This window comes from Falsiroseomonas stagni DSM 19981, from assembly GCF_900114315.1.
Lineage (GTDB): Bacteria > Pseudomonadota > Alphaproteobacteria > Acetobacterales > Acetobacteraceae > Falsiroseomonas > Falsiroseomonas stagni.
Genome location: NZ_FOSQ01000010.1, coordinates 56,798 through 112,483, shown reverse-complemented (window position 1 = coordinate 112,483; position 55,686 = coordinate 56,798). Strand labels below are relative to the sequence as shown.

The following is a 55,686-nucleotide window of genomic DNA, read 5'->3' as shown; positions in this document are numbered from 1 at the left end:
CCAGTTCAGGTCGACCTCGCCCGATCCCATCGCATCGAAGGCGCCTTCCATGCCGACGGAGCCGATGTAGATGTGGGCGATCATAGCGGCGACCATCAGCACGGACAGCACGCCGTGCACGATGTGCGCCAGCTGCATCCCCGCGATGTCGGTCATGACGAAGGGGAAGATCAGGATGTAGCCGGAGATCGACACCAGCGCGCCGCCCAGCACCGTGATCCAGAACACCATCTTCTGGCCGCCGTTGAAGCGCGCGGCTTCCGGATGCCCATGGCCCAGCAAGCCGCCACCCGCCTTGAACCAGGCGATGTCGCGCGCATTCGGGATGTTGTCCTTCACCCACACCAGGAACAGCAGGACGATGCCGAGCGTGAAGGGGAAGGCCAGGTAGTTGTGGGCGATCTTGCCCCAGAGGCTGACGGCGGTGAACGCCTCCGGCCCGATGATCGGCAGCAGCAGGAAGCGGCCGAAGGTCAGGTTGAGGCCCGACAGGCCCAGCACCACGAAGGACGACGCCGTCATCCAATGGGCCGCGCGCTCGAACCCGTTGAAGCGCTTGATGGTGCGCCCCGCGGGCCCGGCCTCGATCGCGATGCGGCCCTTCGACATGTAGAAGATGACGAGGATGGCCAGCATGCCGAGCACGGCGATGCCGCCGACCCAGGTCAGCGTCTTGTTGTGGAAGTCGCGCCATTCCCGGCCTTCCGGCTGGATCAGCACCTGGGACTGCACATCGGGGATGCTGCCGCGGCCGGCGATACGGCCGCCATTCAGCGCCTTCATCAGTTCCAGCTCATCCGCCGAGCCGGGGGTGGTGATGGGGTTGGTCGGCGTGCCCGTCACGGGCCCGCCGAGTTGCGCCATCGCGGGCGTGGCCAGCGACAGCGCGAGTGCTGCCGCCGCCAGGAACCGGGTGATCCTGTTCATCGTCATTTCCCCGGGATTACGCGCCGACAGTCTCGCGATACGCCGTGCGCCAGCCCCAGGCGCCAGCGCCGTAGCCGCGCTTGGCCACACGCTCCCGGTAGATGGTCGCGATCATCTGGCCATCGCCGGCCAGCAGCGCTTTGGTGGAGCACATCTCGGCGCAGAGCGGCAGCTTGCCTTCCGCGATGCGGTTGGCGCCGTACTGCGTGTATTCCACCAGGGTGCCATCCTGCTGCGGCCCGCCGGCGCAGTAGGTGCACTTGTCCATCTTCCCGCGGCCACCGAAATTGCCGACGCGCGGATACTGCGGCGCGCCGAAGGGGCAGGCGTAGAAGCAGTAGCCGCAGCCGATGCACAGATCCTTGTCGTGCAGCACGATGGCATCCGCCGTCGTGTAGAAGCAGGACACCGGACACACGGCGGCGCAGGGCGCGTCCGTGCAGTGCATGCAGGCCATGGAGATCGAGCGTTCGCCCGGCCGGCCGTCATTGATCGTGACGACGCGGCGGCGGTTGATGCCCCAGGGCACCTCATGCTCGTTCTTGCAGGCGGTGACGCAGGCGTTGCACTCGATGCAACGATCGCTGTCGCAGAGGAACTTCATCCGAGCCATTGGTTCTGTCCCCCCTTTAGGCCGCGCGGATCTGGCAGAGAGTGACCTTCGTTTCCTGCATGAAGGTCACCGGGTCGTAGCCGTAGGTCGTGATGGCGTTGACGCTTTCGCCGAGCACGATCGGGTCCGTGCCCTGCGGGTAGCGCCGCCGCTGGTCCTCGCCCATGAAATGGCCGGCGAAGTGGAAGGGCATCCAGGCGACGCCCCGGCCCACACGCTCCGTCACCATGGCCTTCATGCGGGCCTTGGACTGGTTCTCCGGGCCCGTCACCCAGACCCAGCCGCCATCGCGGATGTTCCGCGCCGCGGCATCGGCCGGGTTGATCTCGACGAACATGTCCTGCTGCAGCTCGGCGAGCCACTTGTTGGACCGCGTCTCCTCGCCACCACCCTCGTATTCGACCAGGCGGCCGGAGGAGAGGATGATCGGGAAGTCGCGCGCCACCTGGTGGCTGCGGTTCTGCACCGTCACGCCGAGATGCGGCATGCGGAAGCCGCGGCGGTCCGGCAGGGTCGGATACTGCGCGATCAGGTCGGTGCGCGGCGTGTAGATCGGCTCACGGTGCACCGGCACGGGGTCGGGCAGGTTCCAGGCCACGGCGCGGGCCTTGCCGTTGCCGTAGGGCACGCAGCCATGTTCCATCGCGACGCGGATGATGCCCATGGACAGGTCCGTGGCCCAGGAGAAGTTGCCCCCGTTGGACTCGATCCAGCCCTTCTCCTCCGCGGTCAGGTCGTCATACCAGCCGAGGCGGCGGAGCACCGCCGTGGTGAATTCGGGGTAGCCGTCCTGGATCTCGGAGCCCTTGGACCAGGACCCCTCCGCCAGCAGCGTCACGCCGTTGCGCTCCACGCCGAAGCGCGGGCGGAAGGTGCCGCCGCCATCCTTCACGTGCAGCTGCGTGTTGTAGAGGATGTGGCTGCCGGGGTGCTTCCACTCCGCCTTGCCCCAGCACGGCCAGGGCATGCCGTAGAACTCGTTCTCCACCGGCGTGCCGGCGCGGCCGCGCAGCGTCACCAGGTCGAACTTGTCCTGGTGCTCCATGTGCAGCTTCAGGCGTTCCGGGGACTGGCCGGTATAGCCGGTGGACAGCGCGCCGCGGTTGATCTCCCGCAGGATGCTCTCCGCCGTCGGCGCGTTGTCCTTGACCTCGAAGGTCTTGAAGATCTCGGCCTGGAAGCGGACCGCCTGGTTGCTCCGCTGCGCGGCGCGGTCCAGCGCACCGCACAGGCGATACATCATCTCGTAGTCGTTCTTCGATTCGAAGATCGGGTTGACGACCTTCGTGCCCCACTGGACGGACCGGTTGGACGCCGTGCGGCTGCCGTCGCATTCGAACTGCGTCGAGATCGGCAGCAGGTAGGTGTTTTCCCGCCGGTTGCCGAGCACCGCGAAGGTGGTGGGATGCGGGTCGGCGACGACCAGCAGGTCCAGCGCCTCAAGCCCCTTCACCGCTTCCGGCATGCGCGTGACGGTGTTGCCGCCATGGCCCACCACCAGCATGCCCTTCACGCGGTCACGCTGCTGGATCTGGTCCTTCGGCAGGGTGATGGCGTCGAAGTAGCGCGTCGTCGGGATGCCCGGCGTGGTCATCATGGCCGGGCTGTCGAAGCGCGCCACCATGTCCTCGTAGCGGACATTCCACACCCGGCTCCAATGCCGCCAGGCGCCCTCGTCCAGCCCGTAATAGGCCGGCAGCGTGCCCACATCGAGGCCGAAGTCGGTCGCGCCCTGCACGTTGCAGTGGCCGCGGAAGATGTTCGCGCCGGTGCCTTCCAGCCCGACATTGCCGGTGGCCAGCAGCAGGATGGAGAAGGCGCGGACATTGGCCGTGCCGACCGTCTTCTGCGTGGCGCCCATGCACCAGATCAGGGTCGAGGGCTTTTCCGTCGCGAAGGCGCGCGCGACCTGCTTCAGCTGCTCGCCCGGCACGCCGGAGACGCGCTCGACCTCGGCCGGCGTCCACTTCGCGCATTCCGCCCGGATCTCGTCCATGCCGAAGACGCGCTGCGCGATGAACTGCTTGTCTTCCCAGCCATTGGCGAAGATGTGGTGCAGCATGCCCCACATCACCGGGATGTCCGTGCCCGGGCGGATGCGGACATAGTCCGTCGCATGCGCCGCCGTGCGGGTGAAGCGCGGGTCGATCACGATCAGCTTGGCGCGGTTCCGCTCCTTGCCGCTCAGCACGTGCTGCAGCGACACGGGGTGCGCTTCCGCAGGGTTGCCCCCCATGATGATCATGGTCTTGGAATTGCGGATGTCGTTGTAGCTGTTCGTCTGGGCGCCGTAGCCCCAGGTGTTCGCCACGCCCGCCACGGTGGTGGAGTGGCAGATGCGCGCCTGGTGGTCGACGGAGTTGGTGCCCCAGAAGGCCGCGAACTTGCGGAACAGGTAGGCGCCCTCGTTGGAGAACTTGGCGCTGCCCAGCAGGAAGACGCTGTCCGGCCCGCTTTCGGCCCGGATCTTCATCATCCGGTCGGCGATCTCGTTCAGCGCGACATCCCAGCTGATGCGCTGCCACTGCCCGCCGACGAGCTTCATCGGATACTTCAGGCGGCGGTCGCCATGCACCAGTTCACGGACGCTGGCGCCCTTGGCGCAATGCGTGCCGCGGTTGATCGGGCTTTCCCAGGCCGGCTCCTGCCCCACCCACACGCCGTTCTGCACTTCCGCCGTGACGGTGCAGCCGACCGAGCAATGGGTGCAGATGTTCTTCACGCGCTGGATGGGCTTGGACAGGTCCGCGACGCCGGTCGCGGCGCCACTCGCCTGCGCACGGCCCGGGCCCATGGCGCCCAGCGCCGCGAGCCCCGCAGCGCCGAAGCCCGCCTGGCGGAGGAAGCTGCGGCGATCGAGACCGCCGGAGGAGAGGCCCTGGTAGGCGGCGGCCAGGCGCTGGCGCGCGGCCTTGCCTTCGGAGCGCTTGATCAGCATGCGTGCGTTCCCCCGATCGACTTATTCGTAGCCATTGGTGCGGTAGAAGGCCCGCACATGCGCCGAATCGCCCTTGTAGCGGGCGGCCAGGCGCTGCTGCTCATTCTCCTTACGCGCATCGCGCGAAGGCACATTGTCCGCGCGCTGGGCCAGCGCCGGCGCCGCGGCGGCGGCTGCCGCCGTGCCCAGGCCCAGCGCCTTCAGGAAACCCCGGCGGATGGACTTTTCCGTCCCTTGTTCGCTCATGGTCATGACTCCCCGTTCAAACCATCAGGCCGGCAGGTCGGCTGCCGTGGCCTCGATCTCGATCGCGGTGCGGCCCAGCCGGCCGACCGCCCTGTAGAAGACCGCCATCTCCGCGCGCTCGAGGTCGGCGAAGAAACGCCCCGCCCAGGGGCGCATGTGACGGGTGAAGAAATCGTTCGCCTGCTCAAGCTCCGCCGCGAAGGCGCCCGCGATCAGCCCGGCCAGGACCTCGCACACGAAGGCGATATGGTCCTCGGGCTCCGCGATGCCTTCCGCCTTCTCGACGCCAAGGCGCATCAACTCCCCGCGCAGGTCGGCCAGCGGCCGCTCATGCAGGAACCCGGTCAGGTAGTAGGAGGCATAGGGCAGCAATTCGCCGCGGCCGACACCGATGAACAGGTCGAAGAATTCGCGTTCGGCGGTATCGGGCGTTGCGGCGGCGGCGGCGGCGGACAGGGCCGCATAGGCATCGCCCAGGTCGCCCGGCCCATGGGGCAGCAGCTTCAGACGCGCCAGCAGCGCAGCGTCCGGCGCATGGCTCAGCAGGCGGCCAAGCAAGGCGAACAGCCGAGCCCGTTCCGCATCCACGGCATCCAGCGCTGCTGAAGATTGCGTTTCCGTCATTAAGCCGCCAAAAATCCCAAGATACGGAAATTACGCCAATTCCGCCTCGACCTGCCAAATCCTATCAAGTTTTCCGGCGTAATCCAACCCCAGGCATCGGAATGCGAAATTCCTAGGTCTGATTGAATATAATATACAACAATCCAGCGCGCGAGAAGCCGAAACCCGCGCGCCGCTTGTCCTTCAGCCCTCATGAAACATTACAGAAATGGCAGCTACGCCGGAAGCGCACCCCCATGGCGGCGGCGTCGCGGCTGGGGTTCGATGCTATCCTCCTCGGCTGCGGGCAACGCCGCCATCGGGGGCGGCGCCAGCGGCGTGGTCAGCGTTGCGCTCGGGGGGACCATGGCGGGCACCTCCACCACCATGGCCGGCCCCGGCGCCGGCAGCGTCTCGGGCCCGGGCAGCGGGACCGATTCGGTCGCGGCTGCGTCGCCCGGCGCGGCGGGCGGCTTCTCCTCCACCGCCCCGATCGCCTGGGCCAGCAGCTTCTGCACATCCCCGATCAGTTCGGAGGCGAAGCCGTTCGGCAGCCCGCCGGGCGTGTTGAAGTCCCACTGGTATTCGACCGGGCCGATGTAGTCGCGGATCGCCGGGTCCAGGCTCCACATGCGCCGCAGCGCCGCCGACCGCAGCGCGGCGGGGATGCCGGGGCGGAGGAAGGGCGCCAGGTCGCTGGTGACCGACAATTCCTCGATCGGCGGCAGCGTCGACAGGTCGATCGGTTCCATGCCCGGGATCGGGCAGGTGCCGGATTTCGGCAGGCCGGCGGGTTCGACCGGCACCGCGACCGGCGCCTCGGCCTCCGGCGCCACCGCCGGCGGGGCCTCCGCCTCCACGCCGCGCTTGCGGCGGGACCAGCGGCCCAGGAAGCCCGGCTCCCCCTCCCCGCTCACGCACCCTCCTCCGGCATCCGGCGCGCGAGCGCCTCAGGGTTCGCCTGGTCTCGCTTGCGCTTGTAGAAGCCGCGTTCCTTGTGGTGGCGGGCGACGAACTCGGTCGCGATGGCGTGCAGCCCGGGCGGCATCGGCAGCGCCTCCATCAGGTCCTGCCCGACATCGGCGTGCAGATGCGCCTCCCCGGGATCGACCATCACGGATTGCAGCGCCATGCCCGGCTCGGCCTCGGTCGGGCGCAGCAGCACCCAGACCAGGGGCTGCGCGGATTCAAGGTTGTGCTTGTAGTTGTCGGTGTCGGTCGGGTGCATGACCACCTCCGCGGTGCCCGCGAAGAACAGGGCACGGCCCGCTTCCTCCCGCAGCTTCGTCCAGGCGGGGACGGGGGGCGCATCCTCCAGCACCTCCACCGCCTGCCAGACATGGTCGACCCATTTGGTCACGCCCGGCCGGCGTTCCGCGATGACGGCGACCTGCACCGCCACCGAATCGGGGTGGCGCGGGACGCTCATGCCGCATCCTCCCGGGCCCGCAGCGGCAGGCCCGCCACCAGGTTCTGCGGCTTCAGGCGCAGCTTCTGCGCGGCATCCATCGCGATCGCCAGGTAGACCGGCTTGCCCGCCACCCTGGGCAGCACGCGCGATGCCTCGGCGAATTCAAGCACGCCGAGCCAGATGATCCGCGCCAGCCGCGCCTGCTTCACCTTCTTGCCCTGCCACAGGTCATTGGCGATGGCCGTCGCTTCCGCGTCCAGCCCGACATGCCAGGTCCAGTTGTGGTCCTCGATGACGGGCACGGGGCGGATCGTCACCTGCTCCCCCATCACATGGCCGATGAAGCGTTCCAGCGCGCGGGCCAGGCCGTGCTGCCCAGGGCGCCCCTCCGCGATGTCGAGGGCGAAGTCGTGCGCGTCCGACCGCCCGGCATAGAGGTGCCCGTTCTCCTCCGACAGCACGTCGATCTCGATCTCGCGCGGCTGGGCGCCGGCTTCCATCAGCAATTGGCCGAGTGCGCCGTAGCCGCCATCCCCGCCCTTGTGGTCCAGGATCTCCTCATCCGCCACCAGCAGCGCGCCCTGGTGGATCGCGACGCGCTGGATGCGGAACAGCAATTCGGCGGCGCGCAGCGTGAAGGGATCGCCCACTCCCTCCAGCGCGGACCGGACGACGAGGTGCGTCAGCATCTGCAGGAAGATAGGCGGGATGCCCGCCACCCCCTTCCGGTACAGCGAGAGCCAGGCCGCTTCCAGGCAGGGCTCCGCCACGACGCGATCCCGGAACTGCAGGAACACGCGGAAATTATCCTGCGCGTCGGCGTCGGCGAGAGCCGCGACCTCGGCCTCCGCCACCACGCGCAGCGGGTCCGCCATCAGGGCGGCGTGCAGCGCGCGCTCCGCGTCGCAGGCTTCCTCCGGCGGCACCAGTTCCGGCCGGGCGCAGAAGGCGCGCCAGAGGTCGGGCGTGCCATGGATGCGCCCCTCCTCGTCCCGGTCGCAGAGGTGGTGGCCGGAGGCGACCCAGAAATCGCCCGGCAGGAGGCCGGGTGGCGTATTGCCGCTCACGCGCGGTCTCCGAGGTTCATCAGGTCAGGCCGTTCCACGGGTTCATCCTCGCCCTCCACGGTCACCATCCCGAAGACCGGCAGGGCATTGAAGCTGGTATGCGGCGTGTCCCGCAGATGGAGCGTGCGGAACCTTTCCCGCACCTCCCCCTCCTCCAGGCTGCGCGACAGGGCCAGGACGGTGCCGGCGGCATGGCCGTCGCACAGGCTCTCCGCGAAGCCGATTTCCTCCAGCGCCGCCGCCCGCGCGGCGGCATCGTCCGGCGCGCCGTGGCGGGTGCGGATGTGTCGCGCCAGCGCGCTCACCGCCACCTCCCGCTCCAGCGCCGACGCCGCCGCCACTTCGACCAGCGTGGACCAGCCGAAGGATGACAGGCCGAGGAACCCGCCCCGGAAGGCCTGGCGGCGCTTGCCCGCCATCGCCGCCGGGTCCTCTTCCCAGAATTCGAAGGCCCCCGGCACCGCCCATTCCCCGGGCTCGGCCGCGCGGTCGAAGATCACGGTGTCGGAGGGGTCGAGCCGCAGCGTCCGCGGCAGGAAGCCGGTCATGCCGGCACCGCCAGCGCGTCCAGCAGGGGGTAGCGCGTCCGTGCGCCCCCCTCCTCCAGCACCAGGTCGCCCGTCGCCGGGTCGATCCCTCGCCGCGCCTCCCCCATCCAGGCCTGGCGCGCCAGCCGGACGAGGTAGCGTTCCGACAGCCGCGGAAAGCCGCTGGTCGGCCCGCTGCGCTGCCATTCCGCCAAATTCGCCATCAGGTGCCGCGCCCAGGCCGCGGTCAGTTCGGCGCAGGATACCTCCTCCTCCGCCCAGCCTTCCTCGAACACCGACGTCTGGTGCAGGCCGTGGCCGGGCTCCCAGCCCCGGGGAAAGGACAGTCGGGCCTCCATGCCCAGCACCAGCCAGGCGGGCTCGGCCCGTTCGGAAGCCGCCTCCGGCCAAGCCAGGCGGATGCGCCCCACCTGGCCATCATTCACCAGCACGATCCCGGGCCAGTGGAAGGTCAGCGGCACTTCCGGCGGGCCATAGGCGGCCAGCGCATCGGCCAGCGCGCTGGCGCCGGCGAAGACCGCGGCGCGCGCGGCAGCCAGCGGCAATTCGGGCTCCAGCACCACCGCGGCCTCGATCCGGGAGGCCGATCGCACCCAGGCGAGAGTCCCCGCCCCATGCTGCGGCGCCAGCGCGATGGCGCGCGCCATGGCATCGCCCCCTTCCCGCAGCGCGACCACGGGTTCGAAGACACTCGGCAGTTCGGGTAGACCAAGGGGCAGGTCTTTCGCCACGGCTCGCTCGCTTCCTCCGGCATCCCTCGCAACGGCGAGAGGACGCGCATATATGGGCGGGCCGCGCCCGGGCCTAGACCCGGGGACAACAGGGATGCCCGGGACGCCGATGACCACCTCCGCCGCCACCAACGGGCGCACCACCTTCGTCTGTTCCTGCGAGGACACGATGCCGCTCGATGGCCGCGCCATCGCCCGCGGCTGCGCCACCGCCCCCCGCCAGGCCGAACAGCTCTGCCAGGCGCAGCTCGACCGCTTCCTGGCCGCGCTGGCGGAGGACCGGCCCATCACCGTCGCCTGCACCGCCCAGGCGCCGCTGTTCCAGCAGGAAGCGGAAGCCGCCGGCTTCACCCGCGACCTGGGCTTCGTGAACATCCGGGAGACCGCCGGCTGGTCGGAAGATGCGAAGGCCGCCGGCCCCAAGATGGCCGCGCTGATCGCCGCCGCCGCCGTGCCCATGCCCGCCACCGCCTTGGTGCCGATGAAGAGCGAGGGCGTGACCCTGGTGCTGGGCCGGGATGAGGCCGCGCTGGCCATCGCCGCCCGCCTGGCGGAAAGCCTCGATGTCACCGTCCTGCTGACCGGCGCGCAGAAGGTCGCGCCGCTGCGCGCCGCCGACTTCCCCGTGGCCCGCGGCCGCGCCCGCGCCGCCACCGGCTGGCTCGGCGCCTTCGAGGTGACGGTGGATGGCTACGCCATGCCCCGCCCCTCCTCCCGCAGCGCCTATGAATGGGGCCCGGCGCGGGACGGCGCGACCAGCCGCTGCGACGTGCTGGTGGACCTCACCGGCGGCACGCCCCTCTTCCCCACCCATGAAGTGCGCCAGGGCTACCTCCGCGCCGATACCTCCGATGCGGCCTCGGTGGAGCGCCTGGTCGCCCGCGCCCGCGACCTGGTCGGCGAATTCGACAAGCCCCGCTTCGTCACCTTCGACGCCAGCCTCTGCGCCCATTCCCGCAACCGCCGCACCGCCTGCACGCGGTGCCTGGACCTCTGCCCCACCGGCGCCATCACGCCGGGCAAGGACAGCGTCCAGATCAGCGCGGAGATCTGCGCGGGCTGCGGTGCCTGTGCGGCCGTCTGCCCGACCGGCGCGGCGCAATACGCCATGCCGTCCTCCGACGCGCTGCTGCGGCGTGTGCGCACCCTTCTGCTGACCTACCGCGAGGCCGGCGGCGAAGCCCCCGCGCTGCTGGTCCACGATGCCGAGCATGGGGAGCCGCTGATCGACGCGCTCGCCCGCCACGGCGATGGCCTGCCCGCCCGCGTGCTGCCGATCCGCATCAACGAAGTCTCGCAACTCGACCTCAGCTTCTTCCTCTCCGCCTTCGCCTGGGGCGCCGCGCAGATCCGCGTGCTGATGAAGGGCAGGCGCGCGCATGGCGTCGAAGGCGTCTTCCGCAACATCGACTACGCCACCACGATCCTCGCGGGCCTGAACGTGCCGGATCACGGCGCCCCCCGCGCCGCGGCGATCGAGACCGACGACCCCTTCACGATGGGGGAGGCGCTGCGCGCCCTGCCCCGCCGCGGCCTGCCCTTCCCGCCCGCCACCTTCGCCGCCATCGGCGCGCCGCGGGAGATCCTGCGCCAGGCCGGCCGCGCTTTGGCGGAAGGCGCGGAGCGCCGCGAGGCCGTCATCCCCATGCCGGCCCTCGCCCCCTTCGGCATCGCGCGGGTGGATACCAGCGGCTGCACCCTCTGCGTCGCCTGCACCACCGTCTGCCCGACCGGCGCCCTCTCCGCCAATCCGGAAAAGCCGCAGCTCCGCTTCCTGGAGGACGCCTGCGTCCAGTGCGGCCTCTGCGCCACCACCTGCCCGGAGAAGGTCATCACGCTGGAACCGCGCCTCAACCTCTCCGCCGCCAGCGCCCAGGTCACGGTGGTGAAGGAGGAAGAGCCCTTCTGCTGCGAGCGCTGCGCCAAGCCCTTCGGCGTGAAAAGCCAGATCGACCGCGTCTCCGCCAAGCTCGCCGCCAGCGGCCACTGGATGTTCAAGGACGGCAAGCAACTGGCCCTGCTGCGCCTCTGCGAGGATTGCCGCGCCTTCGCCGCGACCGACGGCCAGGTGGACCCCTATGCGGGACCGGAACGGCCGACGACCAAGACGACCGAGGATTGGTTGCGGGAAGCGGAGCGGGCGAAGCGGCAATAGCCCTCTCCCTCCCCCGCGCTCGCGGGGGAGGGCCGGGGTGGGGGTTTGGGCTACACTCGACGCCAAGAGCGACCACCAGGGAAACACCGCCCCATGCCCAGCAACACGCAGATCCTCCTCGCCCGCCGCCCCCAGGGCGCCCCGGTCCCCGAGGACTTCCAACTGACGGAAACCGCCATCCCCGAACCCGGGGAAGGCGAGGTACTGGTCCGCCACCGCTTCCTCTCGCTGGACCCCTACCAGCGCGGGCGGATGGATGACGCGAAATCCTACGCCAGGCCCGTGGCGCTGGGCGCCGTGATGGAATGCAGCGCGGTCGGCCAGGTCGCCGCCAGCCGTGACGGGCGCTTCAAGGAAGGCGACTGGGTGCTGGGCGGCTATGGCTGGCAGACCTACTCCGTCCGCCCCGCCAAGGCCCTGATCGCCATCGACCCGAAGGAGGCGCCCCCCTCCACGGCGCTCGGCGTGCTCGGCATGCCGGGCCTCACCGCCTGGGTCGGGCTGGAGGATATCGGCCAGCCGAAGGAAGGGGAGACGGTGGTCGTCTCCGCCGCCTCCGGCGCCGTCGGCCAGGTGGTCGGGCAATTGGCGAGGATCCGGGGCGCCCGCGCCATCGGCATCGCCGGCGGCCCCGCGAAATGCGCCTTCGTGAAGGACACGCTCGGCTTCGACGCCGCCATCGACCACCGCGCGCCGCTCGACCCCGCCCTCGATGCCGCCTGCCCCGACGGCGTCGATGTCTATTGGGAGAATGTCGGCGGCGCCGTGCAGGCCGCCGTCTTCCCGCGCTTCCGCGATTTCGGCCGCATGGTGATGTGCGGCATGATCGCGCAGTACAACACCGCGACCGGCGCCGCCGCCACCGGCGCGCCGCCCGGCCCCAACCTCGGCCCCGTCGTGCGCAAGCGCCTCCGCATCCAGGGCTTCATCGTCAACGACACGGGCTGGCAGCGCTACGGCCGCTTCCGGGCAGAGATGCTGGGCCACATGGCCGCCGGCCGGATGCAGTGGCGGGAGGATGTGGCGAAGGGCCTCGCCAACGCCCCCGCCGCCTTCATCGGCATGCTGGAGGGGCGGAACTTCGGCAAGCAGGTCGTCGCCCTCGATTGATGGACGACCAGGCCCTCGCCACCCACCTCGCCGGCACGCGGGTCCTGCTCTGCTACGGCCTGCTGGGGGAGGTGATGGCCGGGCTGCGCCCCCTCGGCCTCGACTACATGGCGGGGCAGATCGACTGGCTGACGGGCATCGGCGTCGCGGCTTCCGTGCTGCGGCTGCCGACGGTGGCGCCGGTCGGCGTCAATGCCGGGCGGATCGAGGAAGCGGCCCTGGCGGAGGACGGCCCCTTCATCCTGGTCGGCCATTCCAAGGGCGGGCTGGAAGCCCTGGCGGCCCTGCTGCGGCCGGGCATGGCGGCACGCTGCCGCGGCTTCATCGCCCTGCAATCGCCCTTCCGGGGTTCACCCGTCGCGGACCGCGTCTGCGGCATCCGCGCCTTCCACCTGGCGGCGCACCACGCCGCAAGGCTGTTCGGCCTCGGCACCGGGCGGGGCGTGAAGGATTTGACCACGCCGGTGCGCCAGGCCTGGATGCGGGACCACGCGGCCGCCATCGCATCCCTGGTCGACGCCGTGCCGGTGGCGACGCTCGCCACCGCCATCGGCCCCACGCCCCAGCCACAGGACCGCGCCCATGCGCCGCTGGCGAGATGGGCCCACGCGCCGCTGGCGCGATGGCTGGAAGCGCAGGGCGCGGGGCCGAATGACGGCCTGGTGCCCGTCGCCTCCGCCCTGCTGCCCGGCGCCCGCCAGCTTGTGCTGCAAGGCGGGCACCGCGCCCTGGTCGCGTCGGGCCCCGGGCGGGACCCCATCGGCGTGCTGCGGGCGGAACTCGCCCGCCTGCCAATCCTCAGATGATGACGTCGCCCGCCGCCAGGCTGGTCACGCCGACGAGCGTCGCGATCAGCACGGCATCCTCCCCGCCCGCCCCGTCGGAATCGTAGCTCAGCCGGCCGTTCCGCGTATCGAACAGCACGGCCGGCCCATCCCCCGCCACCGGCGCCGCGCCCTGGATCAGCGGGCCGGGCGGGCCGAAGAACAGCTGGATCACATCCTCCCCCGACACGAAGCCGAGGATACGGTCATTCTCCGCCGTGGGGTTGATGTACATGAACAGGTCCCGCGCCCCGTCGGCGGTGGTGACCAGCACATCGGCATCGACGCTGCCGAAGAAGGTATCCGCGCCCGCGCCGCCCGTCAGCGTATCGCGGCCCACATTGCCCATCATGAAGTCGGCGCCGTCGCCGCCCTCCAGCCGGTCATGCCCGGCTTCGCCATAGAGCAGGTCGTTCCCGGCCCCGCCCAGAAGGCGGTCATTGCCGTCATCGCCCCACAGGGTGTCGATGCCGGCGCCGCCGAACAGGGAATCGTCGCCGCCCCCCCCCCACCAGGCTGTCCGCCCCATCGCCGCCCTCCGCGCGGTCATTGCCCTCGCCACCAGCCATCACGTCATCGCCGGCATCGCCGCGAAGGCGGTCATCTCCCGCCTCGCCTTGCAGGACATCCGCGCCATCCCCGCCCAGCAGCGTGTCCCCGCCATCCCCGCCCTGCAGGACATCCAGCCCGGCATCGCCACGCAGCACGTCGAAGCCGCCCTCGCCCTGGATCACGTCATCGCCGGCGCCGCCGCGCGCCAGATCGTCGCCCGCGCCGCCGAGGATGAGGTCGTTCCCCGAACCGCCATCCAGCGTATCGGCGCCGACGCCGCCATCGAGCCGGTCGCCCCCCGAACCGCCCAGCAGCCAGTCATTCCCGGCATTGCCCTGCAGGTCGTCATCATCCTGGTCGCCGGCCACGGTGTCGTTTCCGGCCGCCCCGTACAGCACGTCGCGCCCGCGCCCGCCGGAGACGGAATCCGCGCCGCCGCCGGCATGGATGGTGTCGCGGTTCGTGCTGCCGGTCAGGGAATCATCCCCCGTCCCGGTCACCATCAGCCAGCGGTTGCCGCCGAAGCTGCCATTCACCAGCAGGCCGAGCGTGTTGTCCGGGTCCAGCGCCAGGCGCACATTCGTGAGCGCCGCATAGCCCGGTGCGCCGAACACCTCCGCCGCGAAGGTCGCGGTGCCGAACAGCGGCTGCGACGGTGCACCCGACGCGCCGAGGTAGAAGTATTCGTAGGTGAAGGCCGCCGATGGCGCGGCCGGCACCGCTTCGCCGCCGGCGCCATCGCCCCAGTTCAGCGCGGTGATGCGGGTGGCCAGTTCCGGCCCCGTGGTGAACAGCCACACCACCTGCAACTGCGTGGCATCAGGCGACACGCGGCGCTGCAGGAACGCCACATCAACCAGCAACGACATCACGATCCTCCCGAACCGGGCCTTGGCGGGCTGGCCCGGGGGAAGAGTGCGTCACGAACACCGCTTGTGAAATCCGGCGCCCTCTGCAACCCAGGCGCGAAACAGGCGGATGGAACGGGGGGCGCATCGCCCCCCGGCCCGGCCTATTCCTCGGCGACTTCCACCATCACGACTTCCGCATCCTCGGTCGCCGTGATCGTCACCGCCTCCTCCCGCGCGATGCCGACGCCATCGCGCTCATTCAGCGCCGCGCCATTCACCGTCGCGGCCCCCTTCGCCAGCACCAGATAGGCGGCACGCCCGGCGGCGAGGGGCTGCGTCAGCGTCTGGCCGCGGGCGATGGTCGCCGCCATCACCGCGCCATTCACGTTGATCGGCAGCGCGCCCGTCCCCGCATCGCCAGGACGGCCGGAGGCCAGGACCTCGAACGCCGCTTCCCGCCCCGCCTTGGGGAAGCTCTTGGCGCCCCAATTCGGCTTGGCGCCGCGCTGGTCGGGCATGATCCAGATCTGGAAGATCTTCGTCGTCTCGGGCTCGAGGTTGTATTCGGCATGCACCACGCCCGTGCCGGCCGACATGATCTGCACGTCGCCCGCGCCGGTCCGGCCTTCATTGCCCATGTTGTCGCGGTGCGTGATGGCGCCTTCGCGGACATAGGTGATGATTTCCATGTCGCGGTGGGGATGCGCGTCGAAGCCCGTGCCGGCCGCGATCTCGTCATCATTCCACACGCGCAGCCGGCCCCAGTTCATGCGCTTGGGGTCGTGGTAGTTGGCGAAGGAGAAGTGGTGCTTCGCCTTGAGCCAGCCATGGTTGGCACCGCCGAGGCTGGCGAAGGGTCGGACGTCGATCATGGGATATCTCCCGTTCCTGGGGCCGGGGATCGTCCCTGGCCGGTTTGTCGGGCGGAGAGATAGGACGGCCCGGCCGCTTTCCACAGTCGGCGGGTCCGCATCACCCCCATTCACCGCATGAATGATCGGCGCCGGCGTGGGTGACGAGGACTCAGGCGAAGATGAAGTCGGACCCGACCAGGCCGCTGACATTGGCGACATGCCCGACCAGTTCATCCGCCGAATCGTAGCGCCTGTTGCCGTTCAGGTCGGCCAGGATGCCGATGCCCGCGACACCGCCGAGCGTCATGGAGGCCAGGAAATAGGTCGCCACATCGTCGGAGAGCTGGATGCGGTCGCCGCGCGTGAAATCCATGATCTGCGCGTAGTCGCCGCGGCCCGCATTCGCCGCCGCGCCATCATCGTAGAAGACGCCCCGGGCATCGCCGAGCACGAAGGTGTCATTGCCCGCGCGGCCCGTCAGCCGGTCGATGCTGCCACGGCCCAGCGCGCCGGCGCCGGCGGGGATGCCGCAGATCACCTCCCCCGCCGCCGTGCCGGCCAGCACGTCATTGCCGTTGGTGCCGAGGATCGCGGCGGGCACCGCCGGCGCCGGCGGCGTGGCGACTGGCGTCGTGTTCATCAGCGCGCCGATGTCGAGCCGCCCGCCCGTGGCATCCGCCCCCTGCATGGAAGCCGTGGCCGCCGTGCTGCCCAGCAGCGCCGCCCTGATCTCCGCCGCCGTCGCGGTGGGGTTGGCCGCGGCATAGAGCACCGCCGCCCCCGTCACATGCGGCGCGGCCATGGAGGTGCCGCTGTAGCTGCCATAGGCATCGCCCGGCAGGGTGGAGAGGATGCCCTGGCCCGGCGCCGCGATATCCACGGTGGTGGCGCCGAAATTGGAGAAGCCGGCCCGCGCGCCGGTGCTGGTCAGCGCCGCCACCGCGATGACGGCATCATACCCCGCCAGCGCCGATGTGTTGTAGTTTGACGGCCAGTTGGCGACCGCATCGTTGTTGTCGCCCACGCCATCCGCGCCGCCATTGCCGGCGGCGGCGATGAACAGGATGTCCTGCCGCGCGCCCCGCGCCACCGCATCCGCCACCGCCTGGGAATAGGCTCCACCGCCCCAGGAATTGTTCGTCGCGACGAAGTTCTCGCCCTTCGTGGCCGCGGCCGCCGCGCCGGTGAAATAGTCCAGCGCGCGCACGGCGGCCGATGTGCTGCCCGACCCGTTCGCGGCCAGGAACTTCAGCGCCACCATCTGCACGTTCCACGCGACACCCGCGACGCCCACGGCATTGCCGCCACTCGCGCCGATGGTGCCGGCGACATGCGTGCCATGGCCGTTGTCGTCGAAGGGGTCATTGTCGTTGTTGGCGAAATCCCAGCCGACCAGGTCGTCGCGATAGCCGTTGCGATCCTCGTCGATCCCGTTCTCCCATCGCGTGTCGGTCAGCAGGTCGCCCGCATCGATGCGGCCGTTGCGGTTGATGTCGCTGACGAAGCGCGCATTGGCGGCCTGGTTCAGGTCGCGGAAGGTGATCAGCCCGTCGCGGTCCGCATCCGTCAGCTGCGACCGCAGCAGCGCCGGGATCTCGTTCTGGTTCAGCCAGACATTCAGGTAGAGGTCCTGGTGGCGGTAGTCGATGCCGGTATCGACCACGCCGACCACGGCCTTGGTCGATCCCACCTGCCCCGCCGCCCAGGCCTCATTCGCCTGGCTGCCGAAGGCGTTTCGCAGGCTGCCCGTATCGCCCAGCATGCCCCAGAGTCCGCCATTGGCGTAGCGCGGGTCGTTGCTGACGGCCGCGATGGAGAGTTGCCCATCCACCTCCGCGAAGCTGATCCCTGCCAGTGGCGCGAGCAGGTCCAGCGCCGCCTCCGCCGGCAGGCCCGGCGCGGCGTCGATGGCGGCCAGCGGTCCGGCGCCGGGCTCGGCCGGGCGCAGCCATTGCGTGACCTGCCCGCCCAGCGCCTCCAGTGCCGCCTGGATGGTGGCGGGCGTCGCCTCGGGCGCGAATTGCACGATCAGCCCCGCCGCCTCCGGCAGCGCGGGCGCGGCCGCCTCGGCCAGGGTGGCGCTTTCGGCCGGGGCCAGGGCGGGCAGGATGGGCCAGAGGGGGGCGGCGACCTCCTCCGCGCCTTCGGGCAGCGGGGGCAGCAGGGGCGTGACGGACAAGGCGACAATCTCTCGACAGGATTGTCTCAGGAGTTAGACGCCGGCGGTAAACGCCCCCCTAAAGCGTGATGCGCCAGCGCAGAGCCTCGCCTCCGCCATGGGCCGCGACCTTGGTGAAGCGCTCCACCAGCACCCCGCCATTGGCGGTGATCACACGGATGGAGGCGTCATTGGCCGGATCCGTGGTCAGTTCCACGAAGGGCAGGCCGATCGGCGCGATCGCCGCCAGCAGCAGGCCAAGCGCGCTTGTCGCGATCCCCTCCCGCCGCCGCCAGGGGACGATGCCGTAGCCGACATGGCCCAGCACATGGGCGGGCAGGTCCGCCGTGCCGGGCTGCCAGCGCATATTCACCACGCCGCAGAAGCCGCCATGCCACACCCAGCGGGAGAAGCCGGGCAGCCGTGGCACGGTGCTGCCATCGGGCAGGATGACCGGCGCGCCCCTCGCCGCCCGGTCATCGAGCGAGGCGAGGAAGGCGGCGCGGTCCTGCGCGATGGCGGCGAGGTGCCGCTGCCGCGTGACTTCCGGGGCGACCGGCGTCGGCGACCAGCCGCGATTCAGCGCGGATTCGTAATCCGGCAGCAGATCGGCATCGGGGATGCGGAGTTCCACCATGGCGGCAAGCCTGCCCCGCGCGCATGCCGCCGCAACGCGCGGATGGCGAAGCCCCGCCTTGCGCGGCCAGCATGGCGGCATCGCAGGAGCCCGCCATGACCGAATTCCGCTGCACCCCCATCCCCGCCGAGACCGCGACACGCTGGCGGGAGACCGGCCGCGACGACCGCGGCAATGCGCTGATCCGCCGCCTGGTCGATGGCCCCGGCTTCCCCTGCCGCCACTGCCTGCGCCTCGGCCAGCCCGGCCAGGCGATGCTGCTGGGCAGCTACGACCTGCCGCGCCCGCTTGGCGTCTACTGGACGCCGAGCCCGATCTTCCTCCATGCCGATGCAGCCGACTGCCCGCGCTTCGAGGAACAGGACAGCATCGCGCCAACGGTGCTGGCGAATGGCCTCGTTTCCGTCCGAGCCTATGACAGCGACGATCTCTGCCTCTACGACCTCGGCCAGGTGGTGGAAGGCGCGGCGGTGGCGGCGCCACTCGCCCGCGCCCTGACCGATCCGCGCACCGCGCATGTGAACATCCACACCGCGCGGCCGGGCTGCCTGCTGGTGGCGGTGGAGCGTCTCAGCGATCCAGCATGAAGGGCGCGTAGTGCGCGAGGATGCCGTCGATCGCGCCCTCCCCATGCTCCTCCTCGATCCCCTCCACCACATCCGCCGTCGCCGCCGCGCCGATCGCCTCCGGCGGCAGCGCCGCGCGGATGAACTCTTCCGGGCCGGCATAGACGGCGTAATCGCCATCATTGGCGTGGATCGCGAAGGACAAATCCTCCGGGAACAGCATGTGGAAGCCGGCCTCGTGCGCCTCGAAGAAGCGGGAAGTCGGGTCTGGATCGGTCGCCACATGCCACACGGCGGAGACACGCAGAACGCCCGGCTGCACCACGGTGCCGAGCAGGAATTCGTGGCCGCGCCGACGGGCCGCGGCATTCAGTGGCGCCACGAATTCCTCCTTCCACAGGGAAAAATGATCCACCATCTGAACGCGCCACCCCTGCGCACCGAGCCATGCGTTTGAGAGGCGCGTACCCGGTCGCCCGGAAGGCGTCTCGTAGAGTTCGAGCATCGTCCATGCCCGGTCCTGTAGCGCGATCTGCTGGGCCGGCGTCCCGGCGCGAGGCATCGGGCCAAGCGGCTGCAGGAAGCAGCCGGGACGCGGGTCGGCGGTGGGAATGGCTGGCATGCGAACCCCCATGACTGTCACGGATAACGGAATTTGTCGGTCGCAGAGAAGCGACCATCTGCCATCGGCCTGCTGACCTCCAGGGTCGGCGCCCCCTCGCTACCGCGCGACGTACTTGGCCGCACCATGGCAATACGGCCGTCTTCGAGGGAATAACGAAATACTCCAGGCTCGACCTCTTCGGGGCGACCTCGTGGCCGTAGCCGCTCCAAATCCCGGGCACGGCCCGCCTCGCCGCCGGGCCGGTACCAATGATCTACATCCTTCCTTAGGATGCGATCGAACCGCGTCTCCGGATCCCCCCGCAACTCCTGCACCCTGTCCCGCCCATCCGGGCCTGGATGCCGCTGGCTCCGGTCGCGGATCGGCTGCCGCCCACCCGTGCGCGGACCTCCGCTGCCGCGCCCATCCGCCGGGCCGCGCATCGCCCGGTTGCGCAGGATCGTGGACAGCCAGCCGACCTGCCGCACCGGCCCATCAGCCGCACCGCGCCCGCCTTCCCGCATCGGCGCGCCACGCCAATGGCCTTCCACGGGATGCCCATCCCGGCGATAGGGCCGCACCCAAACCAGGGGCCGGGCCGCCGCATCCGCGGGATAGAGGCCCTGCCACCCCGTCGTCACCCAATCCGACCAGGCCTGCCGCTCCGGATGGCCGGGCTGCCAATAGCGGCGATCCCGCATCGCTTCCCGCAGGTCCTGCTCCGTCACCGGAACCGTCATGCCGTGCCATCCTCCACAACATCGGAGGATTTTCCCAGAACAAACGACGAACATTTGCAACCAAAAAAACCCGGCGCCAGCCCCAGGGCCAGCGCCGGGCGATCAGCCTCAGCCCCTCAGCGGCACATCAGGATCGGGATCTCGCTGTTCTCCAGCACATGCCGCGTCACGCCGCCCAGGATCAGCTGGCGCAGGCGCGAATGGCTGTAGGCGCCCTGCACCATCAAATCCGCGCCGAAATCCCGCGCCGCGCCGAGCAAGCCCGCCCCCACTTCCCGCGTCGCCGGCTTGAAGGGCACCACCTCGGCCTCGATCTCGTGCCAGCGGAGATAGGCGCGGATGCCCTCCGCCAGCGGCCCGCGGCGCTGGTAGTCGTCGGAGCACAGGATCCGCACCGCCTGCGCCCGGTGCAGCCAGGGCAGTGCCGCGGCGACGGCCGCCGCACTCTCCGCGCTGCCATTCCAGGCGATGCAGACGCGGGACCCGATCACCGAAGGCGCCTGCCGCGGCGCGATCAGCACGGGCCGCCCGCTGTCGAACAGCACGGCATGCAGCGCATCGCTGCTGCTGACATCCTCATCCGCCTCGGGATGCGGCACCACCGCCATGTCATAGAGGCGCGATTGCTGCGCCACCACATCCTCCTCCCGCCCCGCGATCGCCTCGAAGGAGATGGTGACACCCGGCACCTTCAGCGCGGTGTTGGGGTCGGAGGCGAGCGTCAGGTCGCCATGGATCGCGGCGAACTTCTCGAACAGCGACCGCACGCGGCCCGCGCGCTCCCCGCTCTCGCGCTCGGTCGCGGCCATCATCTCCTCGATCATCGCGCCCGACAGGCCTTCGCCCGCCAGGGGCGCGACATCGCGGGCATCCACGCGCACATGCAGGCAGTGCAAATGCGCGTTCCAGATCCGCGCGATCATCAGCGCGGTCGTCATCGCGGCCTCTCCGGCAGCGGTCCCGGTCAACGGCAGCAGCAGGCGGCGATAAGCCATCGCGCCTCTCCTCTCCATGCAAAGCCTTCCCGGATCAGTTTATGCGCCGATTCCGCCAGACAAGGCCAGGGCTGCCCGGGCGGCATCACGCGGCGCAGTCGCGTCCAGGCGTTGCCAGGCGATCACGCCGGGATCGGCGCCGGCGGCGCTTTCCAGCACCGCGACGGTGGCATCCGACGCATCGCCCACCCGGTTCTCGACCCTTTCCCGCAGCACCGCCATCGGCGCTTCCAGCCAGAAGCCCGTGAAGGGGTGGGGCGCGGCCGCTGCCTCGGCCTCCGCCCGCCGCGCGGGGTTGAGGAACACCGCGTCCAGCACCACCGAATGCCCGGCCACCAGCGCCTGCCGCGCCAGGGCGAACATCTCGGCATGCACGGCCCGGCTCACCGCCTCGCCATAGGCATCGGCCGGCAGCCGGTCTTCCGGCGCCACGCCCGCGCGCCGCTTCCTGATCTCATCCGTCCGCAGATGCAGCGCCCCGGGCGCCACGCCGAGGTCCGGTGCCAATTCCCGCGCCAGCCAGGTCTTGCCCGTGCCCTGCAACCCGCCCACGGCCACCAGCCGCGGCGGCACCGGGCGCAGCAGCGCCTCCGCCAGCGCCAGGTAGGACAGGCCCTCGCCGGGGCCGCCGCGCCGGGCCTCCACATGCGCCCGCACCATGGCCCGCAGCGCCATCCAGAAGGGCAGCGCGGGCAGCAGCCCGATATCGGGGTCCCGCGCCAGATACCGGTTCATCACCCGGTTCGCCGCCCCCCCCGCCCCGCGCCGCAACAGGTCCATCAACAGGAACGCCAGATCGTAGCCCGTATCCGTGGTGGCGAGCGCCTCGTCGAATTCCAGCGCATCGAAGGGGGTCGGCCGGCCGTCGAGCAGCACCAGGTTGCCGAGGTGCAAATCCCCATGGCAGCGCCGGACCCGCCCCGCCGCCGCCCGCGCGGCCAGCAGCGGCGCAAGCGCCTCCAGCCGCGCGCGCATGGCCGCCCCCAGCGCCATCACCCGCGCCTCCGGCAGCCCGGTGGCCAGGCAGTCCCGCACATTGCCCGCCAGCACCAGCCCCGCGCGCCCCGGTGCATCGAAGCTGGGTGCATCGAAGCTGGGCGCCACCGGCCTGGCCGCCGCGTGGCTGGCCAGCACCGCATCCGCCATGGCGTCCAGCAGCGTCCCCGTCAGCCCGCCCCGGTCCGCCACCGCATCCAGGAAATCGGCGGCGGGCAGCGGCGCCATGCGCAGCACCCAATCCACCACCTCCCCGCGGCCACCCAAGGCAAGCGCCCCATCCGCCCCGCGCGTGACCGGCACCACATCCCGGTAGAGCGCGGGCGCCAGCGGCTGGTTCAGCGCCAGTTCCCGCCGCGCGAAACCCTCCCGCGCCGCCAGCGGCGCGAAGTCGAGGAAGCCGAGCGTCACCGCCTTCTTCAGCTTCCAGGCGGTATCGGCGCCCACGAAGACGGCCGAGATATGCGTCTCGATCGGCTCGGCGCCCGACAACCGGCGGAGCAGCTCCGCCACCGGCGCCTGCCCCGCCGGGATGGTCACGGGTACAGCATCTCCATCTCCCACCCGCCCGCCACGCGGTGGAAGACCCGGCGTTCATGCAGGCGGAAGGGCATGTCCCGCCACAGCTCCATCCGGTCCGGCACCAGGCGGAAGCCGGACCAGAAGGCCGGGCGGGGAATCTCCGAGACGCCGAATTTCAGCGTGTACTCCGCCACCGCCTTTTCCAGCGCGAAACGGCTTTCCAGCGGGCGGGACTGCCTGCTGGCCCAGGCGCCGATCCGCGACCCCCGGGCGCGGGAGGCGTAGTAGGCATCCGCCTCCTCCGCGCTCACGGCCTCCACCGCCCCTTCCACCCGCACCGAACGCTGCAGCGTCTTCCAGTGGAAGCACAGCGCCGCGAAGGGGTTGGCCGCCAGCTCGCCCCCCTTCCGGCTTTCGAGGTTGGTGTAGAACACGAAGCCACGCGCATCGACGCCCTTCAACAGCACCATCCGGGCGCTGGGCCGGCCCTCCGGCGTGCAGGTCGCCAGGCAGACGGCGTTGGGGTCATTCGGCTCGGATTTCGCGGCCTCGGCCATCCAGGCCTCGAAGCCTGCGATCGGGTCGTCGGTGGCGGGGATGCGGGGGGGCGTGTCCACGGGGCATTCTCCTGGTCGGGCCGTCCAGATGGCGGCATCCCGCCATTTCGGAAGGGGAGCCTTGCCCGGGTCGGGCGCGTCCCCCTTGCCGGGGGCAGGGCCATGTGCCACCACCCCCCTGCCTCCGCAACCACTGCCGGTCCCATTCTCATGCCCGACGCCGAGACGCCCGATTCCGCCGCGACTGGCGTGCCCCGCGGCACGCTCATGGCGGGCAAGCGCGGCGTCGTCATGGGCGTCGCCAATGACCGCTCCATCGCCTGGGGCATCGCCCAGGCCGTGGCCGCCCAGGGTGGCGAGATCGCCTTCACCTACCAGGGGGAGGCGCTGGAGAAGCGCGTGCGCCCGCTGGCGGAGGGCATCGGCAGCAAGCTCGTCCTGCCCTGCGACGTCTCCGACGATGCCAGCATCGATGCGGCCTTCGACGCCATCAAGGCGGAATGGGGCGGCATCGATTTCGTGGTGCATGCCATCGGCTTCGCGGACAAGCAGTTCCTGCGCGGCCGCTACATGGACACGCCGAAGGGCGCCTTCCTGCAGGCGATGGACATCTCGGTCTATTCCTTCGTGGCCGTCGCCCAGCGCGCCGTGCCGCTGATGAAGCAGGGCGGATCGCTGCTGACCATGTCCTACCTGGGCGCGGAGCGTGTGACGCCGCACTACAACGTCATGGGCGTGGCGAAGGCGGCGCTGGAAGCCAGCGTGCGCTACATGGCGGCCGACCTCGGCAAGGCGGGCATCCGCGTCAACGGGATCAGCGCCGGCCCGATCAAGACGCTGGCCGCCAGCGGCATCGGCGATTTCCGCTACATCCTGAAGTGGAACCAGTACAACGCGCCGCTGGAGCGCAACGTGACCATCGAGGATGTCGGCGGCTCCGGCCTCTATCTGCTGTCCGACCTGTCCTCCGGCGTGACGGGCGAAGTCCATCACGTCGATTGCGGCTACCACATCGTCGGCATGAAGAACCCGGACGCGCCGGATATCGCGACGGTCTGAGCGCGGCCTTCAGCGGGCCGGCGGGGCACCCCCTCGCCGCCCGCGCCGGCTTGCTGTAATCCCGCCGGCACCATGAGCCACAACACCTTCGGCACGCTGTTCCGTTTCACCACCTGGGGCGAGTCCCATGGCATCGCCATCGGCTGCGTCGTCGATGGCTGCCCGCCGCGCATCGGCCTGACCGAGGCCGACATCCAGCCCTATCTGGACCGCCGTCGCCCCGGCCAATCCAAATTCGTGACGCAGCGCCAGGAAGCCGACCAGGTGAAGATCCTGTCCGGCACCTTCGAGGGTGCGACGACGGGCACCCCCATCGCGCTGCACATCGAGAACACCGACCAGCGCAGCAAGGATTACGGGGAGATCAAGGACCGCTTCCGCCCCGGCCATGCGGACCTGACCTATGAACTCAAATACGGCATCCGCGACTATCGCGGCGGCGGAAGGTCCTCCGCGCGGGAGACGGCGATGCGCGTCGCCGCCGGCGCCATCGCCCGCAAGGTGCTCGAAGGCGTCACCATCCGCGGCGCCCTGGTCTGCATGGGCGGGGACTGGATCGACCGGTCCCGCTTCGACTGGGCCGAGGTGGACAACAACCCCTTCTTCTGCCCCGACCCCGTCGCCGCCGCGCGGTGGGAGGAGAAGCTGACCGCCATCCGCAAATCCGGCTCCTCCGTCGGCGCCATCGTCGAAGTGGTGGCGGAAGGCGTGCCCCCCGGCCTCGGCGCGCCGATCTATGGCAAGCTGGATGCCGACATCGCCGCCGCGCTGATGTCCATCAACGCCGTGAAGGCGGTCGAGATCGGGGACGGCTTCTCCGCCGCGTCCCTGTCCGGGGAGGGTAATGCCGATGAGATGCGCATGGGCCCGGACGGCGAGGTGGAGTTCAGCTCCAACCACGCCGGCGGCATCCTCGGCGGCATCTCCACCGGCCAGCCCGTGGTCGCCCGCTTCGCCGTGAAGCCGACGAGTTCCATCCTGACGCCGCGGGCCAGCGTCGACCGCTTCGGCCAGGACGTCGAGGTGCTGACCAAGGGCCGCCACGACCCCTGCGTCGGCATTCGCGCCGTCCCGGTGGGGGAGGCGATGCTGGCCCTGGTCCTCGCCGACCACCTGCTGCGCCACCGCGCGCAGAACCCGGACGCGCCGGCCCGGGCGCGGCTGCCGCGGAACTGAGGGCGGCGCTCACCCCACCCCTCCCCCGCAAGCGCGGGGGGTTGGGGCACTGCACCAACGCCAAAGGCTGGTCGGGGTGGGGGTCGCCGCAACTGGCCAGACGACCAGCACCCTTCCCGCCCCGCCAATCCGCGCGATAGCCTCCCCGCACAGCGCCCGAACGGCGCGAGGGGAGATGTTCCATGAGCCATCCGCGCATCCTCGGCCGCCGCGCCATCATCGCCGCCGGCACAGGGCTCGCCTGCACCGCCATCGCCGCCGCCACCCCCGCCCGCGCGGCCCCCGCAACGCCGCTGCGGGACCTGTACGATGAGGCCGGCACCGCGCCCTCCCCCCTCGCGAAGCGCCTGGAGGGCAGCCGCGTCACCCTCACCGGCCTCGTCGCCCCCGTCCCCACCGCCACGCCAGGCTGGCTCGCGCTGGGGGAAGCCGCCCTCGTCCCCTGCCAGCTCTGCGGCGGCGCGCATGACTGGCCGATTGGCGTCGTCGCCGTCCACGCCCCCGGCCTGCCCCACATCGCGGACCCCTACACCCGCGTCACCCTGACCGGCGTGCTGGACCTCAGCGATTCCGCCCGCGCCCCCACCGGCCTGCCGGACCGCCTGGTGCTGCGCGACGCCGGCCTGGCCAGCGCCTGACCATGCGCAGCCTCCTCCTCGCGCTGCTGGCACTCGCCCCGCCAGCCCTGGCGCAACCCGCGGAGACCCTCCTCCGCAACGGCCGCATCCACACCCAGGATGCGACGGAAAGCACCACCACCGCAGTCGCCATCCGGGATGGCCGCTTCGTCGCCACCGGCGCGGCGGCGGAGGCCCTGGCCGGCCCGGCCACGACGGTCATCGACCTCGGCGGCCGCACCGCCATCCCCGGCCTGATCGACAGCCATGTCCACCAGCACCAATGGGGCATGAACCTGCCCGCGGTGCAGCTGCTCGATGCCCGATCCATCGCCGACATCCTGGCCCGCATCGGCGAACGCGCCCGCGCCACGCCGCCCGGCGACTGGGTCATCGCCTCCTCCCTCTGGCATGAGAGCATCCTGGCGGAGGGCCGCCTGCCGACGCGCTGGGAACTCGACAGCGTCGCGCCGAACAACCCCGTCTTCATCCCCCGTGGCGGCCATGTGGTGGCGGTGAACAGCCAGGCCCTCGCCCGCGCCGGCGTGACGCGGGACACGCCCCAGCCCGCCGGCGGCGTCATCGTGAAGCGGGAGGATGGGGAGCCCACGGGCGTGCTGTTGATCGCCGGCGCCACCGCCCTGGTCCGCCGCGTCCTGCCGCCCCCGCCGCCCGTCCCCGACCAGACCCGCCTGGTGGTGGCGGCGATGCGGGAGTTGAACGCGCTCGGCGTCACCACCGTCGTCGAGCCCGGCATCACGGACGAGATCGCCGGCATCTACCGCGAACTCCGCGACCAGGGGCAGATGACGGTCCGCACCTGGCTGCTCTGGCGCGCCGCCACCGGCGAACAGATCCGCCGCGGCATCGCCGCCCAGGCCGGCTGGCCGCAGCACCCCATGCTCCGCACCGGCGGGATCAAATGGCTGCTGGATGGCGGCGTGGAGGGCGGCCGCATGAACGACCCCTACCGCATCGTGCCCGGGGAGCAGACCAACCCCGACTACCGCGGCATCCTGCTGCTGCCCGCCGGCGGCGAGCCCGAATTGCTGGAGGGCTTGCGCGCCATCCATCGCGCCGGGCTGCAGATCCAGACCCATGCGGTGGGCGACTACACCATCGACCTCATCACCCGCCTCTACGGCCAGGTGGACCGCGAACTCGGCCCGGTGCGCCCGCTGCGCTGGACGGTGATGCACATCTTCCTGCCGACGCCGCCCGCGCTGGCGGAGATGGCGCGGCTTGGCATCATGGCCACCGCGCAGAACCACCCCGTGCTGCTGGGCCACAACCAGCGGCGCTGGTGGGGGGATGAACGCGCGGCGTATTCGATCCCGATCCGCCGCATCATCGATGCCGGCGTGCATGTCGGCGGGGGCACCGACGCCCCCGTGGTGCCGGGCGATCCCTTCCAGTCCATGTGGTGGATGACCACCCGCGGCACGCTGGCGGGCTATCGCCTGGGCCCGGAGCACGCGATCACGCCGCGGGAGGCGCTGAGCCTATACACCATCAACAACGCCGTGCTGCTGGGGGCGGAGGCCGAACTCGGCTCCATCGAGCCCGGCAAGCGCGCCGACCTGGTGGTGCTGTCCCAGGACCTGCTGGCGGTGGAGCCGGAGCGGATCCGGGAGACGCGGGCGCTGATGACCCTGGTCGGCGGGCGGGTGGTGCATCGCCAGGGAATGTGAAGCCGCGCCCGGGGCGGGGCCCGAGAAAAACCTTCTCCCGCCCCGGGGCTTTGCGGGCAGGCCCCACCATGCGCTAATCCGGCAACCGAAGAATCAGGCAAGGCCCGTCATGCCGGATACCAACCTGCCCAGCCGGATGACCGGCCATGGCGAGGTCATCGACACCCAGGCGCCGATCGGCGACACGGTGAAGACCACCACCTGCTACATGTGCGCCTGCCGCTGCGGCATCAAAGTCCATCTGAAGGACGGCCGAATCCGCTACATCGAGGGCAATCCCGACCACCCCGTGAATCGCGGCGTGCTCTGCGGCAAGGGCAGCGCCGGGATCATGACGCAGTACTCCCCCGCCCGGCTCCGCGCGCCGCTGAAGCGCGTCGGCCCCCGCGGCTCCGGCGAATTCGCGGAGATCAGCTGGGAGGAGGCGATGGAGATCGCGACCGGCTGGCTCGGCCATGTCCGCCGCACGGACCCCAAGCGCCTCGCCTTCTTCACCGGCCGCGACCAGTCCCAGTCGCTCACGGGCTTCTGGGCCGCGCAATTCGGCACGCCCAACTTCGCCGCCCATGGCGGCTTCTGCTCCGTCAACATGGCCGCCGGCGGCCTCTACACCATCGGCGGTTCGTTCTGGGAATTCGGCGAGCCCGATTGGGAACTCGCAAAATACTTCGTCATGTTCGGCGTGGCGGAGGACCATGACAGCAACCCGATCAAGATCGGGCTCGGCAAGATGAAGGCGCGGGGGGCGAAATTCGTCTCCGTGAACCCGGTGCGGACGGGCTATTCCGCCATCGCCGATGAATGGGTCGGCATCCGCCCCGGCACCGACGGCCTGTTCATCATGGCCCTGATGCATGAGCTGCTGCGGACGGACCGCGTCGATCTCCAGTTCCTCGTCCGCTACACCAACGCCGCCTGGCTGGTGATCCGCAACCCCGGCGGCGCCGATGACGGGCTCTTCGCCCGCGACGCCGATGGCAAGCCCCTCGCCTGGGACCGCATCGCCGGCGCGCCGGTGGATGCCGCGACGGCGGAGATGCAGCCCGCCATCGTGGGCGACTACACGTTGCCCGATGGCCGCAAGGCGGTGCCCGTCTTCCAGTTGATGGCCGAACGCTACCTCGGCGCCGAATACGCCCCCGATGCGGTGGCGGAGCGCTGCGGCATCGACGCCGCCCGCATCCGGCGGCTTGCGACCGAAATCGCTGATATCGCCTTCAAGGAAACCATCACCCTCGACGTGCCCTGGACCGATGCGCTCGGCCGGCGGCATGAGACCATGGTCGGCCGCCCCATCGCCTTCCACGCCATGCGCGGCATCAGCGCGCATTCCAACGGGTTCCATACCTGCCGCGCGCTGCATCTGCTGCAGATGCTGCTCGGCGCCGTCGATACCCCCGGCTCCTGGCGCTACAAATCGCCCTTCCCGCGGCCCATCCCGCCGGGCCCCGGCCCCGCGGGCAAGACTACCGCGCCGAATACGCCGATCGCGGGCAACCTCCTCGCCTTCCCGCATGGCCCTGATGACCTGCTGGTGGATGACGCCGGCACGCCGCTGCGCATCGACAAGGCCTTCTCCTGGGAGGCGCCGCTCGGCCTGCACGGCATGATGCACACCGTCATCGGCAATGCCGGGGCGGAGGACCCGTACAGCATCGACACGCTGTTCATGTTCATGGCCAACATGGCCTGGAACAGCGCCATGAATCCGCTCGAGATCATCCGCATCCTGACGGAGCAGAAGGCGGACGGCGAATACCGCATCCCCCACGTCATCTACGCCGACGCCTATTTCAGCGAGACCGTGCCCTACGCGGACCTGATCCTGCCCGACACCACCTACCTCGAACGCTGGGACGCGATCAGCCTGCTCGACCGCCCCATCGGCAACGCGCATGGCCCCGGCGACGCCATCCGCCAGCCCGTCATCAAGCCGGACCGCGATGTGCGCCCCTTCCAGGACGTGCTGATCGATCTCGGCTCCCGCCTCGGCCTGCCCGCCTTCACGAAGGAGGATGGCAGCGCGAAGTTCAAGGACTACCCGGACTACATCGTGAACCACCAGCGCATGCCCGGCATCGGCCCGCTGGCGGGATGGCGGGGCGAGGACGGCACCAAGAAGGGCGTCGGCGAGCCGAACAAGGACCAGTTGCAGCGCTACATCGACAATGGCTGCTTCTGGAAGCACCACCTGACGGCGGAGCAGAGCTACTTCAAGCACGCCAACCGCGCCTATCTGGACGAAGCCAAGGCCATGGGCCTGATGGGCGCCGCCAACCAGATCGTCATGCAGATCTGGTCGGAGCCATTGCAGAAATTCCGCCTGGCCGCGCAGGGCCATGGCGCGAAGCAGCCGCCGGACCGCCTGCGCAAGCGCGTGGAAACCTACTGCGACCCGCTGCCGATGTGGTACGCGCCGCTGGAACAGGCGGCGCATGACACCACGCCCTACCCGCTCTCCGCGGTCACGCAGCGGCCGATGGCGATGTACCATTCCTGGGGCTCGATGAACGCCTGGCTGCGCCAGATCCACGGCTCCAACCGCCTCTACATGGCGCGCAGCACGGCCACGAAGCAGGGCATCGCGCAGGATGACTGGGTCTGGGTCGAAAGCCGCAACGGCCGCGTGAAGGGTCAGGTGACGCTGATGGAAGGCGTGAACACCGACACCGTCTGGACCTGGAACGCCATCGGCAAGCGCAGCGGCGCCTGGCAGCTTTCCGCCGACAGCCCGGAATCCAGCAAGGGCTTTCTCCTGAACCACGTCATCAGCGAATGGCTGCCGGCGCAGGAGGGCTTCAAATCGGCAAATGCGGACCCCGTCACGGGCCAGGCGGCGTGGTACGACCTCCGCGTCTCCGTCACCAAATGCGCGCCCGAGGAAGCAGGCGAAACCCTGCCCCATCCCTCCACGCTGAAGGCCCCGCCCAACATGCCGGCGGTCCCCCTCATCATCCGGGAGCCCGGACTTTCTCCCACGCGCGAGTCCGCACGATGACCGAACTTCCCCCCGCCTCCGCGAAAAAGCTCGGCCTGGTTATCGACCTCGATACCTGCGTCGGCTGCCAGGCCTGCGCCACCAACTGCAAGCAGTGGAACGCCGGCGGGCACCTGGCCCCCCTGCCCGACATGAAGCCCTATTCCGCCGGCGCGGAGGGCGTCTGGTTCAACCGCGTCCATTCCTACGAAGCGGGCGAAGGCGCGGAGGGCCGCACGGTCCACTTCCCGCGCTCCTGCCTGCATTGCGAGACGCCGGCCTGCGTCACCGTCTGCCCCACCGGCGCGTCCTACAAGCGCGCGGAGGACGGCATCGTCCTGGTGAACACCGATACCTGCATCGGCTGCGGCCTCTGCGCCTGGGCCTGCCCCTATGGCGCGCGGGAACTCGATGAAGACGAGGGGGTGATGAAGAAATGCACCCTCTGCGTCGACCGCATCTACAACGAGACCATTCCGGAAGCGCAGCGCCAGCCCGCCTGCGTCATCACCTGCCCCGTCGGCGCCCGCCATTTCGGCGACCTCGGCGATCCCGAGAGCGCGGTCTCCCAGCTCGTCGCCTCCCGCGGCGGCTTCGACCTGATGCCGGAGATGGGCTACGCGCCCACCAACAAATACCTGCCGCCCCGCCGCCCCATGGCGCCTAACCCCAACCCGCCGGCGGAGGCCGAGCCCACCACGCTCGACATCAAGCACCCGCTGATGCGCTGGCTGGACCGGGCGCTGAGCCGGTGATGGCCTTCGCCACCGATAGCGCCCCGCCCGCCCCACGCCGGACCGCCGCATGAACCCCGCCCCCTCCATCATCCTCTTCACCACCGCCTCCGGCGCCGGCTACGGGCTGCTGTTCTGGCTCGGCGTGCTGCGGCCGCTGCGGCTGCTGCCGGCCAGCCCCAGCTTCGCGCTCGTCGCGCTGGTCCTCTCGCTGCTGCTCATCACCATCGGGCTGGCCTCTTCCCTCCTCCACCTCGGCCGGCCGGAACGCGCCTGGCGGGCGCTGTCGCAATGGCGGTCCTCCTGGCTGTCCCGCGAAGGCGTCGCCGCCATCGCCACCTACATCCCGGCCGTGATCTTCGGCCTGGCCCTGCTGACGGACCGCCCGGGCCTCGCCACCGTCGCCAGCATGGCGGCCGCGATCGGCGCCGCCATCACGGTGTGGTGCACGGGCATGATCTACGCCTCCCTCAAGCCCATCCGGCAGTGGCACCTGCCCAGCGTCGCGCCGGGCTACCTGCTGCATGCCGGCTTCACCGGGGCCATGTTGCTGGCGGTGCTCGGCGCGCTGGCGGGCCGGCCGGTGGTGCCGGCCATGCTCTCCGTCCTGCTCGCCATCGGCGCCCTCTCCGCCAAGCGCGCCTATTGGCAGATGATCGACGCGCCCCGCCCCGCCACGGCGCCCACCATCGAATCCGCCACCGGCCTCGGCGCCATCGGCCGCACAAGGCCGCTCGATCCGCCACATACCGAACAGAACTGGCTGCTGCGGGAAATGGCCTTCCGGCTGGGCCGCAAGCACCGCGACAGGCTGCGCTCCCTCGTCATGGCGGGCTTCGTCGCCACCATCCCGCTCGCCATCCTCGCCATGCTGGCGGGCGGCCCGATCGGCGCGGTGGTGATGGTCCTGGCCGCCCTGGTGGCCCTCGCCGCCATGCTCGCCGAACGCTGGCTGATGTTCGCGGAAGCGACGCATACCGTGACGCTTTATTACAACGGAGAAAGCTGAACCGGCCCCTGGCCCCCCGAACCGCTGATTCCCGCGGAAACCCGACCGCGCCGGTCAACCTGTTGCCGATTGTAAGCTTGACGCTGCCCCCCCAGGCAGCGTTAGGGATCATCTCAAATCGTTCACGGGGCGCGTCATGCCATTTGCCGATCAGCGGCCCTCGCCGGCCGTCCTGGATCGCTTCCGGTCGCTCTGCGGCGCGCGCCTCTGGGCGAAACGCATGGATGAGATCACGCAGCGCGCCACCCAGTCCAGCCAGACCGGCCGCGCCGCGCAGCAGCGCCACGCCCTGGAACTTGCGCTGTCCCGCCTGTCTGATCCCAAGGCCATGGCCCGCGCCAACCAGGCCGAACGCCGCCTGATCGGCTTCGCCCGCGAAGCGGTGGCCCTGGCGGAGACCCTGCCCTCCCCCCGCCGCAACCGCCTGCGCGAACAGCTCGAAGCCGGGCTGACCGGCGAATCCACCCTGGTCCCCCTGTTCCACCTGCTGCACACCGCCGCCCTCGCCCGGTCCCGCGGCTTCACCGTGGCCTATACGGGCCTGACGGACGAAACCCCGCACGACCTCCTCATCACCCGCCAGGGCGTCAGCGCGGAAGTGGTCTGCGAAACCGTCTCCGCCGAGGAAGGCCGCCCCGTCCACCGCGGCGACTGGTGCCAGCTGGTGGACCGGGTGAACCCGGACCTCCAGACCTGGCTCGCCGCCCATCCCGGCCGCTACCTCCTCAAGATGACGCTGCCCGGCGGCATGGCGACCGATGAACAGGTCTCCGAACTCCACCGCAAGATTGCGGGCCTCCTCCAGGCCGAACGCCGCCAGGATTCCAGCGCCGACGCCATCCTGAAGCTCGATCCCCTGGTGCTCGCCGGCGCGCAGGCCGCCGGCCAGGGCCTGCCCGCCCAGCTCCGCGCCCAGTTCGGGGAGGAAGCGCACCTCGCCGTCACCGCCATGCCAGGCGGCGGCTCCGTCTTCGTCATGGCCGCCCGCGCGGGGCAGGAGAACAGCATCGCCGCCGCCGTTGCCCGCCGCTGCGGCATCGTCGCCCCCAGCCGCCTGAGCGGCACCCAGCCCGGCATCCTGGCCATGCTGGTGGAGGATGTGGACCGCGCGGAATGGCGGGCGCTCCGCGAACGCCTGGAACTGGAAGGCGCCGCCCGCCGCTGGATGACGGATCCCGCCGCCCGCCATGTCGTCGCCGTCACCTGCGCCAGCCGGATGGAGCTGTTTGGCGTGGCGCCGCCCGATGGCGCGCCGGACGGCGAACTCCGCTTCCGCAACCCCGGCCACCCCGCCGGCAAGCACCCGGCACTCGCCCCGGCGGTCGTCTCCTCCCCCTGATCGCGACCAGGCTTGATCGCGACATCGTGAGCAATACGACACAACGCAACCGCCACCGATTGGCCACGTTCGTGCTGTGATATCGCGGTGCAGCATCCCGCCGGGGCAGAGTCCCGGCGCCGCTGCACCGGGGACTCCCACAGCAGGAACGCCCGATGACCGAGCGCGAGTTCGAGAGCAAGCTGGCGGAACTCGACCGCCTGTTGAACGACCCGGAGATCCGCATGGACGCGCACCGCGTCTGGGCGCTGCTGGCTGAACTCAGCGCCAAGGCGCGGATCAGCCCGGCCTCATTCGGTACCGCGGCGGCCTGACCAAAGGGTTAACGCCTACCCCTGTCGCCCTACCCCTTCCGGGCGGCGATCAGGAATTCCCGGTTGCCCTCGGGGCCGAGCAGCGGACTCGGCTCCACCCCCAGCACCGTCCAGCCCGGCAGCCCCGCCCACCAGTTGCGGATCGTGCCGCAAACCGTCGCATGGACCTGCGCATCCCGCACCACGCCACCCTTGGCGACATTCGGCCCGACCTCGAATTGCGGCTTGATCAGCGCCACCGCCCAGGCCCCCTTCGCCGCCAGGTCGAGCGCCGGCGGCAGCACCGTCCGCAACCCGATGAAGCTGGCATCGCAGACCACCGCGCCCGGCGCCTCCGGAATCGTGGTCGCATCCAGGTAGCGGGCATTCACCCGCTCCATCACCACCACCCGCGGGTCATTCCGCAGCTTCCACGCCAACTGCCCATGCCCCACATCCACGGCAAACACCTTCGCCGCGCCATGATGCAGCAGCACATCGGTGAAGCCGCCCGTGGAGGACCCCACATCCACCGCCACCAGGCCCTTCGCCACCAGGCCGAAATGCTCGATCGCATGGGCTAGCTTCACGCCACCCCGCGACACCCAGGGATGATCCTGCCCCCGGACCTCCAGCGCCTGACCCTCCCGGATCTGGTCACCCGCCTTGGTGACCCGCGCCTCACCCGAATACACCTTCCCCGCCAGGATCAACGCCTGCGCCCGCGTCCGACTCTCGACCAGCCCCCGGTCAACCAGGGCCTGGTCGGCGCGCTGCTTGGCGGTCAGTGGGGTGACCGCAGGGGGCTTTGCCCCCCGCACCCCCCACCAGGGTCCAGCGGGACCCTGGACCGCGTCATGATGGGATCGGGGATGAGGGGCCGGCACGCGCGCCGACCACGCGGTCCCGCCGGCCCCTCATCCCCGATCCCATGAAGGGGGTTCAAAGGGGCCGCTGCCCCTTTGCGGGGAGCGCGAGGGGCAGAGCCCCTCGCAGACAGACCCACCGCCATCAGGCGCGCGCCGGCAGGGCCTTGGCTTCCGCGACGCCCAGGGCGGAGAGCGCCGTGGCCGTGATGTGGCGGGCGTTGAGGCCGGCCTGGTCGTATTGGACCTTGGGCGCCGCGTGGTCGATGAAGGTGTCGGGCAGCACCATCGGCCGGAAGCGCGTCTGTCCGTCCAGCATGCCCTTGCCCAGCAGGTGGTGCGCCACCTGGGTGCCGAAGCCACCGATGGAGCCTTCCTCGATGGTGATCAGGACGGCGTGTTCCCGCGCCAGGCGTTCGACGAGTTGGGTGTCGAGCGGCTTGGCGAAGCGGGCATCGGCGACGGTGCAGGTGAAGCCCTGCGCGCCGAGTTCATCCGCCGCCTTCAGGCATTCGGCCAGGCGCGTGCCGTAGGACAGCAGCGCCACCGCGTTGCCTTCCCGCAGGATGCGCCCGCGCCCGATCTCCAGCGGCGTGCCGCGCGCCGGCACGGCAACGCCGGTGCCCTCTCCGCGGGGGTAGCGGAAGCCGCAGGGCCGGTCGTCGATCACCGCGGCGGTGGCGACCATATGGGCCAGTTCCGCTTCGTCGGCGGCGGCCATCAGCACCATGTTCGGCAGGCAGCCGAGATAGGCGACGTCGAAGCTGCCGGCATGAGTGGCGCCGTCTGCCCCGACCAATCCTGCCCGGTCCATGGCGAAGCGCACGGGCAGCGATTGCAGCGCCACGTCATGCACCACCTGGTCATAGGCGCGCTGGAGGAAGGTGGAATAGATCGCGACGAAGGGCTTCAGGCCCTCGGTCGCCATGCCCGCCGCGAAGGTCACGGCGTGCTGTTCGGCGATGCCGACATCGAAGCAGCGCTTGGGGAAGCGCTTGGCGAAGGCATCCAGCCCCGTCCCCGCCGGCATCGCCGCGTTGACGGAGACGATCCGCTCATCCGCTTCCGCTTCCGCGATCAGCGCATTGGCGAAGACCTTGGTGTAGCTGGGCGGCCCGGGGGGTGCCTTGGCCTGTTCGCCGGTGATGACGTTGAACTTGGCGACACCGTGATACTTGTCGGCGGACGCTTCGGCCGGCGCGTAGCCCTTGCCCTTCTGCGTCACGACATGCAGCAGGATGGGTTGGCCTTCCTCCGCATCGCGCAGGTTGCGCAGCACGGGCAGCAGGTGGTCGAGGTCGTGGCCGTCGATCGGGCCGACATAGTAGAAGCCCAGCTCCTCGAACAGCGTGCCGCCGGTCAGCAGCCCGCGCGCGAATTCCTCCGCGCGGCGCGCGGTGCGCTCGATCGGGCGCGGGAAGCGCTTGGCGAGGCGCCCCATCACGTCCCGCAGCGACAGGAAGGGGCGGGAGGAGATGAGCCGCGACAGATAGGCCGACATGGCGCCGACGGGCGGCGCGATCGACATGTCGTTGTCGTTCAGGATGACGATGAGGCGCGCGCGCTCCGCGCCCGCATTGTTCATCGCCTCATAGGCCATGCCGGCGGACATGGAGCCATCGCCGATCACGGCGATCACCTGCCGGTCATCGCCCTTCAGGTCGCGCGCCATCGCCATGCCGAGGCCGGCGGAGATGGAGGTGGAGGAATGCGCCGCTCCGAAGGGGTCGTATTCGCTCTCGCTCCGCCGGGTGAAGCCGGACAGCCCGCCTTCCGTCCGCAGCGTGCGGATTCGGTCGCGCCGCCCGGTCAGGATCTTGTGGGGGTAGGCCTGGTGGCCGACGTCCCAGATCAGCCGGTCCTGCGGCGTGTCGAAGATCGCGTGGATCGCGACCGTCAGTTCCACCACACCGAGGGAGGCGCCGAGATGCCCGCCGGTCTGGGAGACGGCGTGCACCGTCTCCGCCCGCAATTCCTCGGCCAGCTGCTTCAGCTGCTCCCCGGACAGGTTCTTCATGTCCGACGGGAATCGGACGCGGTCCAGCAGGGGGGTGGCGGGTGGCGCCATGGTTTTCAGCTCTTCCTCTCGATGGTGTAGGCGGCAAGGTCGCGCAACAGATCGGCACGCTCCCCGAAACTGTCGAGGTGTTGCCCCGCCTGCGCGACGAGTCGTTCCGCCTGCAACCGGGCCCGCTCGATGCCGAGCAGGCCGACCAGCGTGGCCTTTCCGGCCTCCGCATCCTTGCCGGTCCGCTTGCCGGTTTCTTCCGCGGACGCGGTGGCGTCCAGCAGGTCATCCGCGATCTGGAAGGCCGCGCCGACATCCCGGCCATAGGCCGCCAGCGACAGGCGCTGGGACATGGGCGCCTTGCCGAGGATCGCGCCCGCTTCCGCCGAGAATTCGATCAGCCGTCCGGTCTTGAGCAGTTGCAGCCGACCAACGGCGGCCTCGTCCAGCGGTTCCCCGGCCTGTTCGGCCAGCATGTCCAGCATCTGCCCGCCGCACATGCCCCGCGCCCCGGCCGCGCGGGCCAGGCAGCGCACCAGTTCGACGCGCACCGCGGGGTCCGGATGCGTGTCCTCATCCGCCAGCGTGCCGAAGGCCAGCGTCTGCAGCGCATCCCCGGCGATGATGGCGGTCGCCTCGTCGAAGGCCTTGTGCACGGTGGGCTTGCCGCGGCGGAGGTCGTCATCGTCCATCGCGGGCAGGTCGTCATGCACCAGCGAATAGGCGTGCAGCATCTCGATCGCCGCGGCCACGCGCAGCGCCGCCTGGCGGGAAGCGTTGAACTGGCGGGCGCCTTCCAGCACCAGGAAGCCCCGCATCCGCTTGCCGCCGCCGATCACGGCGTAGCGCATGGCGGCCAGCAGCGGCGCTTCCGGGCCTTCGGCCGGCGGCATGATGTGGTCCAGCGTGTGGTCGATCTCCGCCGCGGCCTGGGCCAGGGCGTCCTTCAGCGCGGCGTCCTGCACGGAACCAGCCATCAGGCCATATCACGCAGGCCGGCGGCTTCGCCCGCGCCCGCTTCCACGATCTTCTGCACCTTGGCCTCGGCGTCCGACAGCTTCGCCTCGCAATGCCGGCGCAACTCGGCCCCCCGCTGATACGCCGCCACCGCTTCCTCCAGCTTCCCCTTGCCGCCTTCGAGGTCCTTCACGATCCCCTCCAGCTCCTGCAGCGCCTCCTCGAAGGACAGGGAGGCGACCGGCTTTGCCGTGTCAGGTTTAGTTGACGTCATATCGGGCATCCTGGGAAGAAGAAACATGAAGCCCCGGGTCGACCGGACGGGGCTGGGGCCATTTTTCAGCGGTTTGCCGGGATATCCCCCCATCAACCCTTCCGCAATGGGAAGGAATCCGGAAGTGTCAACCCAGCCTGTCACTCCACCGGAATCGGCCCTCACGCCTGCATCAGGGTCCGGACATGGGCGGCGGTGGAGGCCGCCAGCGCCTCCAGGTCGTAGCCGCCTTCCAGCAGGCTGACCACCTTCCCCCCGCAGAGCCGGTCCGCCATCCGGCAGAGCTCCGCCGTCAGCCAGGCGAAATCCGCCTCCCGCACCCGCAGCTGCGCCAGCGGGTCCCGCGCATGGGCATCGAAGCCGGCGGAGATGATGATGATCCCCGGCCGGAAGGCTTCCAGCGCCGGCAGCAGCGTCTCCGCCCAGGCCGCCCGGAAGGCGGCACCATCGGCCCCGGGCGGCAGGGGCGCGTTGACGATGTTGCCCACGCCGGTCTCATGCGCCTCCCCCGTCCCGGGGTAGCAGGGCGATTGGTGGCTGCTCGCGTAGAAAAGGGTTTCGTCAGTTTCGAAGCAGGCCTGGGTGCCGTTGCCGTGATGCACGTCGAAATCCACCACGCCCACGCGTTCGACACCGTGGACCGCCTGCGCATGGCGCGCGGCCACCGCCGCATTGGCGAACAGGCAAAAGCCCATGGGGCGGTTGGGCTCGGCATGGTGGCCGGGCGGGCGCACGGCGCAGAAGACGCGCCGTACCTCTCCCCGGCAGACCGCGTCCACCCCGGCCACGCCGGCGCCCGCCGCCCGCAGCGCCGCTTCCGCGCTGCCCCAGCTCATCACCGTGTCGCCATCCAGCGCCACGCTGTCATCCGGTTCCGGCCGGATGCCGATTATGGCGTCCACATAGCCCGGCGGATGCACGCGGGTCAGTTGCTCCACCGTCGCCTGCGGCGCCTCGTCCCGGATCAGGTCGGAGAATTCCTCCGAATCGAGCGCTTTCAGCACCGCCCGCAGGCGGTCCGGGCATTCGGGATGGTGCGGCCCGGGGTCGTGGTGCAGGCAGGCCCGATGGCTGAACAGCAGCACGCTCATTCTCGTTGCCTTCCCCCCGCCGCGGAGCGGCGAAACGTCATCCCGCCCCGGAGTCGTCAGGCGTCTTCGCGCTTGCGCAAGGTGAAGCGGTAGACGCCCTTGTCCTCGGAGAATCCGACCAGCGCGTGCCCCGTCTCAGCCGCATAGGCTCGGAAATCCTTCACGCTCGCGGGGTCCGTCGCCAGCACGGTCAGCCGCGCCCCGGGGCCCAGGGATCGCAGGGCCTTGTTGGCCTTCAGCACGGGCAGCGGGCAGGTCAGCCCCTGCACATCCAGCAATGTCTCGCTCATCCCGTGATTCCACCACCTGCGCCCCGCCAGGGCAAGCGACCCGTTCTTGATTCGTCGCCACGTCACCGCCACCCTGGGTGGCATGACCTGGCGCATCGGCATCGACCTCGGCGGCACCAAGACGGAGATCGCGGCGCTTGACCCCGGCGGCGCCATCCGCCTGCGCCGCCGCGCCCCCACCCCAGCGGGCTACCAGGCCACCGTGGCCCAGATCGCTGCCATGGTCGCCGCCGCGGAGGCCGAGATCGGCCAGACCGCCACCATCGGCATCGGCATCCCCGGCAGCGAGAACCCGGTCACGGGCCTGATCCGCGGCGCCAATTCCACCTGCCTGAATGGCCAGCCGCTCGGCCGGGACCTCGCCACCGCCATCGGCCGCCCCGTCCGACTGGCGAATGACGCCAATTGCCTGGCGATGAGCGAGTTCCACGACCGCCCCGGATCGGGCTTCGCCGTCATCCTCGGCACCGGCGTCGGCGGCGGCCTGGTGGTGGAAGGGCGCCTCGTGCAGGGCCGCAACCGCGTGGCCGGCGAATGGGGCCACAACCCCCTGCCCTGGATGACGGCCGCGGAACACCCCGGCCCCGCCTGCTGGTGCGGCCAGCGCGGCTGCATCGAAAGCTTCCTCTGCGGCCCGGCACTCGCCGCCGATGCCGATGGCCCCGGCGCGCGGGACGCCAGTCCGCTGCCCGCCCGCGCCGCCGCCGGCGATGCCGCGGCCCGCGCCGCGCTGGACCGCCACGCGGACCGCCTGGCCCGGGCGCTGGCCGCCGTCATCAACCTGCTGGACCCGGAGGTGATCGTCCTCGGCGGCGGCCTGTCCAACATGGCGCATCTCTATGACGACCTGCCCCGCCTGATCCCCCGCCACGTCTTCTCCGACCTCTGCACCACGGCGATCGAACCCGCCCGCCATGGCGACAGTTCCGGCGTGCTCGGCGCCGCCAGGCTGTGGAACTGAGAGCTTGTGAATTAATGCCCGAAAGCGCCGGAATCCGAGGAAAAATCCCAATGATTTCAACGGGCATTAATGCTCAAGCTCGATTCTTTCACAGGCTCTGAGATGGCGGTCGCCGCCGGCTGTTTCTGGTTCGCGGTCATCTTCGCCCTCGGCTTCCTGCTCGGCCCGATCCGGGTCCTCTTCCTCGAACCCCGCCTCGGCCCCGCCGGCGCCGTGGCGGTGGAGGCCGTGCCCATGCTGGCCGCCATGATCGCCCTCGCCCCCTGGGTCGCCCGGCTGTTCGACGTGCCGGCCGCATGGCGCCCCCTGCTGGCCATGGGCGTCACCGGCCTGGTGCTGACCATGCTGGCGGAAACGCTCCTCGCCGCCCTGCTGCGTGGCCGCGGGATCGGCTTCTGGCTGGAACGGCTGGAGACGCCGGAGGGCTGGATCTACCTCCTCCTCCTCGCCGCCCTCGCCCTGATGCCCGCGCTGCGGGGCCGCGGCTGAGATGCCCTCCCTCTGCCGCGACTGCTTCTGGATGGCGGATGCCACCCGCCCGCCACCCTGCCCCGCCTGCGGGTCGCGCCGCCTGGTCGCGCATCCCGCGCTCTTCACCCTCTCCGTCGCGCATGTCGATTGCGACGCCTTCTATGCCAGCGTGGAGAAGCGGGACCGCCCCGACCTCGCCACCCGTCCCGTCATCATCGGCGGCGGCCGGCGCGGCGTGGTCTCCGCCGCCTGCTACGTCGCCCGGACCCGCGGCGTGCGCAGCGCCATGCCGATGTTCAAGGCGCTGGCCGCCTGCCCGGATGCCGTCGTCATCAAGCCCGACATGGCGAAATACGTGGCCGCCGCCCGCCAGGTGCGCGACCTCATGGAAAGCCTCACCCCCCTGGTCCAGCCGCTGTCGATCGATGAGGCGGTGCTGGACCTCTCGGGGACCGAGGCCCTGCACCGCGCGCCCCCCGCCGCCACCCTGGCCCGCTTCGCCCGGGAGGTGGAGCGCCAGGTCGGCATCACCGTCTCCATCGGCCTCGCCCCCAACCGCCTGCTGTCCAAACTCGCCGCCGAACGGGACAAGCCCCGCGGCTTCGCGGTGCTGGGGCAGGAGGAAGCGCGCGACTGGCTCGCCACCCAGCCCGTGACCCTGCTGCCCGGTGTCGGCCCCGCACTGGCCCGGCGATTGGAGGCTTCCGGCTTCACCCGACTGGGCCAGTTGGCGCTGCTCGACCCCCGCGACGCCGCGAAGCGCTTCGGGGAGGATGGCCCCGGCCTCGCCGCCCGCGCGCGCGGGGAGGATAACCGCCGCATCGACCCGGCGCGGGAGGCGAAGAGCATCTCCGCCGAGACGACCTTCGACACCGACCTGCGCGACCTGCCGGCGCTGGAGGCGCCGCTCTGGCGGCTCTGCGAAAAGCTCGGCCGGCGCCTGTCGGAGAAGGGGCTGGCGGCGGCGGGCGTGGTCCTCAAGCTCAAGACCGCGCAGTTCCAGACCCGCACCCGCAATGTCCGCCTGCCCCGGCCGACGAAGCTGCCGGAAACCCTCTTCGCCGCCGCGCAACCCCTGCTGGCGAAGGAGGCGACGGGAAGCGCCTTCCGCCTGATCGGCATCGGCGCCCAGCCCCTGGCCCCCGGGGACCAGGCGGATTTGCCGGACCTGGCCGACCCCGACGCCGCCCGCCGCACCGCCCGCTGGGCGGCGGTGGAGAAGCTGCGCGCCCGCTTCGGCGCGGATGCCATCGGCAGTGGGCGCGGGCTGCTGCCGGGCGGGAAGCCGCGGCGGGATTGATGCGTGCCGCAACCGGGGCGGCCCAAGGGCGGCCCCGGCTACGGCGATGCACAACAACCTCGATATTCCGCGCCCCCTCCGGCGCCATCCTCGCGCGCCTGTGATGCCGCGATGCCAATCGGTGCTGAGAAAATCGGGGCGCCAGCGGGCCGCGCTGGCCTCGCAACTCGACAGGCCCCAGCCTGTTCCAGCTTCCGTGATCAGAGCCGTTTCTCACCGCGCCCCCTCCCCCGCCAGCCCCATCGCCGTCGATCCCGGCAACCGCTTCGGCCGACTCATGGTGAGGGAGGAAGCCGAGCCCTATCTGTGGCGCGGCCGCTTCTCCCGCCGCCGCTGGACCTGCGACTGCGATTGCGGCGGCAGCGCCGTGGTGCGGGAGGACAGCCTGCTGTCCGGCCACACCACCAGTTGCGGCTGCTGGCGGGACGATGTGGTGCGGGACCGCGCCACGCGGCATGGCGCGCGGAAGGACGACCGGCGGCGGCCGGAATACCAGGCCTGGCAGACCATGCTGCATCGCAGCCAGGATGCCCCGGTCTGCGCCCGCTGGCGCGCCCCGGATGGCAAGGGCTTTCGGCAGTTCCTGGCCGATCTGGGCCGCCGGCCGACGCGCGCCCATCGGCTGGTGCGGCTGGACCCGTCCCGCCCCTTCGCCCCCGCCAATTGCCGCTGGGTGAAGAACCCGCCCCGCGCCGGCGTGCCCCGCCGCCTCATCACCGTGCGCGGCCGGCGGTTGACGCTGCGCGACGCGGCGGCGGAGGCCGGCATCGCCTACGCCACGCTGTGCAAGCGCCTGGAGCGCGGCTGGACCGTGAAGGCCGCCCTCACCCCCTGACCGCGCCGCCGTCGCGCAGATGTTCGATGATGCCGGAGAAGTCGCGCCCGGCCCCCCCCGCCTCCACGAAGGCGCGGTAGAGTTCCAGCGCCCGCGCGCCCACCGGCGTGGCGACCCCTCCCGCCTCCGCCGCCCCCACCGCGAGGCCGAGGTCCTTCAGCATCAACCCGGCCGAGAAGCCCGGCTGGTAGCCGCGATTGGCCGGGCTGCCCGGCACCGGGCCGGGCACGGGGCAATAGGTCGTCAGGCTCCAGGACTGGCCGGAGGATTTCGACGCCACGTCGAACAGCGCCTGGTGCGACAGGCCGAGGCTTTCCGCCAGCACGAAGGCCTCCGCCGTCACGATCATGGTGGCCGCCAGCATCATGTTGTTGCAGGCCTTGGCCGCCTGGCCGGCGCCCGCGCCCCCGCAATGGATCACGGCGCGCCCCATCTGCTTCAGGATCGGCTCGGCCTGGGCGAAGGCGGCATCCGCGCCCCCCACCATGAAGGTCAGCGTCGCCCCCTCCGCCCCCATCACCCCGCCGGAGACCGGCGCATCGAGGAAGGCGCGCCCGCACCCCTCCGCCACCGCCCGCGCGGTCGCGACATCGATGGTGGAGCAATCCACCAGCACGGCGTTTGGCGGGGAGGAAGCGGCGATCCCCCCCGCCCCCAGCACGGCATCCCGCACATGCTGGCCGGCGGGCAGCATGGTGATGACGAAGTCGGCGCCGGCCGCGGCCTCCGCCGCGCTGCCCGCCGCCCTAGCGCCGGGGACGGCCGCCATGGCGGCGGCGGAGAGGTCGAAGCACGCGACCGCATGCCCCGCCTTCACCAGGTTGCGCGCCATGGGCCCGCCCATGTTGCCGAGGCCGATGAATCCAATCCGGGCCATGCGCGGCGCCCTCCCGATGCGTTGGTGCAGGTGACTGTCCCACAGGGCGCGGCGGGGGGCCACGGGTGGGGGCGGGGAGCTAATCGCGGAGGAGGTTTGTTAGGAATATTTCCTTGCAATCCGGGCCGTTTCGTGCGATCGGTGGCTTGGTAGCTGCTGGTGCGCATCCCGGCCACCGCGGGGAGCCGGGGTTCAGGACTGACCCGCACGAGTCCCAAGGTGCCGCGACCCGATCGGTCTCGAGCACCTGTCTCGTTGCCATTCGTCTATTGTCACGAGGCGCTCAAGTGCCGCCATGGATAGGGCCGTGGGAGACACGCCATCCTGAATGCGCTCCGGATTGGGCGAAGGCCTAGGCAATGTGAGGCGCAACGACACAGCGTTCGAACGCTTTGGGAAATCTGAGAAGGGCGGGAACCAGACCTTCAATTTATGCGAGTGCTTGCGGCGTCGCGGCATGAGCGGCTACCGAGTCCGGCTGCGGCGCTGCTTCTCCCGCTCGTTGTCGCCGTGCTTCTGCATAAATTCTTCGCGCCGCTCGAGCAGCACCTTCCAGACGAAGTCCGGAAAGACCCATGGCCAGTGATCTTCATGGCCTGTCGACCCCTCCGACTGCACGAGCCCTTTCATCTGCAGGCTGCGGCCAGGATGGGAATGCACCCAGCCAAAAATGGTCTGGGAGCGTCTCTCTAGCGCCCGCCAGATGAAGCCAATTTCCTCTGGGGACAGGTGGTCGAGGCGCTCCAGCGCGATGCGCCTGCGCTCTGCTTCCTTCTCGCGCTCCTGCTCAGCTTGTTGATGCTCGGCCTTCTTGCGCCGCTCCTCCGCAGCCTTGGCTTCAGCCATGGCTTCGGCCTTCCGACGCTTCAGACGCTCCTCGGCCCCCCTTCGCCTCAAATATGCACGGACCTCGCGCACCGAGCCGTCCAGCAGCTTAGCGGCGCCAACGAACGCAAAGCCTAGCATCAGGGCACGCGCTAACCAGCGCCAGTCCGCCGGCATGCTATCGAGGACAAGGTAGATGGCCAGGGCAACGGCGCCGCAGACCAGCGCACTAACCTGCGAGAGGACCTTCTCTATCGCCGCGAAGAAACCGCCGTCCGGGAGCATGGTGAGATAGAGCCACAACCCGAGGCGGACGAGCAAGATTACGCTACGGAGACGAACGTCAACTTCGCGTCGCAAGCGGCCCCCTCGCGCCCACTCCCGATACGCGCCCGGGTTCCGCTCCTGCCGGACGACACCTCGCGCCGGTCGTCGCCGTGATGCTCGACCGACATTTCATCGCCTTCTCTAGTGGTAGCGGCGCGATCGACCTAAGGCCGCGAGGCCATCCCGGTCGAATGTACCGCCTCGATGACGGTACAGTCGTTGGGTATCGACCATTGACGTCCAGCGGCAGCCCATCGATCGACATCAACATCCCCGGCTTCACCGCCGTCCGAAAATTCCATTTTTGAGGCCGCCAACATGCCCACCATGAAGGAAGAGGTTTCTGGCTTCTGGGAATACGCCACGATCGACGACGTGACCTTTCCCAGCGTGCTGGACGCGTTGCGGGAGCTCACGGAGACGCCTCCTGGCCAGGACGACACCGAGCGCATGCTCCATTTCGTCGGTCTCATGCTCGACCAGGGCTTCATCGCCGTTTCCAGCCCCTACGCCGATCCCCCGGGTGAGCCTTGGTGCGACGGTGACCGCGACGCGGTGCTACGGCGCATCCGCCAGGAATGGGAGGCGCTGGACCATGAACCCACCTTCCTCGACCTCTGCTGGTTCCACCGACCCCGCGAAAACGGTGCTAAACGCGCATAATCGGCATAATCGGCTAAAGTCATCGTACTGACCCAAGCCCCGCCTTGGCGCCCGCCCCCGATCCGGGGGAGACTGCCCCATGCGCCGCCGCACCCTCCTCCTCGCCGCCCCCGCGCTCGCCCTCTCCCTGCCCGCGCGCGCCGCCGCGGCCACGCCCTTCGCCCTTGGTGTCGCCTCCGGCGATCCCGGCCCCACGGGCTTCGTGATCTGGACGCGGTTGATGCCCGCCCCCGGCGGCGCCCTGCCCGACCAGCCCGTGCCGGTCGACTGGGTGGTGGCGGAGGACGAGGCCTTCCGCCGCCCCGCGGCGCGCGGCCAGGCCATGGCCCGGCCCGATGAGGCCCATTCGATCCATGTCGAGGTCACGGGCCTGCGCCCTGGCGCCTGGTACCACTACCGCTTCACCGCCCTCGGCGAGGCTAGCCCCACCGGCCGCGCCCGCACCGCCCCCGCACCGGGCGCGGAGGACCCGCTCCACATCGCCGTCGCCAATTGCCAGCAATACGAACACGGCTTCTACGCCGCCCACCGCCACATCGCCGCCAGCAACCCGGACCTCGTCGCCTTCCTCGGCGACTACATCTACGAGGCCTCCTGGGGCCGGAACCTGGTCCGCAGCCATGCCAGCCCCACGGCGCGGACGCTGGAGGATTATCGCGCCCGCTACGCGCTCTATCGCAGCGACCCCGATTTGCAGGCCGCGCACGCCGCCTGCCCCTGGGTCGTCACTTGGGACGACCATGAGGTCTCCAACGACTATGGGGGCGAGATCGGGGAGCGCGAGCGCGGCGCGCCCTTCCTCGCCCGCCGCGCCGCCGCCTACCAGGCCTTCTGGGAACACATGCCGCTGCCGCGCTCCGCCAGGCCCGCCGGCGCCAGCGCCCGCATCCACCGCCGCATCGGCCTGGGATCGCTGGCGCAGATCCATCTGCTGGATGACCGGCAATACCGCCACCCCCAGGCCTGCCAGCCGCCCGACCGCGGCGGCGCCACCCGCGTCACCTTCGACCAATGCGCCGAACTGGCCGACCCCGCCCGCAGCATCCTGGGCGCGGAGCAGGAAGCCTGGCTCACCGATGGCCTGGCGCGGGAATCCGTCCGCTGGACGCTGATCGCGCAGCAGACCCGCATGGCCCGCCTCGGCGGCCGCCAGGCGCCGCCGGTCTACTGGACCGATGGGTGGGACGGCTACCAGCCCGCCCGCGCCCGCCTGCTGTCGCAACTGGCCGCGCGGCGGCGGGACCAGGGCACGCCGCTGGTCCTCGGCGGCGACATCCACGCCTTCCTGGCGGCCGAGCTCCGCCCGGATTTCGACCGGCCGGAGACACCGGCCTGCGCCGTCGAATTCGTCGCCACCTCCATCACCAGCCAGAACAACGCCCGCTATGCCCTGCCCTTCCCCAACGATCCGCACATCACCTACGCCGATGCCTCCCGCCGCGGCTGGCTCTCGCTGCGGCTGACGCAGCGGGACGCGGTGGCGACGATGATGGCGCTGGACAACCCGCTCGATGCCACAAGCGGCGCCTCGCCCCTTGCGCGCTTCGCCGTGGCGCAGGGCATGCCGAGGCTGGAGACCGCATGATTTTCGCCCGCTCCCGCCGCTTCGTCTTCATTCACCTTCACAAGACCGGCGGCACCAGCTTCGAACAGGGCTATGAGCCCTTCGCCCGCTGGGACGACCTGATCCTCGGCTCCACGCCGCATGGGGAGCAGGCGAGCACCTACTTCCAGCGCCGCTTCGGCCTCTACAAGCATTCCGGGCTCGATGAGATCGAGGCGGCCGTGGGGGCGGACGCGCTGGAGGGCATGCGCATCCTGGCCTTCGTCCGCCACCCCAGGGCGCGCATCGCCAGCCTCTACAATTTCGTGGGCGGCATCGTGCTGGGCTGGGCGGAGAAGCACGGCATGACCCTGCCCGCGATCCGCGCCGACTGGGCGACGCTCTCCGCTCAGCACGGGCAGTTGCGCTGGCCGGCCTCCCGCGCCTTCATCGAAAGCGACGATTTCGGCGGCTTCATCCGCAACCGGCACCTGCACTACGACGCCGCCTTCCGGTCCCAGGCCGCCAAGACCCGGACGGCAACCCTGGCGGCGGAACCGCTGCGGATCGAGGACATGGCCGGCAGCACCATCCTGCAGGACCTGGTGGACCCGGCCTTCGTCCTCCCCCACGCCAACCGCAGCCACCGCATCCTGATGCGGTCCGCCGACATCACCGCGGCCGATGCCGCCTTCCTGGCCGATCACTTTCGCGAGGACATGCAGGCCTTCGGCTACGATTGAGGCGCCCCGTCACAGGCGGACACAGGGGCGACACATTCGCGCCACGCGCGGCCGTCAAAGCACCCATGGGCGCCCCGCGCAGGAAGCGTGGTGACAGGGCCGCCCGCCCTCGCCTACAGGAACACCGCCATGCCGGGACCCAGACACCTCCTCCTCCTGCTCGCCCCGCTCGCGCTCGCCGCGTGCCGGCCGAGCTATTCGGCGGATGACTACGCCACGCGCGCGGTGCAGCAGATGAACCGCGTCGAACAGGCCGTCATCATCGGGGTGCGCCGCGTGACCGTGACGGCCGAGGGCAGCACCGGCGCCGCGACCGGCGGCGCGGCGGGCGGCATCCTCGGATCCCAGGCCCCGGGCGGGAACATGGCCAGCGCCATCGGCGCGGTCGGCGGCGCGCTGGTCGGCGGGCTGCTCGGCGCCGCCACGGAACGGGTGGCGGGGGACACCACCGCCTTCGAATACATCGCCCGCAAGGACAATGGCGACCTCTTCACCGTCACGCAGCGGGACCCAACCCCACTGGCGATCGGCCAGCGCGTGCTGATGATCGGTGGCAACCAGGCCCGCATCGTGCCCGACTACACCGCCGCGCCAACGCCCCCGCCGGCCAACCCGCCCGCCCAGGCGGAGGCCCCACCCGCCGCCCAAGCCCCGGCGCCCGAACCACCGGCGCCCGAACCACCGGCCGCCGAGGCTCCACGCCCGCCGGCCGAACCCATCCTGTAGCCCCCGCCCGGGTTGTCCCTTCTGGCACGCGCCTTGCGCCGTGCCGGGCATGAAGCGCCTCCTCCTCTCCCTCCTGCTCCTCGCCCTACCCACACCAGCCACGGCCGAGCCCGGCCGCCTCTGCCGCGGCGCGATCCAGGCGGCGGAACGGGCTTCCGGCATCCCGGCCCATCTGCTCAGCGCCATCGGGCGCGTCGAATCCGGCCGGCGAGACCCCGAAACCGGCGCCTTCCACCCCTGGCCCTGGACCATCAACGCCGAGGGCCGCGGGCAATTCTTCACCACCAAGGCGGCAGCGATTGCCGAGGTGCAGGCACTCCAGGCCCGGGGCGTGCGCTCCATCGATGTCGGCTGCATGCAGGTGAACCTGCGCCACCACCCCAACGCCTTCGCCAGCCTGGACGAAGCCTTCGACCCCACCGCCAACGCGAACTACGCCGCCCGCTTCCTGACGGAACTGCAAGCCGCGCGCGGGGGCGACTGGCAGCGCGCCGCCGCCGCCTACCACAGCCAGACCCCGGAATTCGCCGAACCCTACCGCGCCCGCGTCCTCGCCGCCTGGGCGACCGAACAGGGCAACCCCCACCCGCCCGTCGCCGCCCCCGCCACCACCGCGGCAACCGTCGCCCAACCCGGCGGCGGCGGCGCCTTCCTCTCCAACAACGCCGACCGCGCCACGACCATCGCCAACACCGGCAGCCCCGGCCGCAGCCTCGACGCCTACCGCGGCATGCCGGTCCCCATCGCCAGCCGGACCCCGGCCCGGCTGGCGCTCATCGGGCGGTAGCGCGGGTGGCCCGGGGAAGGGACGCAGTCCCTTCCCCGATACCCCTACCCTGCCAAGGGCCAGCGGGCCCTTGGGAACCCATGAGATCGGGGGATGGAGGGAGGGGCACGGCGCCACCGCTTGTTCGGCGCGCGTGCCATGCCCCTCCCTCCATCCCCCGATAACCTCGCGGTCCAGGGGGCCGTTGCCCCCTGGCGCGGGAGAGGTCCGGAGAGGGGCGCGCAGCCCCTCTCCGGGACAAACCCGCGCTACCCGTCGATGTTCGTCGCCGAGCGGGGGCGGGCGGCCTGGTTCCAGGCCTGGCGGATGGCTTCGGCCACGGCGATGGGGTCGGGCACGCCGCGCAGGGTGTGTCGTTCCTCGGTGCGGCCTTCGGTCGCCTTGATGATGACGTCGCCGATGCCGAGCAGGCGGTGCCAGAGGGGTTGGGTGGTGACCACGTCGCGGATGCGGAAGACCTCGACGTCGTCGCGCACCTTGGTCAGGAACCCGCTTTCGATGATGACGCGTTCGGTCGTCACCTGGATGCGCTGGCGGCCCAGGAAGGGCAGGCCCAGGCAGAGGATGGCGATGCTGCCGCGGACCAGGCCGTAGGACCGCTTGGTTTCGCGCGTGACGAGGATGTCGGTCTCGGCCATGGGACTCTCCGTTGTGGCGGCGAATCTAGGGGCGCGTCAGGCTCGCAGCCAGTCCCGCATGGCGGCGATGACGGCCTCCGGTTCCTCCATCGTCGGCAGGTGGCCGGCTTCGGGGATGCGGGCGAGGGTGGCGCCCGGGATGCCGGCGGCGATCTCCTCGGCCAGGTGGGGCGGTGTCAGCGCGTCGTGCTCGCCCACCACGACCAGGGTGGGCACGGCAATGCGGGCCAGGTCGGGCCGGCTGTCGGGCCGCTTGAGGATGGCGCGCTGCTGCCGGTGGAAGGCCGAGCGGCCGACACGTTCCGCCATCGCGGTCACCTCGGCGCCGAGCGGCGTAGCCAGGTTGCGGGGCGCCAGCAGGGTCGGCAGCAGGCGGGGCGTCACGCCGCGGAACATGCCGGATTCCGACAGGGCCAGGAGGGCGCGCCGGCGGCGGGATTGCTCCTGCGTGTCCGGCCGGGCGGAGGTGTCCATCAGCGCCAGGCGCGCCACGCGGCCCGGCGCCTGGCGCATGATCTCCAGCGCCACGTAGCCGCCCATCGACAGCCCGGCGATGGCCAGGCCGGTCGTCTCCCCGACGGCGGCCAGGGCACGGCCCGCCATGGCGGGCAGGGTGTCGTCATGCGTCAGATCGGCCACGACGCAGCGCCATGCGGGGGCGAAGGCGGCGACCTGGTCGCGCCACAGCCGGGTGTCGCAGAGCAGCCCGGGCAGGAGCAGGAGGGTGGGCCTGTCGGTCATGCCGCGGGCTCTATGGCGGCCGCCCCGCGCGGGCAAGCCGTCTTGCCTTGATTTCCGCGCGTTTCCGGCGCATATGGCGTCGGTCCCGCCCGGTCCCGCCTTCCGCGCCCTTTGGCGCCAGCGGGGCATCCCCACCCGAAGAGGCGCCTCGGTTTCCAACCGCGGCGCGCCAAGGTGTCGGGCAGGCCCGAGGCAGACAGAGAACCAATCACGTTGAGCGATCACAGCGACGCGACCGTAACGGGCGCGGCCGATCCCGAGCACAAGAACGACGCCCCGGCGATGCCGGCGGCAACGCTGTTGGCGGAGCCCCAGGCGCCCGCCGAACCGGCGGCGGCCCCGGCTGAGCCGGGGCCGGTGACCGCCGAGGCCGCGGTCAGCGAGGCCGAGGCTGTCGGCGACGACGACAGCCGCGACGACGACCGGGACGAGGACGATCGCGACGACGACGACCGCGACGACGACGATCGCGATGACGAAGACGACCGGGACGATGATGACCGGGACGATGATGACCGCGACGGCGACGACACGCGCAGCGATGCCGAGCGCGCCTATGACGAGCAGGAGCCGGACGAGCCCGCCCGGACCACCTTCGCCGATCTCGGCCTGTCGGAGCCCATCCTCCGCGCGGTGACGGAAACCGGCTACCTGCACCCCACGCCGATCCAGGAATTCGCCATCCCCATCGTGCTGATGGGCCGCGACGTGCTGGGCTGCGCGCAGACCGGCACGGGCAAGACCGCCGGCTTCACGCTGCCGATGCTCGACATCCTGGCGGGGTCCCGGGCCAAGGCGCGCATGCCGCGCAGCCTGATCCTGGAGCCGACGCGCGAACTGGCGCTCCAGGTCGCCGAGAACTTCGTCAAGTACGGCAAGCACCTGAACCTCACGCACGCGCTGCTCATCGGCGGCGAGAGCATGAACGAACAGCGCGACGTGCTCGACAAGGGCGTGGACGTGCTGATAGCGACGCCGGGCCGGCTGCTGGACCTGTTCGATCGCGGCCGCATCCTGCTGGCGGATTGCAAGGTCCTCGTCATCGACGAGGCCGACCGCATGCTGGACATGGGCTTCATCCCGGATGTGGAGCGGATCGTCTCCCTCCTCCCGCGGATGCGCCAGACGCTGTTCTTCAGCGCCACCATGGCCCCCGAGATCCGCCGCCTGGCCGATGCCTTCCTGCAGAATCCGAAGGAGATCTCGGTCAGCGCCCCCGCGACCGTCGCGACCACCATCACGACCGGCCTGGTCTGGGTGCGCGACATGGACAAGCGGGAAGCGCTGCGCCGCCTGCTGCGCCGGGAAGCCGTGCAGAACGCGCTGATCTTCTGCAACCGCAAGATCGACGTGGACATCCTCTACAAGTCGCTGAAGCGCCACGGCTTCTCCGTCGGCGCGCTACATGGCGACCTGGAACAGTCGGTCCGCTTCGCCACGCTGAACAAGTTCAAGGCGAATGAACTGCAGTTGCTGGTGTGCAGCGATGTGGCGGCGCGCGGGCTCGACATCGGCGGGCTCAGCCACGTCTTCAACTTCGACGTGCCCTTCCATGCGGAGGACTATGTCCACCGCATCGGCCGCACCGGCCGCGCCGGGCGCCAGGGCCATGCCTATTCGCTGGCGGCGCCCGAGGATGCACGCTCCGTCGCCGCGATCGAGAAGCTGACGGGCAAGCCGATCCCCCGCATGGAGATCGACGGGCTCGACCCCGTCTCCGCCGAGGAGATCGCGGAAGGCGCCAAGGCCAAGCGCGGCCGTGGCGGCCGCCCGATGGCCGGTGGCCGCGATGGCGGCCGCGGCGGGCGTGATGGCGGGCGTGACGGCGCGCGGCCCGGCCGCGATGGTGGCCGTGACCGTGGCCGGGATCGGGGTGGCCGCGATCACGATCGCGGGCGCCGCCCGCCGGTCGAGACCATCGAGACGGCGGCGGATGACGTGCCGCTGCGCGAGGCCCGCCCGCCGCGCGGCCCGCGGCGTGACGAGGCGCCGCGGGACGAGGCGCCCCGCGACCTGCCGTCGCGCGACGTGGCGTCGCGCGACCGGGCCCCGCGGGAGGGTGGCCGCCGCGACGATCGCGGCCCGCGCCGCGATGGCCGCCCATCCCGCGACCTGCCGCCGCGGGAGGAGATGCAGAGCTACGCCGCGCGGCGCGAGGAATTCCGCCGCGAGCGGAAGGAGGACCGGGAAGCCGGCCCCTCCCCCCGCGGTTTCGGCGATGCCGTGCCCGCCTTCATGCTGCTCCCCCTGCCCCGTCCGAAGCGGGATAGCGGGCCGGAGACTGATCCGAGCCAGGACGCGGAAGCGGCCTGATCCCTCGAAGGGGGCGCCCAGGCGCCCCCTTGCCGCTTCCGCCTTTCCGCACCGGTTTTTTGCAGCGCTGCGCTGGTTGCCGGATGGCGATACGCGCGCCAGATTGCGGCCCAGCGTAGAGCGAATACCAGCCGAGGCCCGCCCACCCGCAGGCGCCAGGAGAAAGCCATGAACGTCGTCACCCCCGTGAAGAAGTCCAGCACCGCCCCCTTCACCTGGGACGACCCGCTGCTGCTGGATGAGGTGCTGACCGAGGATGAGCGGATGATCCGCGACGCGGCCCGCCAGTTCTGCCAGGAGAAGCTGCAGCCCCGCGTCCTGATGGCCTTCCGGAACGAGAGCTTCGACCGGGAGATCATGAACGAGTTCGGCGAGATGGGCTTCCTGGGCGCGACCCTCGATGGCTATGGCTGCGCCGGCGTCTCCTACGTCGCCTATGGCCTCATGGCCCGGGAGGTGGAGCGCGTGGATAGCGGCTATCGCAGCGCCTTCTCCGTCCAGTCCTCCCTCGTGATGTTCCCGATCCACGCCTATGGGTCGGAGGAGCAGAAGCAGAAGTTCCTGCCGAAGCTGCGCACCGGCGAATGGGTCGGCTGCTTCGGCCTGACGGAGCCCGATGCGGGGTCCGACCCTTCCTCCATGCGCACCCGCGCGAAGAAGGTGGATGGGGGCTACCTCGTCTCCGGCTCCAAGACCTGGATCACCAACTCCCCCATCGCCGATGTCGCGGTGGTCTGGGCGAAGGATGATGAGGGGATCCTGCGCGGCTTCCTGCTGGAACGCGGCATGAAGGGCCTGACCTTCCCGAAGATCGAGGGCAAGTTCTCGCTCCGCGCCTCCGTCACCGGCATGATCATGATGGATGAGGTGTTCGTGCCGGAGGAGAACCGCCTGCCCGGCGTGAAGTCCCTCGCCGCGCCCTTCTCCTGCCTCAACCGCGCGCGCTACGGCATCGCCTGGGGCTCCATGGGGGCCGCCGAGTTCTGCTGGCACGCCGCGCGCGACTACACGATGGGCCGCAAGATGTTCGGCCGCCCGCTGGCGCAGACCCAACTGGTGCAGAAGAAGCTGGCGGACATGCAGACGGAGATCACGCTCGGCCTGCATGCCGTGCTGCGCGTCGGCCGCCTGTTCGACGAACACAAGGCGGCGCCGGAGATGATCAGCCTGGTGAAGCGCAACAATTGCGGCAAGGCGCTCGATATCGCCCGCGTCGCGCGTGACATGCATGGCGGCAACGGCATCGTCGACGAGTATCACGTGATCCGCCACATGGTGAACCTGGAGACGGTGAACACCTATGAGGGCACGCATGACGTCCATGCGCTGATCCTCGGCCGCGCCCAGACCGGCCTCAACGCCTTCGGCGGCTGAGCAAGCGCCCCGGCGTCGGGGCTAGGATGACCCAGTGCCCGACGCCGCTTCAGTCACCCAGCGCCTGACCATCGCCCGCCTCGGCTCCGGGGGCGATGGCGTGGCGGACACGCCGCAGGGGCCCGTCTTCATCGCGGGCACCCTGCCCGGCGAAACCGTGCTGGCCGACATCACCGGCCGCCGTGGCGAAGGCATCGCCGCGGCCCTGGCCGGCGTCGAGACGCCAAGCCCCGACCGTGCCACGCCCCCCTGCCCGCATTTCCTGGTGGAATGCGGCGCCTGCGCCCTGCAGCACATGGCCATGCCCGCCTACCACGCCTGGAAGCGCGGGCGACTGGTGGAGGCGATGCAGCGCGCGGGCATGGCGGTGGAGGTCGCGCCTTTGGTCGCGGCGCCGCCCGGCACGCGCCGCCGGGCCGACCTGGCGCTGAAGCGCGTGCCGCATGGCGTGGCGCTGGGCTTCCACCAGCGCGGCTCCGCCGCCATCGCGGACCTCTCGACCTGCCATGTGCTGGACCCGCGCCTGGTGTCGCTGTTCCGGCCGCTGCGGGAGGTGCTGAAGAGGCTCGGCGCGCTGAAGCGCGAAGGCTCCGCCGTGCTGAACCTGCTGGATAGCGGGCCCGATCTGCTGCTGCGGACGGACGGGCCGCTGGATTCCGCGCAGCGCGCCATCCTGGCGGCCTTCGGCATCGCGCATGGCATTCCGCGCATCGCCTGGGCGCTGGGCGATGGCGTGCTGGAGACGGCGGCGCAATCCGCCCCCGTGAAGCTGGTGCTGGCGGGTGTCGCCGTGGCGCCGCCGCCGGGTGCCTTCCTGCAGGCGGCGCCGGAGGGCGAGGCCGCGATCGTCGCCGCGGTGCGCGCCGCGCTGCCGCGCAAACTGGCGCCACGGGCGCGGATTGCGGACCTTTATGCGGGCATCGGCACGCTGTCCTTCCCGCTCGGCACCACGCATCGCGTCGCGGCCTATGAGGGT

55 protein-coding genes (2 of these 55 only partly in view) are annotated in these 55,686 nt (G+C 70.8%); 25 read left to right on the top strand and 30 right to left on the bottom strand.

Translation table 11 applies throughout. The annotated features are described in order from the left end of the window. From BM041_RS21715 to BM041_RS31915, 10 genes are all read right to left on the bottom strand, one after another. Positions 1-927, bottom strand: partial view of a formate dehydrogenase subunit gamma gene (locus BM041_RS21715; RefSeq protein ID WP_092962000.1) — the 5' portion only. The gene continues 99 nt to the left of window position 1, outside the view; the window shows 927 of its 1,026 coding nt (coding positions 1-927); the start codon lies at positions 925-927; its stop codon lies off the left edge, out of view. Positions 928-943: 16 nt separating this feature from the next. Continuing rightward, a complete protein-coding gene (fdh3B, locus tag BM041_RS21710; protein WP_092961999.1) occupies positions 944-1,540 on the bottom strand; it encodes a formate dehydrogenase FDH3 subunit beta in 597 nt (198 codons plus the stop codon). 16 nt (positions 1,541-1,556) lie between these two features. Next, positions 1,557-4,478, bottom strand: coding sequence for a formate dehydrogenase subunit alpha (locus BM041_RS21705; protein WP_092961998.1), 2,922 nt, complete (start codon positions 4,476-4,478; stop codon positions 1,557-1,559). A gap of 21 nt (positions 4,479-4,499) precedes the next feature. Next, entirely contained in the window at positions 4,500-4,724 is a 225-nt protein-coding gene (locus BM041_RS21700; protein WP_139226137.1) for a twin-arginine translocation signal domain-containing protein, read from the bottom strand. Between the two features lie 24 nt (positions 4,725-4,748). Next, on the bottom strand, positions 4,749-5,348 hold the full coding sequence (locus BM041_RS21695) for a TorD/DmsD family molecular chaperone (protein ID WP_092961996.1): 600 nt from the start codon (positions 5,346-5,348) through the stop codon (positions 4,749-4,751). Between the two features lie 215 nt (positions 5,349-5,563). Beyond that, positions 5,564-6,244, bottom strand: coding sequence for a DUF3306 domain-containing protein (locus tag BM041_RS21690; RefSeq protein WP_092961995.1), 681 nt, complete (start codon positions 6,242-6,244; stop codon positions 5,564-5,566). Then, the gene (locus tag BM041_RS21685; RefSeq protein WP_092961994.1) at positions 6,241-6,756 is read right to left on the bottom strand and encodes a DUF3305 domain-containing protein; all 516 of its coding nucleotides are present in this window, start codon (positions 6,754-6,756) and stop codon (positions 6,241-6,243) included. Before BM041_RS21685 ends, BM041_RS21690 begins: the two co-directional genes overlap by 4 nt. Continuing rightward, positions 6,753-7,805 (bottom strand): DUF6352 family protein, encoded by a 1,053-nt coding sequence (locus tag BM041_RS21680; protein ID WP_245762213.1) that lies wholly within the window; start codon positions 7,803-7,805, stop codon positions 6,753-6,755. Before BM041_RS21680 ends, BM041_RS21685 begins: the two co-directional genes overlap by 4 nt. Then, positions 7,802-8,353 carry a DUF6505 family protein gene (locus tag BM041_RS21675; RefSeq protein ID WP_092961993.1) on the bottom strand — a complete coding sequence of 184 codons (552 nt, stop codon included), beginning with the start codon at positions 8,351-8,353 and terminating at the stop codon, positions 7,802-7,804. The genes BM041_RS21680 and BM041_RS21675 overlap by 4 nt, the downstream gene beginning before the upstream one ends. Then, positions 8,350-9,084: a biotin/lipoate--protein ligase family protein gene (locus BM041_RS31915; protein WP_281244649.1), complete on the bottom strand. Its 735-nt coding sequence runs from the start codon at positions 9,082-9,084 to the stop codon at positions 8,350-8,352. Before BM041_RS31915 ends, BM041_RS21675 begins: the two co-directional genes overlap by 4 nt. A gap of 109 nt (positions 9,085-9,193) precedes the next feature. On the opposite strand from BM041_RS31915, the gene BM041_RS21665 reads away from it, so the two are divergent. The 3 genes from BM041_RS21665 to BM041_RS21655 all read left to right on the top strand — a co-directional run bounded on the left by BM041_RS21665 (position 9,194) and on the right by BM041_RS21655 (position 13,155). Beyond that, positions 9,194-11,239, top strand: coding sequence for a 4Fe-4S binding protein (locus BM041_RS21665; protein ID WP_217648799.1), 2,046 nt, complete (start codon positions 9,194-9,196; stop codon positions 11,237-11,239). Between the two features lie 93 nt (positions 11,240-11,332). Next, a complete protein-coding gene (locus BM041_RS21660) occupies positions 11,333-12,349 on the top strand; it encodes an NADP-dependent oxidoreductase (protein ID WP_092961992.1) in 1,017 nt (338 codons plus the stop codon). After that, entirely contained in the window at positions 12,349-13,155 is an 807-nt protein-coding gene (locus BM041_RS21655) for a lipase family protein (RefSeq protein ID WP_092961991.1), read from the top strand. The genes BM041_RS21660 and BM041_RS21655 overlap by 1 nt, the downstream gene beginning before the upstream one ends. Here BM041_RS21655 and BM041_RS30990 read toward each other — a convergent pair. The 5 genes from BM041_RS30990 to BM041_RS21630 form a co-directional block, all read right to left on the bottom strand. After that, complete coding sequence (locus BM041_RS30990; protein WP_217648798.1) at positions 13,148-13,702, bottom strand: calcium-binding protein; 555 nt, start codon at positions 13,700-13,702, stop codon at positions 13,148-13,150. The two genes, BM041_RS21655 and BM041_RS30990, sit on opposite strands and share 8 nt — an antisense overlap. Continuing rightward, positions 13,620-14,594, bottom strand: coding sequence for a calcium-binding protein (locus tag BM041_RS30985; protein WP_092961989.1), 975 nt, complete (start codon positions 14,592-14,594; stop codon positions 13,620-13,622). The genes BM041_RS30990 and BM041_RS30985 overlap by 83 nt, the downstream gene beginning before the upstream one ends. Before the next feature lie 143 nt (positions 14,595-14,737). Further along, complete coding sequence (locus tag BM041_RS21640; protein ID WP_092961988.1) at positions 14,738-15,448, bottom strand: pirin family protein; 711 nt, start codon at positions 15,446-15,448, stop codon at positions 14,738-14,740. Positions 15,449-15,599: 151 nt separating this feature from the next. Then, complete coding sequence (locus BM041_RS21635; protein ID WP_217648797.1) at positions 15,600-17,609, bottom strand: S8 family serine peptidase; 2,010 nt, start codon at positions 17,607-17,609, stop codon at positions 15,600-15,602. A gap of 58 nt (positions 17,610-17,667) precedes the next feature. Further along, entirely contained in the window at positions 17,668-18,225 is a 558-nt protein-coding gene (locus BM041_RS21630) for a GNAT family N-acetyltransferase (protein ID WP_092961987.1), read from the bottom strand. Between the two features lie 95 nt (positions 18,226-18,320). Here BM041_RS21630 and BM041_RS21625 point away from each other — a divergent pair, with 95 nt between their 5' ends. Continuing rightward, complete coding sequence (locus tag BM041_RS21625; protein ID WP_092962091.1) at positions 18,321-18,812, top strand: DUF1203 domain-containing protein; 492 nt, start codon at positions 18,321-18,323, stop codon at positions 18,810-18,812. Here BM041_RS21625 and BM041_RS21620 read toward each other — a convergent pair. The 5 genes from BM041_RS21620 to pdxH all read right to left on the bottom strand — a co-directional run bounded on the left by BM041_RS21620 (position 18,796) and on the right by pdxH (position 23,205). Beyond that, a complete protein-coding gene (locus BM041_RS21620) occupies positions 18,796-19,173 on the bottom strand; it encodes a hypothetical protein (protein WP_139226136.1) in 378 nt (125 codons plus the stop codon). The two genes, BM041_RS21625 and BM041_RS21620, sit on opposite strands and share 17 nt — an antisense overlap. 257 nt (positions 19,174-19,430) lie before the next feature. Next, positions 19,431-20,135 carry a hypothetical protein gene (locus BM041_RS30090; protein WP_139226135.1) on the bottom strand — a complete coding sequence of 235 codons (705 nt, stop codon included), beginning with the start codon at positions 20,133-20,135 and terminating at the stop codon, positions 19,431-19,433. A gap of 116 nt (positions 20,136-20,251) precedes the next feature. After that, positions 20,252-21,130: a universal stress protein gene (locus tag BM041_RS21615; RefSeq protein ID WP_092961985.1), complete on the bottom strand. Its 879-nt coding sequence runs from the start codon at positions 21,128-21,130 to the stop codon at positions 20,252-20,254. Between the two features lie 39 nt (positions 21,131-21,169). After that, positions 21,170-22,666 carry a bifunctional aminoglycoside phosphotransferase/ATP-binding protein gene (locus tag BM041_RS21610; RefSeq protein WP_092961984.1) on the bottom strand — a complete coding sequence of 499 codons (1,497 nt, stop codon included), beginning with the start codon at positions 22,664-22,666 and terminating at the stop codon, positions 21,170-21,172. After that, complete coding sequence (gene pdxH, locus BM041_RS21605; RefSeq protein ID WP_245762221.1) at positions 22,663-23,205, bottom strand: pyridoxamine 5'-phosphate oxidase; 543 nt, start codon at positions 23,203-23,205, stop codon at positions 22,663-22,665. The genes BM041_RS21610 and pdxH overlap by 4 nt, the downstream gene beginning before the upstream one ends. 210 nt (positions 23,206-23,415) lie before the next feature. Here pdxH and fabI point away from each other — a divergent pair, with 210 nt between their 5' ends. The 9 genes from fabI (at position 23,416) to BM041_RS21560 (ending at position 34,121) form a co-directional block, all read left to right on the top strand. After that, positions 23,416-24,264 carry an enoyl-ACP reductase FabI gene (gene fabI, locus BM041_RS21600; RefSeq protein WP_092961983.1) on the top strand — a complete coding sequence of 283 codons (849 nt, stop codon included), beginning with the start codon at positions 23,416-23,418 and terminating at the stop codon, positions 24,262-24,264. A 72-nt stretch (positions 24,265-24,336) separates the two neighbouring features. After that, positions 24,337-25,440, top strand: coding sequence for a chorismate synthase (gene aroC, locus BM041_RS21595; RefSeq protein ID WP_092961982.1), 1,104 nt, complete (start codon positions 24,337-24,339; stop codon positions 25,438-25,440). 182 nt (positions 25,441-25,622) lie between these two features. Beyond that, the gene (locus BM041_RS21590; RefSeq protein WP_092961981.1) at positions 25,623-26,078 is read left to right on the top strand and encodes a hypothetical protein; all 456 of its coding nucleotides are present in this window, start codon (positions 25,623-25,625) and stop codon (positions 26,076-26,078) included. Between the two features lie 2 nt (positions 26,079-26,080). Continuing rightward, positions 26,081-27,748 carry an amidohydrolase gene (locus BM041_RS21585; protein ID WP_092961980.1) on the top strand — a complete coding sequence of 556 codons (1,668 nt, stop codon included), beginning with the start codon at positions 26,081-26,083 and terminating at the stop codon, positions 27,746-27,748. Positions 27,749-27,857: 109 nt separating this feature from the next. Next, on the top strand, positions 27,858-30,746 hold the full coding sequence (locus BM041_RS21580; protein ID WP_092961979.1) for a molybdopterin oxidoreductase family protein: 2,889 nt from the start codon (positions 27,858-27,860) through the stop codon (positions 30,744-30,746). After that, the gene (locus BM041_RS21575; RefSeq protein WP_092961978.1) at positions 30,743-31,480 is read left to right on the top strand and encodes a 4Fe-4S dicluster domain-containing protein; all 738 of its coding nucleotides are present in this window, start codon (positions 30,743-30,745) and stop codon (positions 31,478-31,480) included. Before BM041_RS21580 ends, BM041_RS21575 begins: the two co-directional genes overlap by 4 nt. Positions 31,481-31,529: 49 nt before the next feature. Then, on the top strand, positions 31,530-32,468 hold the full coding sequence (locus tag BM041_RS21570) for a dimethyl sulfoxide reductase anchor subunit family protein (RefSeq protein ID WP_092961977.1): 939 nt from the start codon (positions 31,530-31,532) through the stop codon (positions 32,466-32,468). 136 nt (positions 32,469-32,604) lie between these two features. Continuing rightward, on the top strand, positions 32,605-33,807 hold the full coding sequence (locus BM041_RS21565; RefSeq protein ID WP_092961976.1) for a hypothetical protein: 1,203 nt from the start codon (positions 32,605-32,607) through the stop codon (positions 33,805-33,807). Positions 33,808-33,962: 155 nt separating this feature from the next. Further along, positions 33,963-34,121: a peptide chain release factor 1 gene (locus tag BM041_RS21560; protein WP_092961975.1), complete on the top strand. Its 159-nt coding sequence runs from the start codon at positions 33,963-33,965 to the stop codon at positions 34,119-34,121. 29 nt (positions 34,122-34,150) lie between these two features. Here the strand turns inward: BM041_RS21560 and BM041_RS21555 are convergent, their stop codons facing one another. The 6 genes from BM041_RS21555 to BM041_RS21530 all read right to left on the bottom strand — a co-directional run bounded on the left by BM041_RS21555 (position 34,151) and on the right by BM041_RS21530 (position 39,586). Further along, positions 34,151-34,888, bottom strand: a complete 738-nt coding sequence (locus tag BM041_RS21555) for a TlyA family RNA methyltransferase (protein WP_092962089.1) — start codon at positions 34,886-34,888, stop codon at positions 34,151-34,153. A gap of 223 nt (positions 34,889-35,111) precedes the next feature. Then, complete coding sequence (gene dxs / locus BM041_RS21550; RefSeq protein ID WP_092961974.1) at positions 35,112-37,034, bottom strand: 1-deoxy-D-xylulose-5-phosphate synthase; 1,923 nt, start codon at positions 37,032-37,034, stop codon at positions 35,112-35,114. A 5-nt stretch (positions 37,035-37,039) separates the two neighbouring features. Further along, entirely contained in the window at positions 37,040-37,951 is a 912-nt protein-coding gene (locus BM041_RS21545) for a polyprenyl synthetase family protein (RefSeq protein WP_092961973.1), read from the bottom strand. Then, positions 37,951-38,214 carry an exodeoxyribonuclease VII small subunit gene (locus tag BM041_RS21540; protein ID WP_092961972.1) on the bottom strand — a complete coding sequence of 88 codons (264 nt, stop codon included), beginning with the start codon at positions 38,212-38,214 and terminating at the stop codon, positions 37,951-37,953. The genes BM041_RS21545 and BM041_RS21540 overlap by 1 nt, the downstream gene beginning before the upstream one ends. 152 nt (positions 38,215-38,366) lie before the next feature. Continuing rightward, a complete protein-coding gene (locus tag BM041_RS21535) occupies positions 38,367-39,296 on the bottom strand; it encodes a histone deacetylase family protein (RefSeq protein WP_092961971.1) in 930 nt (309 codons plus the stop codon). Positions 39,297-39,352: 56 nt separating this feature from the next. Further along, on the bottom strand, positions 39,353-39,586 hold the full coding sequence (locus BM041_RS21530) for a sulfurtransferase TusA family protein (RefSeq protein WP_092961970.1): 234 nt from the start codon (positions 39,584-39,586) through the stop codon (positions 39,353-39,355). Positions 39,587-39,668: 82 nt separating this feature from the next. Between BM041_RS21530 and BM041_RS21525 the strand changes: the two genes are divergently transcribed. The 4 genes from BM041_RS21525 (at position 39,669) to BM041_RS21510 (ending at position 43,153) form a co-directional block, all read left to right on the top strand. Further along, complete coding sequence (locus BM041_RS21525; protein WP_092961969.1) at positions 39,669-40,547, top strand: ROK family protein; 879 nt, start codon at positions 39,669-39,671, stop codon at positions 40,545-40,547. Positions 40,548-40,649: 102 nt separating this feature from the next. Beyond that, positions 40,650-41,036 carry a hypothetical protein gene (locus BM041_RS21520; RefSeq protein WP_139226133.1) on the top strand — a complete coding sequence of 129 codons (387 nt, stop codon included), beginning with the start codon at positions 40,650-40,652 and terminating at the stop codon, positions 41,034-41,036. 1 nt (position 41,037) lies between these two features. Then, positions 41,038-42,318, top strand: a complete 1,281-nt coding sequence (locus BM041_RS21515; RefSeq protein ID WP_092961967.1) for a DNA polymerase IV — start codon at positions 41,038-41,040, stop codon at positions 42,316-42,318. A gap of 196 nt (positions 42,319-42,514) precedes the next feature. Continuing rightward, positions 42,515-43,153, top strand: coding sequence for a hypothetical protein (locus BM041_RS21510; RefSeq protein ID WP_139226132.1), 639 nt, complete (start codon positions 42,515-42,517; stop codon positions 43,151-43,153). Here the strand turns inward: BM041_RS21510 and mmsB are convergent. Beyond that, positions 43,143-44,030: a 3-hydroxyisobutyrate dehydrogenase gene (gene mmsB, locus BM041_RS21505; RefSeq protein ID WP_092961965.1), complete on the bottom strand. Its 888-nt coding sequence runs from the start codon at positions 44,028-44,030 to the stop codon at positions 43,143-43,145. The two genes, BM041_RS21510 and mmsB, sit on opposite strands and share 11 nt — an antisense overlap. Positions 44,031-44,495: 465 nt before the next feature. After that, positions 44,496-45,176 (bottom strand): hypothetical protein, encoded by a 681-nt coding sequence (locus BM041_RS21500; RefSeq protein WP_092961964.1) that lies wholly within the window; start codon positions 45,174-45,176, stop codon positions 44,496-44,498. 333 nt (positions 45,177-45,509) lie between these two features. Between BM041_RS21500 and BM041_RS21495 the strand changes: the two genes are divergently transcribed. The 5 genes from BM041_RS21495 to BM041_RS21475 all read left to right on the top strand — a co-directional run bounded on the left by BM041_RS21495 (position 45,510) and on the right by BM041_RS21475 (position 49,644). Continuing rightward, a complete protein-coding gene (locus BM041_RS21495) occupies positions 45,510-45,845 on the top strand; it encodes a hypothetical protein (RefSeq protein WP_217648796.1) in 336 nt (111 codons plus the stop codon). A gap of 79 nt (positions 45,846-45,924) precedes the next feature. Further along, complete coding sequence (locus tag BM041_RS21490; protein ID WP_092961962.1) at positions 45,925-47,430, top strand: alkaline phosphatase D family protein; 1,506 nt, start codon at positions 45,925-45,927, stop codon at positions 47,428-47,430. Then, on the top strand, positions 47,427-48,131 hold the full coding sequence (locus BM041_RS21485) for a hypothetical protein (protein WP_092961961.1): 705 nt from the start codon (positions 47,427-47,429) through the stop codon (positions 48,129-48,131). The genes BM041_RS21490 and BM041_RS21485 overlap by 4 nt, the downstream gene beginning before the upstream one ends. A 129-nt stretch (positions 48,132-48,260) precedes the next feature. Continuing rightward, entirely contained in the window at positions 48,261-48,857 is a 597-nt protein-coding gene (locus BM041_RS21480) for an outer membrane lipoprotein (protein WP_092961960.1), read from the top strand. A gap of 49 nt (positions 48,858-48,906) precedes the next feature. Then, positions 48,907-49,644: a transglycosylase SLT domain-containing protein gene (locus BM041_RS21475; protein ID WP_092961959.1), complete on the top strand. Its 738-nt coding sequence runs from the start codon at positions 48,907-48,909 to the stop codon at positions 49,642-49,644. Between the two features lie 248 nt (positions 49,645-49,892). Here the strand turns inward: BM041_RS21475 and BM041_RS21470 are convergent, their stop codons facing one another. Together BM041_RS21470 and BM041_RS21465 are read right to left on the bottom strand one after the other, a co-directional pair. After that, a complete protein-coding gene (locus tag BM041_RS21470) occupies positions 49,893-50,282 on the bottom strand; it encodes a PH domain-containing protein (RefSeq protein ID WP_092961958.1) in 390 nt (129 codons plus the stop codon). 36 nt (positions 50,283-50,318) lie between these two features. Continuing rightward, a complete protein-coding gene (locus BM041_RS21465) occupies positions 50,319-51,023 on the bottom strand; it encodes an alpha/beta fold hydrolase (protein ID WP_092961957.1) in 705 nt (234 codons plus the stop codon). 213 nt (positions 51,024-51,236) lie between these two features. On the opposite strand from BM041_RS21465, the gene BM041_RS21460 reads away from it, so the two are divergent. The 3 genes from BM041_RS21460 to BM041_RS21450 all read left to right on the top strand — a co-directional run. Continuing rightward, the gene (locus tag BM041_RS21460; RefSeq protein ID WP_245762212.1) at positions 51,237-53,336 is read left to right on the top strand and encodes a DEAD/DEAH box helicase; all 2,100 of its coding nucleotides are present in this window, start codon (positions 51,237-51,239) and stop codon (positions 53,334-53,336) included. A 168-nt stretch (positions 53,337-53,504) separates the two neighbouring features. Then, a complete protein-coding gene (locus tag BM041_RS21455) occupies positions 53,505-54,710 on the top strand; it encodes an acyl-CoA dehydrogenase (protein WP_092961955.1) in 1,206 nt (401 codons plus the stop codon). 34 nt (positions 54,711-54,744) lie between these two features. Next, positions 54,745-55,686: the 5' portion of a class I SAM-dependent RNA methyltransferase gene (locus BM041_RS21450; protein ID WP_245762211.1), read on the top strand. 342 nt of this gene lie beyond the right edge of the window; the window shows 942 of its 1,284 coding nt (coding positions 1-942); the start codon lies at positions 54,745-54,747; the stop codon falls past the right edge of the window.

Bases quoted from the DNA above. Each gene is read 5' to 3' on its own strand.
- fdh3B (WP_092961999.1), bottom strand. From the start codon at position 1,540: ATGGCTCGGATGAAGTTCCTCTGCGACAGCGATCGTTGCATCGAGTGC.
- BM041_RS21705 (WP_092961998.1), bottom strand. From the start codon at position 4,478: ATGCTGATCAAGCGCTCCGAAGGCAAGGCCGCGCGCCAGCGCCTGGCC.
- BM041_RS21700 (WP_139226137.1), bottom strand. From the start codon at position 4,724: ATGAGCGAACAAGGGACGGAAAAGTCCATCCGCCGGGGTTTCCTGAAG.
- BM041_RS21695 (WP_092961996.1), bottom strand. From the start codon at position 5,348: ATGACGGAAACGCAATCTTCAGCAGCGCTGGATGCCGTGGATGCGGAA.
- BM041_RS21685 (WP_092961994.1), bottom strand. From the start codon at position 6,756: ATGAGCGTCCCGCGCCACCCCGATTCGGTGGCGGTGCAGGTCGCCGTC.
- BM041_RS21675 (WP_092961993.1), bottom strand. From the start codon at position 8,353: ATGACCGGCTTCCTGCCGCGGACGCTGCGGCTCGACCCCTCCGACACC.
- BM041_RS21665 (WP_217648799.1), top strand. From the start codon at position 9,194: ATGACCACCTCCGCCGCCACCAACGGGCGCACCACCTTCGTCTGTTCC.
- BM041_RS21660 (WP_092961992.1), top strand. From the start codon at position 11,333: ATGCCCAGCAACACGCAGATCCTCCTCGCCCGCCGCCCCCAGGGCGCC.
- BM041_RS21655 (WP_092961991.1), top strand. From the start codon at position 12,349: ATGGACGACCAGGCCCTCGCCACCCACCTCGCCGGCACGCGGGTCCTG.
- BM041_RS30990 (WP_217648798.1), bottom strand. From the start codon at position 13,702: ATGGGGCGGACAGCCTGGTGGGGGGGGGGCGGCGACGATTCCCTGTTC.
- BM041_RS30985 (WP_092961989.1), bottom strand. From the start codon at position 14,594: ATGTCGTTGCTGGTTGATGTGGCGTTCCTGCAGCGCCGCGTGTCGCCT.
- BM041_RS21640 (WP_092961988.1), bottom strand. From the start codon at position 15,448: ATGATCGACGTCCGACCCTTCGCCAGCCTCGGCGGTGCCAACCATGGC.
- BM041_RS21630 (WP_092961987.1), bottom strand. From the start codon at position 18,225: ATGGTGGAACTCCGCATCCCCGATGCCGATCTGCTGCCGGATTACGAA.
- BM041_RS21625 (WP_092962091.1), top strand. From the start codon at position 18,321: ATGACCGAATTCCGCTGCACCCCCATCCCCGCCGAGACCGCGACACGC.
- BM041_RS30090 (WP_139226135.1), bottom strand. From the start codon at position 20,135: ATGACGGTTCCGGTGACGGAGCAGGACCTGCGGGAAGCGATGCGGGAT.
- BM041_RS21615 (WP_092961985.1), bottom strand. From the start codon at position 21,130: ATGGCTTATCGCCGCCTGCTGCTGCCGTTGACCGGGACCGCTGCCGGA.
- pdxH (WP_245762221.1), bottom strand. From the start codon at position 23,205: ATGGCCGAGGCCGCGAAATCCGAGCCGAATGACCCCAACGCCGTCTGC.
- fabI (WP_092961983.1), top strand. From the start codon at position 23,416: ATGCCCGACGCCGAGACGCCCGATTCCGCCGCGACTGGCGTGCCCCGC.
- aroC (WP_092961982.1), top strand. From the start codon at position 24,337: ATGAGCCACAACACCTTCGGCACGCTGTTCCGTTTCACCACCTGGGGC.
- BM041_RS21590 (WP_092961981.1), top strand. From the start codon at position 25,623: ATGAGCCATCCGCGCATCCTCGGCCGCCGCGCCATCATCGCCGCCGGC.
- BM041_RS21585 (WP_092961980.1), top strand. From the start codon at position 26,081: ATGCGCAGCCTCCTCCTCGCGCTGCTGGCACTCGCCCCGCCAGCCCTG.
- BM041_RS21580 (WP_092961979.1), top strand. From the start codon at position 27,858: ATGCCGGATACCAACCTGCCCAGCCGGATGACCGGCCATGGCGAGGTC.
- BM041_RS21575 (WP_092961978.1), top strand. From the start codon at position 30,743: ATGACCGAACTTCCCCCCGCCTCCGCGAAAAAGCTCGGCCTGGTTATC.
- BM041_RS21570 (WP_092961977.1), top strand. From the start codon at position 31,530: ATGAACCCCGCCCCCTCCATCATCCTCTTCACCACCGCCTCCGGCGCC.
- BM041_RS21565 (WP_092961976.1), top strand. From the start codon at position 32,605: ATGCCATTTGCCGATCAGCGGCCCTCGCCGGCCGTCCTGGATCGCTTC.
- BM041_RS21560 (WP_092961975.1), top strand. From the start codon at position 33,963: ATGACCGAGCGCGAGTTCGAGAGCAAGCTGGCGGAACTCGACCGCCTG.
- dxs (WP_092961974.1), bottom strand. From the start codon at position 37,034: ATGGCGCCACCCGCCACCCCCCTGCTGGACCGCGTCCGATTCCCGTCG.
- BM041_RS21545 (WP_092961973.1), bottom strand. From the start codon at position 37,951: ATGGCTGGTTCCGTGCAGGACGCCGCGCTGAAGGACGCCCTGGCCCAG.
- BM041_RS21540 (WP_092961972.1), bottom strand. From the start codon at position 38,214: ATGCCCGATATGACGTCAACTAAACCTGACACGGCAAAGCCGGTCGCC.
- BM041_RS21535 (WP_092961971.1), bottom strand. From the start codon at position 39,296: ATGAGCGTGCTGCTGTTCAGCCATCGGGCCTGCCTGCACCACGACCCC.
- BM041_RS21530 (WP_092961970.1), bottom strand. From the start codon at position 39,586: ATGAGCGAGACATTGCTGGATGTGCAGGGGCTGACCTGCCCGCTGCCC.
- BM041_RS21525 (WP_092961969.1), top strand. From the start codon at position 39,669: ATGACCTGGCGCATCGGCATCGACCTCGGCGGCACCAAGACGGAGATC.
- BM041_RS21520 (WP_139226133.1), top strand. From the start codon at position 40,650: ATGGCGGTCGCCGCCGGCTGTTTCTGGTTCGCGGTCATCTTCGCCCTC.
- BM041_RS21515 (WP_092961967.1), top strand. From the start codon at position 41,038: ATGCCCTCCCTCTGCCGCGACTGCTTCTGGATGGCGGATGCCACCCGC.
- mmsB (WP_092961965.1), bottom strand. From the start codon at position 44,030: ATGGCCCGGATTGGATTCATCGGCCTCGGCAACATGGGCGGGCCCATG.
- BM041_RS21495 (WP_217648796.1), top strand. From the start codon at position 45,510: ATGAAGGAAGAGGTTTCTGGCTTCTGGGAATACGCCACGATCGACGAC.
- BM041_RS21490 (WP_092961962.1), top strand. From the start codon at position 45,925: ATGCGCCGCCGCACCCTCCTCCTCGCCGCCCCCGCGCTCGCCCTCTCC.
- BM041_RS21485 (WP_092961961.1), top strand. From the start codon at position 47,427: ATGATTTTCGCCCGCTCCCGCCGCTTCGTCTTCATTCACCTTCACAAG.
- BM041_RS21480 (WP_092961960.1), top strand. From the start codon at position 48,261: ATGCCGGGACCCAGACACCTCCTCCTCCTGCTCGCCCCGCTCGCGCTC.
- BM041_RS21475 (WP_092961959.1), top strand. From the start codon at position 48,907: ATGAAGCGCCTCCTCCTCTCCCTCCTGCTCCTCGCCCTACCCACACCA.
- BM041_RS21470 (WP_092961958.1), bottom strand. From the start codon at position 50,282: ATGGCCGAGACCGACATCCTCGTCACGCGCGAAACCAAGCGGTCCTAC.
- BM041_RS21465 (WP_092961957.1), bottom strand. From the start codon at position 51,023: ATGACCGACAGGCCCACCCTCCTGCTCCTGCCCGGGCTGCTCTGCGAC.
- BM041_RS21455 (WP_092961955.1), top strand. From the start codon at position 53,505: ATGAACGTCGTCACCCCCGTGAAGAAGTCCAGCACCGCCCCCTTCACC.